The sequence below is a fragment of the Paraburkholderia sartisoli genome, from assembly GCF_900107685.1.
GTDB lineage: Bacteria > Pseudomonadota > Gammaproteobacteria > Burkholderiales > Burkholderiaceae > Paraburkholderia > Paraburkholderia sartisoli.
Window position 1 is genome coordinate 286,780 of the sequence record NZ_FNRQ01000007.1, and the last position, 55,294, is coordinate 342,073.

Here is a 55,294-nt window from a genome sequence, read left to right on the forward strand (position 1 = left end):
ACATGCGCGATCGCCGACTGCCGCGCGAACGATTCCGCGCCGTCGGCACTGACACTGACACGATGTTCGGGCGCATTGTCCGCTTCGCCGGTCACGACGGCGGCGACCTGCCGGCCCATGTTCGTCCCCATGCTCATGCCCATACCGATGCCGACGCCCAGAATCAGCGCAGCGGCCATGCCGGCGAACTGCGGCCAGTTCAGCGCGTCGTGCCAGCGCCGCTTCACGGCCAGATGCAGGCGCGCCGGCACCGGTTCGCTGAGCACACGGTCGTAGCGCTCATGAAACATGTTGTTCAGCGAAAAATAGTCGCTGACGCGCGCGGCCAGTTCGTCGTTCGTTTCGAGCAGCCGGTCGATTTCCTCGCGGCGATGTGCGGCGAGCGACCCGTCGACGTAGCCGTGCAGCTCTTCTTCGCTGATCTGACGTGGATCGTTCATCGCACCACCTTCAATTTCGCACCGGGCTGCTTGCCCGACATCAGCGCGCGCAACCGCTCGCGTCCCCGCGAAAGGCGCGACATCACGGTGCCGATCGGCACGCCGAGCGCCAGCGCCACGTCGGCATAGCTCATTTCTTCGAGGCCCACCAGCAGCACGACTTCGCGCTGGTCGTCCGGCAGGCGTTGCAACGCGAAGTCGAGATCGCGCACTTCCAGCGACTGCGACTGGTTGGCCTGCACTGCGAATTCGCCTTGCGGCAGCGCGTCATCGTCGACCGACACATGGACCGCGCGCGCGCCGGCCTTGCGGACCTGGTTGATGAACACGTTGTGCATGATCGTGAAAAGCCACGCGCGCAGGTCCGACTCGGGCCGGAACTGTCCCGCGTTGCGCAGCGCGCGCTCCAGCGTGTCCTGCACCAGGTCGTCGGCCAGTTCGCGATTGTTGATCAGCGCGCGTGCGTAACGACGCAGCCGCGGCACCTGATCCATCAAACCATCACGGACGCTCATCGCGCTTCCTTTTCCTTTCAGTCCCGGCACCGCGGGCTCGAACGCAAGATCCACACAGACCAAACAGCGTGTGCAGCGCTTTATTCCAGTGGGGACGCATTTTTTCTTCCAGACGCCCTGCGCGCCTCATCGCGAAGCCAGCAGATCGGCCGCGCGCATCAGACCGTGCGTGCGGGCGCCGCCGGCAAGCACGTACCGCCGGTGCCCCGTGCTCCACTCCAGCACGCGGCTTTCGCCCACCCGGCGCGCCCGCCACTGCGGTTGCGCAGCCGCAGTCATGTCGTGTACCGAAAGCAGCACCGCCCGCTCGCCCGCTGCATTGCAATAGACAAAGCCGTGCGCCTCCACAAACGCGCCGACCGGCAACGTGGTGGCCGCGACCGGCCGGAAACCGGCGCGGGAAAGATCCGGCGCCACGTTCAGTAACGGCACATCGCTTCGACCATCGACGGGCATATGCATGGCGTTTGCCTGTGCGAGCGCCATGATCGCACCTGCCTCCAGTGCCGCGTCCGGCACGCGCATCGCGCACAGCACGCCTGTTGCGGCGACGCCTGCCAGAAGCAGGACCGCCGCGATCCTGCGGACGTGTTGCCGCAACCATCCTGGCGCGACCCTGGCGCGCGGCGAACGGCCGCTCTCGTCAGTCGCCTGAAACGTCGAGTGCATGCGCCAGTTGAGTTTTCCGTAAAACGCGACACGGCGCGCTTCGTCGGGACGCTCCTCCAGATAGCGCTGGATTCGCGCGGCGCGATCCGGCGCGAGCAGGCCATCGACGAACGCCTGGATGTCGGCTTCGGACACGACAGCATCGGAGGGATGTTGAACGGAGTACATACGGATTTCGAAAGGGGCATGGAGTCTTCAACGCGCGAACACGTACGGACCCGTTTTATTCCATCGGCGGCCCGTTTTTTTCGGGGCGCGGCGCGCCGGATATCGTCCCGGCCGGAGAGCGTTAACACCCGTTCCGCCGGGTTTATTTCCAGTCAGTCCGACATTCTCCGCAGATTTTTATTTTTTTCGATTCAACGCGTTTTCCCGCGTTTTTGCGGGAATTTTCGAAAGAACGTGCGTGTTATCCCGAGTGCATTCCGCACAACACGTTCAGGAGTCGAACATGAAAACGCTTGTCATGATGTCCTTGTCGCTGGCCCTGCTCGCATCGTCGAGCGCATTTGCCGAGGGCAAGACGCGCGCCCAGGTCTACCAGGAACTGATCGAAGCGCAACAGAATGGCCTTGCCTTCGTCACCGATGCGTCGTATCCCGATGTCAGTCCCGTCTTTGCCGCAACCGTCGAGCGGATGAAAGCCGAGCGTCTCGCGAAACAGGGAAATACGACGGATATGGCGAGTGGCGCCAGCGCCGTGCCTGGCGCGCAATGACCGTCGGGTGTGGCCGACCGGCACGCTGACGGCAGGCGCTGCCGTTCAAGCCAGAATGGCGATCCGTTCACTATGTGGTTAAACGTGATTACAACAACAGAACGGATTTGTACCCGCCACGTGGCATTGCGCCATGAACCGTGGCGTTGCGCGGCAGTCCGGCGCGGGTTTTCGCGCCGCCTGCCCGTGGCACCTGCGCCTAACGCCGGCCGCCGGGCGGGTGGCGCAGGTTATCGCGCACGCGTTTCGCGACGAGGACCGGCAGAAAGTCGCGAATCCGTGCGCCTTCGTCGTACTGTGCCCACGTATCGGCGAACATCTTCGAGACGGTTTCGGGCGGTGTGCGGGTCTCTTCAGCGATTGCGTTGACAACTTCCTCGACGTTGGGTTGGGCCATGATGACGCGCGCTCCGGAACAGGGGTGGAAGATCGGAAAAAGACAGGCAGATGTCCATTACAGGACGCTGCCGTGAATGTTGCAAATTGAATCCCTCTATCAACCAGCGGATTGGCTTTTTGTGTCCCGTCTGATGAAACCGACCTTACGATATGCAAGGATCATCTGTGGCGCGCCCGGAAAGCCGCGCCCGGGCGACGGATGGCCGGGCGCAACGCGCTTCGCCGGTTACCGCGCTACCGAACGCCCTTGATGCTCCTGATGCCGCGTATCCGCGCGTCCGGCGAGCACGTCCTTCGCGGCGAGCGCGGCGTTGATCGCCCGCGGAAATCCGGCATACACGGCGATCTGCGTGATCACTTCGACGAGCTGTTCGCGCGTTCCGCCCACGTTGAGCAGGCCGTGCATGTGGACCTTCAGTTGCGGCGTCGCCGAACCGGTTGCCGCGAGTACCGCGACGCTCGCGAGTTCGCGCGACAGGAGATCGAGACCCGGCCGCGTATAGATGTCGCCGAATCCGAACTCGATGACGAAACGCCCCAGATCCGGCGCGATGTCGCGCAGCGAATCGATCACGTGTTCACCTGCCGCGCCGTCGATTTCCCGCAGGCTCGCAAGGCCGTCGTCGTAACGCGACGTGCGTGGCGCGACCCGCGTGGTGCCCGCGACGATGCCCTTTTCGCCGAACACCGCCTTTGCCGCGAACACTCCGTTAAGCGCCGCGGGAAAGCCCGCATAAACGGCGAGATGCATCATCAGTTCGACGACTTCTTCTGGCGAGCCGCCCGCGTTCAACGCACCCGCGATGTGGAACTTCAGTTGCGGTTCCGCGCCGCCCATCGACGCGAGCGCCGCGACCGTCACGAGCTGGCGCTGACGCAAATCGAGGCCCGGTCGCGAATAGACCTGGCCATACGCGAAGCTGATTGTCAGATCGGCGAGATCGGGCGCAATGTCCCCGAGTGCATCGACAATCGAAGGATGCGATGTGCCTTCGATCATCGCGAGATAGTGAAGGCCGACTGCCGTCGTGGAAAGTGCGTGGTTCATGGTGTCCCCAGGGCGATGGGCCGCGCGTGATTGCCGGCCCGTTGAACACACGATATCGGCTCCGTTTTCGCGGCGCCAATTCATTCGGCGTGATACCTTTGGCGTATCAGAACGGGCAAGGAACTTCACGGATGCAGACACGCGTCGAACTCTGGCAGCTGCACTACTTTGTCGCCGTCGCGGAAGAGTTGAGTTTTCGCCGCGCGGCCGAGCGTCTTTCGATCACGCAGCCGCCGCTCACGCGGCAGATCCAGGCGCTGGAAGAAACGGTCGGTGCGCGGCTGTTCGAGCGCGACCGTAGCGGCGTGGCGCTGACGGCAACGGGCACGCATCTGCTAAAGGAAGCGCGCAAGCTGCTGGGCGACGCCGACGCGATGCTCACCCGCGTGCGGCAGCGCGCGGGTGAGCGGCTTGAACTCAGGCTGGGCATCACGACCGTGCTCGATCCGGCGCTCTTCACGTGGCTCGAAGGCGCGCTGAAGGACCGCGATCCCGCGTTGCAACTGACGCAAAAGCGCCAGTACTCGAAGCAGTCGGTGGCGGACCTGCGACGCGGCGCGCTGGACGCGGCCCTGATCGGCCTGCCTTCCGAAGTCGCGGATCTGAAGGTGCAGCGTCTTTTCGTCGATCCGCTCGTGGCGGCGTTGCCGCGTGGGCACGCGCTCAGCCGCAAAAAGCGCATTTCGCTCCTCGACCTTTCCGCCGACACGCTCTTCTGGCCGCAGCGGCGCGCCAATCCCGCGTGGTTCGATCACTACGAGAAGCTGTTCAGGGCATGGCGATTCGATCCTCCCCGCGCGGTGGAACCCGCCGATCATCATGTGATGCTCGGGCTGATCGCCGCGGGCGAGGGTGTCGCGTTGATTCCGGCGTCGCTCAAATCGATGGCGCGCGAAGGTGTCGTGTATTGCGAGCTGAAAGAGCAGGCGGATCTGCGCGTCGATGTCGCGCTCGCGACGCTGCCGGATGCGGCGAATCCGGCGCTGTCTTTATTGATGACGGCCTTGCGTGCGCATTACGGTGAGGCAAAGCCGGCTTCCGGCAAGCGCTGATTTCAGAGCAGCAGCCGCGTCGCGAGAAAGTCGAGGAACGCACGCGTTCGTCCCGACATCGCCGCGCTCTGATAAAACACCGCGCTCACCGGCTGGCGCATGTCGATGAGTACGTCGTCGAGTATCGTCTGCAACCTGCCCTCGCGCACATCCGCCGCGGTCATGAACTCGGCCAGACACGCAATGCCGCCGCCCGCAACCGCCAGTTGCCGGATCGTCTCGCCGCTGGACGCCCCGATTGCCGGTTCGATCCTGACGAAGCTGCGACCCGCTTCCCGGAGCGGCCAGTCGTTCAGGCTTTCCGGCGCCGTAAAGCCGATCAGCCTGTGACCCGCCAGTTCCTGAACCGTGCGCGGTTCGCCGGATTGCGCGAGATACGCGGGGCTCGCCATCACGCGCAACCGGCTGCTGCCGAGCGAGCGCGCATGCAGCGTCGAATCCTGCAGCACGCCGATGCGGATCGCGACGTCCACCCGCTGTTCGAGCAGATCGACGATCCGCTCGTTACTGCTCAATTCAAGCGATATTTCCGGGTACAGCGTGGCGAACTCCACCACGTGCGGCACGATGCAATGAAGCATGAACGGCGAAGCCGCGTCTACGCGTAACCAGCCCGCTGGCCGTTGACGCTGGCGCACGATCAGCTCTTCGGCGTCCTCCATCGCGGCGAGAATCGCACGCGCGCGCAGCAGGAACAGCTCGCCCTCGTCGGTCAGCTGAAGGCGGCGTGTCGTGCGGTGGATCAACGTCGCGTCGAGTTTCTTTTCCAGACGCGTGAGCGCGCGGCTCACGCCCGAGACGGTCTGCTGCAACGTCTCCGCTGCCGCGGTAATCGAGCCGGCGTCGATCACCGAGACAAACGCCAGCAGTTCTTCCGTGGTGGTTTTCATTGTCGATGCGCGACGGTCGTTTTATTGGTGCTGATGCGCCACTGGAAAGCTGGCGCTGCAAGGACAGACTATAAATGAATGCTTGCGGGGGTTACGTCTGGAATTTTGAAGTGCAACACCTTACCTGGCGTAGGGTGTGCCGATGCAAAAAAGCACTCACCAACAGCTTCAGACTGAAGAACGCATGACGGTCGCGTGCATGAGACAGCGGGGTTCACGCGATCTGCTGAACCCAGCGACTGCGCCAACCCGGTGCCTCAAAGGGATCCGAAAAATACTGGGTCTCGTGAATAACCTTGCCGTTGCAGAACTCCATGATGCTTACCGTGCAAGTTGCTCGTCCCTTATAGGTGATGGTGTATTCCGTGATCCAGAGATTGTCTTCCCCTTGAATTCGCCTGACATCGAAACCTGATGGCTTATCTGGATGATGACCCCGCAGTGCCTGCAAATTAATTCGCCCGAGGATTCGTTCACCTGATTGGGGATAGTCACAGATGGCATCGTCATCGTAAATATCGTGTTCCGCGTCGAGATCGCCGGCCGCCGATGCCTGCCAGTGCGCATTCAGGGCTTCACGTATTTTTTCTTCCTGCATGGCGTGCCTCCGGATACCGTTCACGTCTATCTATTGCGTACGCCGCGGAATAAACCCGGGGCCGCCCGTCTTGACGACTTCGTTGAACCTCTGCCTCGTCTCGATCCTGTTGATCTCGTCGAACGCGTCTGCCCGAAGCGCGGAACGATCGAAGTGTCGATAGCCGGCTTCCAGCGCGTCTCTGGTAGCACGGGTAGTCGTTCGAGTCGGCTAACCGCTTCATGGCAAATTCATGGCTAACGAATTCGTGAACTGCTTACACTGAGTCTCGTTACTTAACGGAATGTGAAGTACCGCTTTATCGGCAGACGCGACTTCGTGGCTTTGGCAAAGAAGTCAGCGTTGTGTCGACAACCCGGACGAGCAGAATGATGGCCGTGAAGCCCTTCTCTCCCAGGCAGGATTGGTGTTGAATGTGCGGAAGTTGAAGCCGTCAAATCGAGTCGGGTTGATTCGCAACCCAGCCGCCGCTATCAGGGCCAAACCGGGCGCTAGACAGGTCGGCTTCCTGATCAAGTGTAGCAGGCGGCGGCGGAGGATTCCGGGAGGGTATGACACGCATAATCCTCGACGGAGGCGAGCACCCAGCGCGGGTGTGCCGTCCGCGATTTTTTCGACGCTGCCTGTCCATCAGGACGCGGCCCGAGCGTCATTGTAATGGCGGCCCGATGTGATTCACCCGCCTTAACCCCATGACGGAGGCTCATATGCAATATCTATTGATGATCTATTCGGAAGAAAACGGCTGGAACCAGATGACCGACAGCGAGCGGCAGCAAGGGGTTGCCGCCTATCAGGCGTACACCGAATCGCTGAAAAAAGCGCAGGTGCTGGTGGGCTCCAACCGGCTGCAGAACACGAACACGGCCACCACGGTGCGGCTCGTCGACGGCAAGCCGCAGGTGCTTGACGGACCGTATTCCGATTCGAAGGAGCAGCTCGCCGGCTACTACCTGATCGACGTGCCCAACCTGGACGCGGCGATCTCGTGGGCGTCGCGCTGTCCCGGCGCGGCGCATGGTCTCATGGAAGTGCGCCCGGTCTGGACTGCCCCCTACGACGCGCCATCTGCTACATGAGTCATTCCGGCGGCGGCCGTGACACCGACGACGCCGCGCATTCGATTGCCGAGGCGGTCGCTCGCCGCAGTTACGGCAAGCTCGTCGCACTGCTGGCGATGCGCACGCGCGACGTCGCCGCGGCCGAGGACGCGCTGGCCGACGCGTTTGCGGCCGCGCTCGCGGACTGGCCGGAGCGCGGCTGCCCCGCGAATCCCGAAGCGTGGCTGATGACGGTTGCGCGCCGCCGGGCGCTCGATGGCGCGCGTCATCGCCGTATCGGCGACGAAGTGACGAACCAGCTTGCGATCCTCGCCGACGAGATCGACGAGCGCGAAGCCGGCATGTTGCCCGACCGGCGGCTTGCGCTACTGTTCGCGTGTACGCACCCTGCGCTCGAGGCCGCGATTCGCACGCCACTGATGTTGCAGGTGGTGCTGGGGCTCGAAGCGAAGACGATCGCGTCCGCGTTCCTGATGTCGCCCGCCGCGATGGGCAAGCGCCTCGTGCGGGCGAAGAACAAGATTCGCGCCGCGGGCATTCCGTTCAGCGTACCGGAGCGCGAGGAGTTGCCCGGCCGGCTCGCCGCGGTGCTGGAAGCGGTCTATGCCGCGTATGCGGAAGGGTGGACCGATCCGGTCGGCGGCGATACCGGGCGGCGCGATCTCGTCGGCGAGGCGCTGTTTCTCGCACACCTGCTTGTCGAGCTGCTGCCCGAAGAGCCAGAGACGCTTGGCCTGCTCGCGCTGATGCTGTATGCGCAGGCACGGCGCGATGCGCGACGCGACGCGGCCGGCGACTACGTGCCGCTGTCGGCTCAGGATCCGGCGACATGGGACACGCCGATGATCGACGCAGCCAACGCACTGCTGCGGCGCGCGAGCGCATTCAACGCAATCGGACGCTTTCAGCTCGAGGCCGCGCTGCAGTCGGCGCACATCTACCGCTGCCGGACGCATCGCCCGAACTGGGACGAGGTCGTGCAGCTTTACGATGCGCTGCTCGCGATTGCAGCGTCGCCGGTGGTCGCGGTGAACCGCGCGCTCGCGCTGGCGGAACGGGACAGCCCACAGGCGGCGCTCGACGCGCTCGAACCGTATGCGGGCGATCCGCGGCTGGCCGACTACCAGCCGTACTGGGCTGCGCGCGCCGATCTGCTCGCGCGTGCCGGCGCGACGGACGAAGCGCTCGGCGCGTACGATCTCGCGATCGGACTCGAGCGCGATCCGGCCGTGCGCCGGTTCCTGCAGCGCAAGCGGATCGCGCTGTCATCGGCGGGAAGCGGGACGTCGAGAGATGAAGGACGATGAATCATGCCGTTTATCGTCTGGCGAATGGCGATGCCCCGAAGCAACCGGCGAATCGCCTAAACTACAGAATCAACGGACACTGCCCTCCCCGCGACGCGACTCTGCCATGGCGCATATCTTCTTCGCTGCTTCGATTCAGCGGCATATCGCGACGCCCGAGCGCGAGATCGACGCATGCACGCTGAGCGAAGCGCTCGAGACCGTCTTCACCGCGCAACCTCGACTGCGCGGCTACATCCTTGACGATCAGGGCTCGCTGCGGCCGCATCTCGCCGTGTTCGTCGACGGCCGGCGGGTGCGCGACCGGCAACATCTGTCCGATGCGCTCGGCGAGCAGAGCCGGGTTTATGTCGTGCAGGCGCTGTCGGGCGGGTAAGGAGACCATCCGTACTCGAGCTTTACATCGAATCGGAGCACGCGCCAGAGCGCCAGCTCCGGTTGACATCTGGTTGACAGGAGACACTCGACATGAGCGATCGCTTGCTTGTCGCGACCCGCAAGGGTCTGTTCGTTCTGAAAGCCAATGGCGAAGGCCGCTGGGCGTTCGATGAGCTGCATTTCGCCGGCGAGCCGGTAAGCATGGTGCTGCCTGATTCGCGCGACGGGTCGCTGTATGCGGCGCTCACGCTCGGCCACTTCGGCGTGAAGCTGCATCGCCGGCGTGCGGGCATGGCGGATTGGGAAGAGTGCGCGGTTCCCGTCTACCCGCCGCAATCCGCTGGCGAGACGCGTGCCGGTGACGGCGCAAACACGAATGACAATGCGGGCGCCATCGCGCCCAGCTCGCCACCCGCTGCATGGACGCTTCAACAAATCTGGTCGCTCGAAACCGGTGGCCCGGACGAGCCGGGCGTCTTGTGGGCCGGCACGATTCCCGGCGGACTCTTCCGTTCCGGCGACGGCGGCGACACGTGGGTGCTCAACCGTGCGCTGTGGGATCAGCCGGAGTGCCGAGAATGGTTCGGAGGCGGCTATGACGCGGCGGGCATCCATTCCGTGATGGTTGATCCACGCGACAGCCGGCATGTGACAGTTGGCATATCGTGCGGCGGCGTCTGGCAAACCGCCGACGGCGGCGCGACCTGGCGCGTGACGGCAGAGGGCATGGAGGCTGATTACATGCCGCCCGAGCGGCGCGGCGACGCCAACGTGCAAGACCCGCACCGGGTCGTACAATGCGCGGCCAACCCCGATGTGCTGTGGACGCAGCATCACTGCGCGATCTTCCGCTCGACCGACGGCGCGGCGCACTGGCAGCGGATCGAGGCGCAGCCATCGAGCTTCGGCTTCGCGGTTGCCGTGCATCCGCACGAGCCGGACACCGCGTGGTTCGTGCCCGCCGTGAAAGACGAGTGCCGGATCCCGGTGGACGGCCGGTTCGTCGTCACGCGCACACGCGACGGCGGCCGCACGTTCGATCGTTTCTCGAATGGCTTGCCGCCTGCACCGGCGTATGACCTCGTGTACCGGCACGGCCTCGCTGTAGACGACGCTGGCACGCGCCTCGCGATGGGGTCGACCACCGGTTCGCTATGGACATCCGGCGACGGCGGCGAAAGCTGGCAATTGATTTCAGCGCATTTGCCGCCTGTTTATTGTGTCCGGTTTGGATGACGGTCTTTGCCAGTCGAACGGCGGCTTATATAGTGAAGCGGGCCGACGAGCGGAATGACTCCGGAATTGAAGGAAAAAGCGCTCAGACGTTGATAACGAATATTGTCGTCGCAAACACCCGAATGACGGCTGCATGCCGGAAAGCTCGCATACATCGACGGCGAAAACAGACGTTCGCAGTTTTCAGTCAAGCAATGTCCGATTCGCGCAGCGAAGCGGTCACCTCAACGAAACAATGACAGCGTTGTTCAGTCGGCTGTCTTTGTCTCCGCGCTGCGGAGACAATCGTGCGGGACATGACCGCTGGACCGTCCGTACGCGTGGTTTCCGGCAGAGATCTTTTGCTGTAAGGTGGTTGGGTTGCCTGTAACGGCATACACCATTGCCTCGTCTCTTGCGTGAATGACTGAATGAGTGATCTGACGCCCTTGCCGCTGCTGGACGAAGTCCGGCTCTTGATCAAGTCGGCGCGCGAGCGCGCCGCCATCGCGGTGAATGCCGAGTTGACGCGCCTGTATTGGCAAGTCGGCCGCAGCATTCGCGCCGAGGTGTTGCGCGGCACGCGGGCCGGGTACGGTCAGCAGGTGATCGCGTCGCTCGCCCGCCAGTTGACGGCCGAGTACGGACGGGGTTGGAGCGAGCAGCAATTGCGACATTGCTTGCGGGCTGCTGAAGTTTTTCCAGATGAGGCAATTCTCTCCGCGGTGCGGAGAGAATTAAGCTGGACCCATCTCAAGACCCTCCTGTATATCGACGATCCGCTCAAGCGGGACTTTTATCTCGAGTTGTGCCGACTCGAGCGCTGGTCGTCACGACAGTTGCAGGAGCGAATCAATTCGATGCTGTTCGAGCGCAGCGCAATTTCGCGAAAACCGGCAGAAGCGGTACAGCATGACCTGGCGCAACTGCGGCAGGAGCAGCGCGTATCGCCGGATGTACTGCTCAAGGATCCGTATGTGCTGGATTTTCTTGGACTTAACGACCGCTACCTGGAGAAAGATCTCGAGGACGCCATCTTGCGCGAGATGGAGCAGTTCCTCCTTGAGCTCGGTGCCGGTTTCACTTTCGTGGCACGCCAGAAGCGCGTGCAGATCGATCATGACGATTTCTACATCGACTTGCTGTTCTACAACCGCAAGCTCAAACGGCTTGTGGCTATCGAACTGAAACTAGGCGCCTTCAAGGCCGAGTACAAGAGTCAGATGGAACTGTATCTGCGCTGGCTGGCGAAGTACGAGCAAGAGCCAGACGAACAACCACCGCTTGGGATCATTCTGTGTGCTGGCAAGAAACAGGAACAGATTGAACTGCTCGAACTCGACAAAAGCGGTATCCACGTTGCCGAATACCTCACAGTGTTGCCGCCGCGCGAAGCGTTGCAGGCGAAGCTGCAGCAATCGATCGTGTCGGCTAGAGCGCGGCTGCAGGATCAGCAAAAAACTTGAAGCGTTTGGACGGTAGCGTTCTACCTGGCGGCGGCTGGCCAGTTTTTGTTACTCGCAGACCACTTCCGCGAGACATCCAGTCGTTGGCTTCGCTTTTAAATAGCAGGTGCTCGCAAGGCAAGCGCATTCGTCGTGTAATCGACCGGACCGGTCAATCGCCCAGACATTCCCTGGTGGTGGTGCGAGCGTCAGCTTTCCAATACACGAGCTGTTGCTCCGCAGGCCAGCTGTTCTTCAAGCAGCGGACGAGGTGCCCGGCGCGCATCAACCCACCGCACCAGGCCACGGCAGCGCACTGGCGCGTGTACCCACCTTGCGCCCGACTATCTGGTAAATCGCCACATCATCGTGCTCGAATGCCGTGGCCCAGCCACTCAGATAGTCGCACCACGTCTGAAAGCTTCGATCATCAACAAGTTGCCGCAGCGCCGTCGATTTCGCCCTGAAGTTCTCTTCCCACAAACGCAGCGTCCTCACGCAATGCCGACGCAGGTTCTGGATGTCCGACACTTCCAGTCCGCCTTCCTGCATTGCAGTCAACGCATAGCCAAGATCGGGCAGTTCGTCGTCTGGAAACACATACCGGCTGGAAAACTCGCCGCCGTCGAAGCCGAACTCGCCGCTGCCGGGTCCCGTCGACATGATGCCGTGACTGACGAGCACGCCATCCGTCGCGAGATGTTCCTGCAGGACCGAGAAGTATTCCGAAAGACTGCCGCGATTGTCGACCTCGAACATGCCGAGACTCGTGATCCGGTCGAACCGGCCTTCGACATCCGGCCACGCCTGCAAGCGGATTTCGACGCGGTCGGCAAGATCCGCCGCCTTGATGCACTCGTTGGCCCAATCGAACTGATTCTTCGACTGCGTAATGCCGACGCAATGCGCTCCGAACTTCTCGGCCGCGCGAATCACCAGCGCGCCCCACCCGCAATCGACATCGAGCAGGCTTTGCCCCGGTTTGAGACCGATTTTCGTGAGGACGTGGTCGATCTTTTTCAGCTGCGCGGTTGCGAGATCTTCGTCGCCGTTCTCGAACCACGCGCACGAATAGACCATCCGCGGGTCCAGTCCCATTGAGTGATATTCGTGCGGCACGTCGCGCAGGTGCCTGTCGCGCTCCAGCAGCGCCTTCGCCGCAACCGACTTCAGGACGGTGGAAAGTTTTCGGTGTTCGGGCCTTTCAGGACCGGATGGCTGTCTCTCCCATGGCGTGGTGTGCGCGGACTTGCCCATCCGTGTGCGAACCTCGCTGAGCCACCGGTTTACTTTTCCGTCCTGAGGCATCTGTGTCTCCCTCCGTTGCGCTGTTTTTTATTACCGCCCCACGTCGGCGTGCTTGCCCGGCACATCTTCACGCTTGCTGGTCGGTGCCATGCGCGTGCTGCGCGGAATCCACACGCGACGGAACTGCTCGACTTCATGCTCTTCCGCGAACACCGACATGGACGGCTTGACCAGGTCGTGCCGCGACACGATGCCGAGCAGGCGATACGTCTCCTCGTCTTCGACCACGGGAACCCGATCGAGTCCGGTTATTGCAAGGCGAGCGGCCACGCTTCTACACGTCTCTCGCGGCAGCGCGATCTGGGGGCGCGCCTGCGCGAAGAACGTGCCAAGCGGAGCATCGGTTTTTTCCAGGGGAATCCGGTCGAGCAGCGTCCGGTCTGCCATGCCCACCAGGACTCCATTGTCGACCACCGGATAGGCACGATACTTCTGCCCTGCCCCGAAATAGTCCCGAAGCACCTCGGCGACCGTTGCTTTCGCATCGATCGTCTCGATGGTGCGGGTCATGACCTCGTCGACATAATGTCTCTCGAGCGGATCGATGCTGTACTCGCGATAGATGTGATAGCCGCGGCGGGCAACCTTTTCGGTCAGAATCGAGCGGCGCATGAGCAGGACCGTAAAACCATACGCGACTGCGGCGGCCGCCAGCAGGGGAAGCAACGCATTGGCGTCGCCCGTCAGTTCGAACGCGAATACCGCGGCCATCACGGGCGCGCGCATCATGCCGCCGAGCGCGGCGGCCATGAAAATGAGCGGCCAGACCGCGGGCTCGCCGCCGGGCATGTACGGGGCGACAATGGCGCCCACGCCCGCGCCCATCATCAGCAACGGAGCCAGTACGCCACCCGAGGTGCCCGAAGCCAGCGCAATCACCCAGATGATGGCCTTGACCAGGACGATCGCGACCACGACCTGCACGGCAAGGTGGTTTTGCAGCAGGTCGCCGATGACGTCGTATCCGACGCCGAGCGTGCGCGGCTGACAATATCCGCCGATACCGACTGCGATCGCGCCCAGTGCCGGCCACCACATCCAGTGGATCGGCAGCCTGCCGAACATGTCCTCCACCTTGTAGAGCCCCGTCGACAATCCCCAGGACAGCGCACCGGCGATCAGTCCCGCAACCGCCGACGACACGAGACCGATCGGGCCGAGCGGCAATGTATGCAGCGGAAACAGAGGTCCGCTCCCCAGCAGCAGTGGCCGGGTGAAGCCTGCCACGGCACACGCGATCGCAACCGGCAAGAGGCTGCGAGGCCGCAGTTCGAATAGCAGAAGCTCGATGGCGAGCAGCACGGACGCAACCGGCGTGCCGAACACCGCAGTCATGCCGGCGACCGCGCCCGCCACCAGCAGCGTCTTTCGTTCGGCACTCGACAGATGGAAGTATTGGGCGATGAGCGAGCCGATCGCTCCGCCCGTCATGATGATCGGACCTTCCGCGCCAAAAGGGCCGCCGCTGCCGATTGCAATCGCCGAGGCGAGCGGCTTGAGGATCGCCACCTTCGGCGACATCTTGCTTTTTCCGAACAGAATCGCTTCGATGGCCTCGGGGATGCCATGGCCGCGAACCTGCTCCGAACCGAACCGGGCAATCAATCCCACCAGCAAACCGCCAATCACTGGAGCCGCCACGACGAACAGTCCAACCGTGTTCTGTGACGGTGAATGGTTCGCCGTGGATATCGTGTGAAAGAAGAACAGGTTCGTGAACAGGCGGATAAGGTGCAGCAAAAAATCGGCGGCGACGGTGCTCAACGCTCCGCCAACCGCCGCAATGGCACTGATACGCAGAAGCCGGACATCTGTTGCGAAATCGCCCTTGTGTTCGCTCATGATTCCCTTTGTTTGACGGCCGAAGATCTACAGTGCCCGGGGCCTATATATATCACAATGCGATATAATACGCCAGATTGTTGCGAGTCTGTCCTTCCTCATCTTTGGGCCGATCTGCCGGGACGCACACGGGTCCTCACACGCCTGGGCGGCGAGTTCAGCCGATCGCATCGGGTAGAGGGCAGAGCTTTGACAACCGGCCTCGAACGTGTGCCGTCATAGCAGCCGCAAGCCGCCGTCGCACTCGATCACCGCGCCTGTCATGAAGGTGTTCTCCATCAGAAACTGGAGCGCGTGCGCGATGTCTTGCGCGTGGCCGACGCGTCGCACCGGCAGGGTTTCGGCCTGCTGGCGGAACAGGTCCTCCTTGACGCCGGGCGGGAATCTGTCCCACCAGGCGGTATCGACCACGCCGGGCGAAACGGCGTTGACGCGCAGCGGCGCCAGTTCGCGCGCAAGCGTGCCGATCATGCTTTCGAGCGCGCCGTTGATCGCGCCCAGCCCCGCCGTGCCGGGATTGGCAATGCGCGCGGAAATGGCGGTCAGGAACGTCAAGCTGCCGTTGCGGCGCAGGGCCGGCAGGCCAGCCTGCGCGGCTTCGAGCTGCGGCCAGAACTTGGCCTCGAAGCCGCGGCGCAAGGCAGTCAGATCGAGTTCGTTGAACGGGCCGGCGCCCTCGCCGCCAGAGAGCGTCAGCACCAGATGATCGATGCGCCCCTGGCGGTCGAAGAAACGGTCGAGCGCGGCGCGGTCGGTGCAGTCGAGCGCTTCGCCGGCGACACTCCCGCGTCCTGGGAGGCCGGCGAGCGCCTTATCCAGTCTGGCCCGGTCGCGGCCGGCTGCCACGACGTGCGCACCGGCTTCCTTCAGCCGCGAAACGGTCGCGAGCCCCATGCCCGACGACCCGCCCAACACGACGACTTTCTGATCTTGCCAATCCATGTCGTTGCTCCTGTCGATGAAAGGAGGAGCGCCCGCCAATGTGCCGTCACATTGTTTGCCGCGCACCTCATGGCGATAGAATGCGTGTCGGGCTCATATCATTCAAATCGTTTGCGACGATGATCAACATCATTGAAACTGATTTCCGGCGCTTCGACCTGAACCTGCTGCTGGCCTTTCGCGCGCTGCTGGAGGAGCGCAGCGTCACGCGCGCCGCGCAGCGGCTCTTCCTCGGCCAGCCGGCGATGAGTGGGGCGCTCAAGCGGCTGCGCGAGGCATTCGGCGATGAACTGTTCGTGCGCACCCCGCACGGTATTACGCCGACGTCCCGCGCGCTCGAACTGGCGCGACAGATCGAGCCCTTCCTTCAATCGCTGCATCAGGCGCTCACGCAGCCGCCGGCGTTCGATCCGGCACACGCGCAGCGCGTGTTTCGCATTGGCTTGAGCGATTCGCTCGAGGTCCTGTTGATGCCGGAAATCATGGAGCGCCTCGCCACCACGGCACCCGGCGTGAAGCTGATCGCGCGCGCGACCGACTCAACGCGCGCGGCGGCGATGCTCGACGAGAGCGCGATCGAACTGGCGGTCGGTGTGTTCCCGGAATGCGTGCAGTGGCAGCGGCGCCAGCCGCTGTTTCAGTGGCGCTTCGTGAGCGTCTACAATCCGCGCCTCGTCAAGACGCGCCGCAAGCGTCTGTCAATGGATGAATTCCTGCGGCACCGGCACGTGCTGACCTCGTTCAGCGCTGGCCTGAACGGCTTTATCGACGAGCAGCTGGCACTACAGGGTCTCAAGCGCGACGTGGTGTTCTCCAGCTCGAATTTCGCGACCAGCCCGTTCATCGTGCGGCGCACGCCGGCGATCGCCACGGTTCCCGACTTCATCGGCCGCGTCTGGCGCGACACCTTGGACCTGGCGATGAGTCCCCTGCCATTCGATGTGCCGCGCTATGAGGTCTCGCTGATGTGGGCCGCGGCGAAGGACCAGGATCCGGGGCTCGCGTGGCTGGCGGCGGAGTTCATGGACGCGTTCAAACGAGGCGATCCGCTACACCCGATGCGCGAAGCGAGCCATGGCAGATAACGCGAGCCGCTTCGCTTGCCTCAACACCTGGTAGCGATGCCGGCCGAGCTGGCACGAGGCCGCCCAGCCCCACTGCGGTGGATGCGGCCATCGACCCCAAGGCAATCGCCATACCTGCCATATAGGGCCCCAGCGCCGGGAGCCGTTGCCAGCGTCGTTGCGCCACCCGGCGTGATCGTTGCGACGGCTACGAAGAGAAATAGCGGCAGGTTATTGTGAAGCGCCACGTTCTCCCGGTCAGTCGATCACAGGAAGGACGAACCGTTCACTGAACGTAAGATTGACCCCCACGAGCGGTCCGCCGAGTTGCTGGAGCCGGCCGCCCTCCGCGAGGGAACCCAGATCGAGACTATAGAAACCGATCTCCTCAATAAGGTCGCTCACCGCCTTTTTGGCGCCGGCGTCGTCCCCGGACACGAAGAACGCGGTCTTCCGCTTTGACGGCGAGAAATCCGGGATCCAGGACATCGGAACGGTGTTGAACGCCTTGACGACCTTCGCTCCCGGCGCGAGATCGGCGACGATCTCGCTCGACGTCCGACCGGTTATGTCGCCTGGCGCCAAAGGCTGGGCGCTGGCAACGCGGTTGGTTGTATCCACGAGGATCCGGCCCGTCCAGTCGCCGACCGAAAACAACGCCGCCTGTACGTTCCACCATTTGACGGCAAGCACGACGAGGTCCTGCTCCGCAGCCTCTTTCGCCGTTCCGGCGGCAGCGCCGGAACCCAACTCCGCCACAAGGGCAGCAAGCGACTCTGGCCCACGCGAGTTGCTAAGCACAACATGGTGACCTGCCACCAGGGCGTGTCTGGCGATCGTTTGGGCGACAGGCCCGGCGCCGATAAAGCCGATTTTCATTTCGAATTTCCTTACTGATAGGGGGTTGATCATTCATGGAGTGCCGGCGCAATCCGGTGACCGCGCTCAACGTTCGAACCATGCTAGCCACATTACTTGCAAAAAACAAGTAAACAACGGAATTTTACTTGCAACATGCAAGCGATGTTAAGATCCAGCCATGAAGACGACGTGTAAAGAAGACGTTCGGTCCCATTGCGCAGTGAACTACGGCGTGGAGATCTTCGGCGACCGGTGGTCGCTCTTGATCATTCGCGACATCGTTTTTGCTGGCAAGAAGACGTATGGCGAGTTCCTGAAATCGGAAGAGGGAATCGCGACCAATGTCCTTGCTTCCCGCCTTGCCTTTCTTGAGGAGCAAGGAATTCTCTCGAGGGCACCCAGCCCCGACGACAGGCGCAAGGACTTCTACACGCTGACCGGAAAGGGCCTGGACCTCATTCCCATCGTGCTTGACATAGTCCTTTGGAGCGCGAAGCACGATTCGAAGTCGTACGTGCGGCGTAGCAAGGCGTTCGTTGCCCGATTAAGGCGAAGCCCCATGCAGGTGAGCGAAGAGGTGAAGGCGCTGGTCCGCGATGGCGGATGTATCTTTCCTGAGAGCAAGGAATGAGCAAGACGGCAAACGCGCCCCGTCACGTCGCCCGAACGATATGCACACCACCGGCTACAAGGTGCGGCGAATGCAAGTGCCACATTCGCCGCTCTATATCCAGTAACTGAAGAATCGATTTTTTCTTCTAAAATCCGGTAAGATCGGAGCACCCGTCCGGTAGTTTTCTGCCGGATTAAAGACCTCAAATAATATGCATGCACATTCGCGCCGAGTCGGTCAGGCGCTTTAAACGCTTTTAAACGGTAGCGGTTTCAAGGGTGAAGTGCTCCGTGCCTTAACGCGCATTTAACGTGGGGAATGCAAAAATCGTAGCCGCGACGCCGCAAGTTCAAGGGTTTTCACCAAGCTCTATTTTTTCGAAAAAACAGCCCTTAAATAGTCGTCGCCCTGAAACCCTGCGGAAACGAGAATCGCACGATTTGCTGGCATGCGGAGTTCGCGTGCCGATCTGCGTTGCATGCCTTGTCCTTGTTGTTCAAACCGGTTCGCCGAGTGGGTATTTCGCATCCGTGACGCATTCACGACATCACGACGTCGGCAGTTATCCGTTTCGCGCGCCGGAACTGGCGCGCGTTTTCTGGCGGCAACTGCTGTCGTTCGTTTCATTTTGCCTGATTGCGCTGCTCACGTCGCCCGACAGCCATGCTCAACTAGCTGCGCAGCGTGCTACCGGCCAGCAGGCACGTGCGGTCGAAGTCGCGCGGATCGTCACAGGCATCGTGGGTTTCACCCGATGGCCGACGGAACGCACCACAATCCGGCTGTGCATCGTGACGCCCGCGCGCTACGCTGATCGTCTCGGGGAACATGTGGTCGATCTGCAGTCGCGCACGATCGTAACGCAGCGATACGCCGCGAACGATCCGCGTCTCGAGACCGGGTGCGACGTCGTTTATATCGAACCCATTGACGAAGCCGCACACGAACACCTGTTCCAGCGCCTCGCGGGGCTGCCGGTGCTGAGCATTGGCGGCAGCGACGACGCGTGCGCGATGGGCAGCCTCTTCTGTCTCACCGCTAGCGCCAGCGCAAGCGCGATCTCGTTCGCCGCGAATCTCGACGCCATCGTGCGAAGTGGCTTGCGGATCAACCCGAAAGTGCTATTGCTCGCGCGCACCAGGGAGCCGGCCCAATGACACGGCGCGACAACTCCCCCGCGCCGCTGACGCTGTCACGGGCGCTATTGCGTGCGAACGTGGTCTGCGCGCTACTCGCCGTGAGTCTGGTCGGCGGCACGCTGATGATCGTCGGGACGCTGCAACTGCGCGCGCTGGCTGAACATAACCTGCAACTCGTCGCGCGCTCGATGGCTTACACGATCGAGGCAGCAGTCGTGTTCAACGATCACGCAGCAGCGCAGGATTCGCTGGCGCGAATGGCGACGGCGAACAGTGTCGAGGCGGTTTCGGCGTTCGATAGCCACGGCCAGCGCCTTGCCGCCTGGACGCGTGTCGGCGTCGACAAGGAAGATCCGGTGCGCAGGGTCATCCGCCGATGGCTGTTGAAGGAGCCTGTCACCGAACCCGTTTCGAGCGAAGGCGCCGTGGTCGGTGAAGTCCGCGTTCAGGGCAGCCCCGACGGGCTGCTCGGCTTTTTCGAAGCCGGGTTCCTGTGGATTTTCGCGTGCATGATCCTTAGCATGCTGGGTACGCTGTACCTGTCGCGTCGAATCTTCAAGACGATCACCGCACCACTTGTCGAATTGGCGCGGGTTACGCATCAGGTACGGACAGCCCGTTCCTTCGGTCAGCGCGTACCGCCCGCGCGAATCGCAGATCTCAACGATCTCGCAACCGACTTCAACAGCCTGCTCGACGAACTGGAGAAGTGGGAAGCCGGAATGCAACGCGAGAACCAGACGCTTGCCCATCAGGCGAATCACGACAGCCTGACTGGTCTGCCCAACCGGCTATCCTTCGAGGCGAGTCTTGATCAGGCGCTGACGCGCGCGGATGGCGACAGGCTGCGCTTCGCGTTGCTGTTCCTCGACTGCGACCGGTTCAAGGACATCAACGACACACTCGGCCACGCGGCCGGAGACCACGTGCTCGCCACGGTCGCACGCCGTATTCGCGAACAGTTGCGCGTCGGCGACATTGTGGCGCGTATAGGCGGTGACGAGTTTGCCGCGCTGCTTGCGCCGCTACGCGATCTCGGCGACGCCGCGCGCATCGCGCACAACGTCGCCGTTGCGATGCGCGAGCCGATTGTGCTCGACGACGGGACGCAGGTCGCGTCGTCGGTGAGTATTGGCGTCGCGGTTTATCCCGATGACGCAGCCAGCGCCACCAGCCTGATCCGCGTCGCGGATGCGGCCATGTACGAATCAAAGGCCCGGCAACGCGGATTGAGCGCATTCGATCAATCCGGTTGAGGGGACGTGAAGGAAACACAGCATGCACGAATTGAATGTATCTCGCCTGATGCGCACAGCCATCGTTGCTGGTGCAACTGTAGCTGCCCTGGCGCTCGGCGGCTGCCAGACGTCCGCACCCGCCACGCACGGCTTTACGCCCGCGCAGGTGACGGTGCTCAAGCAGCAGGGCTTCGTCGAGACCGCGGACGGCTGGACGCTCGGACTGTCCGACAAGGTGCTCTTCGACTCGGATGCGGACGCGCTCTCGATCGACAGCCAGCGCGCGATTGGCAAGCTCGGGGAATCCTTGCTTGCGGTAGGCATCGGGCATTTGCGCGTGTTCGGCTATACCGATGCGTCGGGAACCGATGCCTATAACGACGCGCTCTCCGCGCGGCGCGCGGCGGCGGTGGCGCTTGCATTGACTGGCGCGGGCATGAACCCGGCCAACATCCAGCAACGCGGAATGGGCAAGCAATATCCGGTCGCGGACAATCGCACGGCGGAAGGGCGTGCACAGAACCGGCGCGTGGCGATCGTCGTCGAGGCAGAGTAAAGAGGCAGGCCTGGAGAGGGGCTGCCTCCTCGATGCATGCGTCTCAAGACGCAGCCGAGAGATAAACCGCCAGACGAGCCAGCATCGCATCGCAATTGTGCAATTGCTCGACGGTGACGAATTCGTCCGGCTTGTGCCCCTGGTCCATGCTGCCTGGTCCGCACACCACCGTGGGAATGCCCACCTGATCGAAGAGCCCGCCCTCGGTGCCAAACGCCACCGTGCCGAAGTCGCTAGAGCCGCTGAGCAACGCCAGAAGACGCGCCGCTTCGCTGTCGGGTGGCGTAGCCAGGCCCGGATAGGCGGAGAGCGGCTGAAGGTGGATGTCGGTGTCGGACTTCACTGCGCGCATCTTTGGCAGCAGCTCAGCCTCGACGTAGTGCTGCAAGTCGTCGGCGACCCGGTTGGCATCGAAGCCCGGCAGCGCGCGCACTTCGAAGTCGAATTCGCATTCGGCCGGCACGATGTTGAGCGCCCGCCCGCCCTTGATCACGCCCGTCTGCACGGTGGAGAACGGTGGATCGAATCGCGCGTCGTGGTGCTCGGGCTGCGCCAGCTGCTCGCCGATCTCTTCCAGGCGACCGATCATCCGCGCGGCGTATTGAATCGCGTTGACGCCATACGGCGCGTAGGCCGAGTGGCACGGCGCGCCTTTCACCTGACAGCGCATCGCCAGCTTGCCCTTGTGGCCCAGCACCGGCTTGAGCCCGGTCGGCTCGCCAATCAGGCAAAGCGCCGGCTTGTGCGTGCGTCGTTCCAGTTCCGCCAGCATCGGCCGCACGCCGAGGCATCCCACTTCCTCGTCGTACGAAAAAGCGAGATGCACGGGCAGCTTCAGATCGCACTCGATGAACGCTGGTACCGCCGCCAGCACCGAAGCGATGAAGCCCTTCATGTCGGCCGTGCCGCGGCCATACAGACGCCCGTCGCGTTCGGTGAGACGGAATGCATCGACGGTCCACGGCTGGCCATCGACGGGCACGACGTCCGTATGGCCGGACAGCACGATACCGCCGCCCTCACGCGGACCGATGGTCGCGAACAGATTCGCCTTGGTGCGCTCGACGTTATAGAACAGCTCGCTTTCGACACCGAGTTCGTCGAGGTAATCACGAATGAATTCGATCATCTCCAGATTGGAGTCACGGCTAACAGTGGCGAAGCCGATCAGCCGTTCAAGTAGCGCACGGCTGGACCGGTCATTCATTGCCGGGCACTCCGTAGCTGGGCGCGGCAGTCGGATTCAACGCCCGCGTCAGGTAGTCCTGCATCTGCGGCCGATATGCCTGCCATAGCCTGTCGAGCTGGCCGATGGGATCGTCATCGGCCCAGTCGACCCGCAAATCCGCGATCGGCCAGATCACGTCGCCCACGATCCTGAGCGCCGCCGAATGCACGGGCCCCGCTTCGCCGCCGGCGGCCATCGCGGCATGCATGGCCGCGAGCAGGCGGTCGGCGAGCGTGCCGGGTGCCTGCTCGAATGCCGGAACCATCGCCTCGATCACTTCGATGCCAGTCAGCATGTTGCCCGCGGCTACGCATTGCCTGCCAGCCACGGCGTGATACGTGCCCAGCGCTTCCTTGCCGCTGAAGAATGCCGTGCGACCCTGGCCGTCGATCACCGTCACCTGCCGGTATTCGCTCCACTCGCTCGCGCCGAGCGCACGGTCCAGCGCCGCGGCGGGATCGAGTTTTCCGTTCTCCAGAAGATCGAGAATCTGCGGGCCGAGCGCAGGCAGCGTCACGTTTTGCGTCGCCACCGCGCCCACGCCTGCGCGCACCCATGGGCATCGGGCGCCTACCGCGATGCTGGACGAACTGATCGCGATGCCGAGCTGCCCGGATTCCGGACAACGTCCGACGATAGAGAATGTCATATCCCGCTCCTTAAGCCTTCGGCGACGTCCATCCATCCGGAATGACCGCGATAACGTCGATCTCCATCAACCACTGCGGCTGACCCAGCGCGACCACGACGAGTCCGGTGGAAATGGGAAACACGCCCTTCAACCACTTGCCGACTTCCTGATAGACAGGCTCACGGTAACGGATGTCGGTCAGGAACGTCGTCGTCTTGACGATGTGAGACAGGTCGCTGCCCGCCTCTTCCAGCAACTGCTTGACGTTCTTCATCGCCTGCTCGGCCTGGGCGCGCGGATCGCCGAGACCAACCAGGCGGCCCTCGAAATCCGTTGCCACCTGGCCGCGCACATAGACGGTGTTGCCGGCGCGCACGGCCTGGCAAAGATCGTTGTCGAGCGTCTGGTTCGGATACGTATCCTTCGTGTTGAACATGCGGATACGGGTATGCGTGGGTTGGCTCATCAATGCACCTTAATGCCTGGAAGAAATGGATTGCGGATCAAGGAGCGCATGCATCAGTTCACGCTCATCTCGCTGATTTTATGGGGGCGTGGACCGGTGGACGTGTTTTCAGCGTTTTCCTCGCCGCAGCGATGTGCTTCGCGTTGCGGTCCATCGTAATACGCCAGATATTTGCGCTGCGTGACGATGTGATCGGCGATGTGCTTCGCGTCGTGCCACACGCCCCAGATAAACGCGGAGCCGCGGCGCGACAGCCAGGGCAGGCCGAGGAAATAGATGCCAGGCTCCTTCGACACGCCGCGCTGATGTTTCGGCTTGCCTTTCTCATCGAAGGCGTCGACGTTCAACCAGCTGAAATCGACGGCATACCCGGTCGCCCAGACAATCGAGGTCACGCCGGCTTTCGCCAGATCGAGATCGTGCAGCGGGTTCGTCACGCATTCCGGGTCCGCGGGAATGACGCGGGCTTCGGGTTCCTCGGGAAGATCGAGACCGTTGCGTCTGGCATACGTGTCGGCTGCGTCCAGCAGCGACAGATAGTTCTCGTCGCCGCGCGTGATGTTCTCCGCGAGATCCGCTTCGAAGGTCACGACGCCATCGTGGAACGATTTCGTCAGACCAACCAGCGTGATGCCCTGATGCGCAAGACGCCGGAAATCCACGGTGTGGCCGCCACGCGAACCGCTCACCGCGATCGTGACGTGCTCCCTGCCGGGTTTCATGACCTCCGCGTCCCATTCGCCGAGCACGCCCAGCCACCAGCAGAAGTCGCGACCGCGATAGGCGCGCGGCGGGCGATCATGCGCGCCGACCGACAGATAGACGCGCTTGCCCGCACGTTGCAACTCGTCCGCGATCTGCACGCCCGACGATCCCGCCCCCACCACCAGCACGCCGCCTTCGGGTAATTGCGCGGGATTGCGGTAGTCGGCGGAATGAATCTGCGTGAGACGCGCATCCTGCGGCGCGATCGGCGGAATGACGGGGCGCTGGAAGGGTCCCGTCGCGACGACCACGCGAGCGGCCTCGATCGTGCCCTCCGATGTTTCGACGGTGAAGCCGTGCCGCCCCTCATTGCGCACGACCTTCCCGACTTCCACGCCGGTACGGATCGGCGCTTCGAACTTCCTCGCATAGGCGACGAAATAGTCGGCGACCTGCTCCTTCGAAGCAAATGCGTTGGGGTCGAAGTCCGCGAACTCGAGATTCGGGAACCGGTCGTGCCACGCCGGGCCATTGGCCACCAGCGAATCCCAACGTCCCGTGCGCCAGCGCTCGGCGATCCGGGCGCGTTCCAGCACGAGATGCGGCACGCCGAGCCGGCTCAAATGTTCACTCATGGCGACGCCGGCCTGACCGGCGCCGACCACAAGCGTGTCGATTGACGTTGTTTCCACTGTCATGGCTGTGTCCTTCTGAAAAGGCGGAATGTTTCGATCCGGTTGCGGCCTCGCGGTCTTTGAGCGCTCGCGACCGTTGTGGACCCAGTCGTGTTTCCCGCAGCGCGCTGCCGCCTGGTCCGTTCGTCTGGATGAAAATCTACGCGCCCCTTCAGAATCTGAAAAATATATTAAAAAAATGCATGGCATCGGATTTACCTATGCAAACTTTTTTGGCCGCTCCACAATGCCCTTCATCAGTGCGGTCCAATGAAGGCCTTGAACATGGAGCGTCGTCGATGGAAAGTCACCTGCTACGGTACTCATTGCGACAGCTGCGCTATTTCGTGGTCACCGCGGAAGCGCTGTCCTTCACTGCCGCCGCGAAGCATCTGCACATCTCGCAGCCGTCGATTTCGACGGCGCTCGCAGACCTCGAAGTGTCGTTCGGCGTGCAACTCTTCATACGACATCACGCGAGCGGCCTGTCGCTCACGCAGGCCGGACGCGATCTGCTCGGGCAGGCGCGCAATCTGCTGAAGATGGCGGAGGAATTGCAGACGACCGCCAAGGAAATGGACGGCGGCATGACGGGCGCCATCACGCTCGGCTGCCTCGTGTCGCTCGCGCCGCCACTCATGCCGGGACTCATCAGCCGCTTCACGGGCGAGCACGCGGGCATCTCGTTTCGCACCGTCGAGGCGAATCAGGATGAACTCCTGCGCGGCCTGCACGACGGCTCGCTCGACATCGTCCTCACCTACAGCCTCGACCTGACCGAGGACATCGCCTTCACGCCGCTGCTCTCGCTGCCGCCGTATGCGATCCTGCCGAGAACACACCGCCTCGCGCGCGCCCGCAAGGTATCGCTCGCGGATCTCCTGCCCGAGCCGTACGTGATGCTCGATCTGCCGCACAGCCGCGAGTATTTCGCCGCGCTCTTCGATGCGGTGGGCAACCGCCCCGTGCCGGCGTTCCGTTCATCGCAGCCAGAGGTCGTGCGTGGCATGGTGGCCAACGGCCTTGGCTATAGCCTCCTGAACTTTCCGCTTAAATCGAATCGCACCGTGGACGGGGAGGAGTTCGTCATCAGGCGCTTCAAGGACAACGTCAACGCAACGATGCTCGGCGTCGCGCAATCGCGAACGATGAAGCCGCGCCAGGTCGTGCAGCGCTTCGCGTCGTTCTGCGAAACCTATATCCAGCGGCTGCATATCGACGCATGATCAGACAGACCCTGTCGTCTGCATCACGCCTGCGCGCTGCATAGGTAAAAACTTTGCTTTGTATCTAAAAACAATATTCTGGCTTGCAATTTGGCTTGATAGATTGATGTCCATGTTGAGCGCGACGCTGCAATACTGGCGTTGGCGTTCTCACCGTGGAAAAACAAGGAGGACGCATGGCCAGCCCAGCAAGGACGATCGCAGTGCAGGCACTTGTTGACGCACTACAGACGGGTTGCGAACGACCATTCAGCGACGCGCATGCGATGCCGCCTGGGGTCTACACGTCGCCCGAATTCCTCGCGCTCGAAGAGCGTGGCATCTTCGAGCGTGAATGGCAATGCATTGGCCGCGCCAGCACGCTCAAGGCGCCTGGCGACTACATGACGGCGCGCATTGGCGCGCAACCGGTCGTCATCCTGCGCGACGAACAGATGCAGCTCAAGGCGATGTCGAACGTGTGCCTGCATCGCATGTCGGTGCTGCTCGAAGGGCGCGGCAACGTGCGTCGCATCGTCTGCCCGTATCACGCGTGGAACTATTCGCTGGACGGCGCGCTGCAAGGCGCGCCGCTCATGGACCGGCAAGAGGGCTTCTGCAAGGAAAGCTACAGGCTGCCCGCCGTGCGCTGCGAAGAATGGCAAGGCTGGCTTTACGTGACGCTCGACGAAAACGCGCCGCCTGTGCGGACGCAACTCGCCGCGCTGGGCGAGCTCATCGGTGCGTACGGCATGTCGGACTACATCGAGACCTTCCATGAGGAGCACGTGTGGAATACGAACTGGAAGATCCTCGCGGAAAACTTCATGGAAAGCTATCACCTGCCCATGCTGCATCGCGCGACGGTAGGACCCCATTCGCGGCTCGATGAAATGGAATGCCCGCCGGGCCATCCGGCCTTCAACTATCACTGGATCACGAAGGAAGCGTCCTTGCCCATCGGCAACGCGCATCCGGACAACTCGCGTCTCACGGGACACTGGCGCAAGACCACGGCGTTGCTCGCGATCTACCCGACGCATCTCGTCACGCTCACGCCGGGTTACTTCTGGTATCTCGTGCTGCAGCCTCAAGGCGTGGACCACGTGCATATCCGCTTCGGCGGCGGGCTTGCGCCGGAGTTCATCGCGGATCCTGAGGCCAACGCACACATGACGACGTTGAAGAAGCTGCTGGACGAAGTGAACGCGGAAGACAAACGCGGCGTGGAAACCGTCTTTCGCGGCGTGCATGCGCCACTCGCGAAGCCCGGACACCTGAGCCATCTCGAACGTCCCAACTATGATTTCGCGCGCTATATCGCCAGCAAACTCGGCGCGATGCAACCCGGCACGCATTGACCACGACGCACCGCACAAGAGGACGCGATCACGATGTCGAACCCTTCCTTCATCTCATTCTCGGGCGTGAGCAAGTCGTACGACGGCGCGCAATACGTCGTCGACGGCCTGGACCTCGACGTGCGCAAGGGAGAATTCCTGTCGCTGCTGGGTCCGTCCGGCTCGGGCAAGACGACGACGCTCATGATGCTCGCGGGATTCGAGTCGCCCACGCACGGCGAGATACGCCTCGACGGACGGCGGCTCGACGACAAGCCGCCGCACCAGCGCGACATCGGCATGGTGTTTCAGAACTACGCGCTGTTTCCGCATCTGACGATTGCGGAGAACGTCGCGTTTCCGCTCTCTGTCCGGCACGTCAGCCGCGCCGAACAGAAGACACGCGTGAAGCGCGCGCTCGAGATGATCGAACTGCCGCATCTGGCGAACCGGCGGCCCGCGCAGCTCTCCGGCGGGCAGCAGCAGCGCGTGGCGCTCGCGCGCGCGCTCGTGTTCGAGCCGAGCGTCGTGCTGATGGACGAGCCGCTCGGCGCGCTCGACAAACACCTGCGCGAAACCATGCAATACGAAATCATGCGCCTGCATCGCGAACTGTCGCTCACGATCGTCTACGTGACGCACGATCAGGCCGAGGCGCTCACCATGTCGGATCGCGTCGCCGTGTTCTCCGATGGGCGTATCCAGCAGGTCGCGACGCCGAGCGAGCTCTATGAGAACGCGCAGAACGCGTTCGTCGCGAACTTCGTCGGCGAAAACAACGGGTTGACTGGACGCGTCGTCAGCGCAGGCGAGGACTGGGCGACGTTCGCGCTTTCGGACGGCAGCGTGATTCGTGGCCGTTGCGAACCCGGCCTGCGCGCGGGCGACGAAGCCATGCTCGCGCTGCGCCCCGAACGTGCGCATATCCCGAGCGCCGACGGCTCGCAGGCCGACGAACACAGCAACGTGGTGCGCGCACGCGTCGAGGAACTGGTGTATTGCGGCGACCATCATCGCGTGCATCTCGCGCTCGGTTCGCGCGATTCCTTCGTCGTGAAGGTACCCAATACGCAGCGCCATGCGCTGCCTTCGCCCGGCAGCACGATCGAGATCGCCTGGCGCCACGATGACTGCAAGATTCTCGCGATGAGCGTGCCACGCAGCGCGCCCACGATTCACGTATCCACGCCGCCCTCACCTTCCATCATCACGACCGCACCTGCAGGAGCCAACTGACATGCGCATCCATATCAAAGCACAAAGCGCCGCACTCGCCGTACTCGCCGCAGCCGCATTCACCACCGTGACCACTCAGGCAGCGGAGACGCTTTCCGTCGTGACCTTCGGGGGCGCGTATGAAGCGGCGGCCAGAAAGGCCTATTTCGAACCGTTCACGCAGGCCACGGGTATCGGCTTCTCGACCGAATCGTATGACGGCGGCCTCGCGAAGCTCTCCGCGATGGAGCAGGCGAAAAACACCACGTGGGACCTGATCGACCTCGAGACGAACGACGCGATCACCGCCTGCGACGAAGGCCTCCTGCAGAAGTTCGACAGGAAGTCGATCGGCAAGACGAGCGACTTCATCCCCGGTTCGATCAGCGATTGCGCGGTGGCGAGCATGGTCTGGTCGACGATCTATGCCTACGATGCGAGCAAGCTCAAAACCGCGCCAACGACCGTCAACGACTTCTTCGACCTGCAGAAATTCCCGGGCAAGCGCGGCCTGCGCAAGTCGCCGAAGGTCACGATGGAATGGGCGCTGATCGCCGACGGCGTCGCCCCGAAGGATGTCTACAAGGTACTGGGGACGCCCGCGGGCGTGGATCGGGCGTTCAAGAAACTCGACACGATCAAGAAGAACATCGTGTGGTGGGAGTCGGGCGCGCAGGCGCCGCAGCTGCTCGCGGACGGCGCGGTCGTGATGACGCAGGCCTACAACGGCCGCATCGACGACGCCGCGAAGAAGGACAACAAGCCGTTCAAGACCGTCTGGGACGCGCAGGTCTACGACTACGACTGGTGGGGTGTGCCGACGGGCGCGAAGCACACCGACGCCGCAATGAAATTCATCGTCTCCGCTTCGCAGCCAAAGGCCTATGCGGACCTGTCGAAGTACATCGCCTATGCGCCGCCACGCAAGGACGCGATCGCGCTTATCGACAAGCAGCGCCTCGCCGATCTGCCGACCTCGCCTGATAACTTCAAGCGCGCGTTGCAGATCAACGCGAACTTCTGGGCCGACAACGCGGACCAGATCAACAAGCGCTTCCAGGTGTGGCTGACGCAGTAACACTATCGTCCGACGAGAGCCCGACTTGACTACTCACATGCCCGCTTCGGCCCCCGCGAGGGGCCCGGGCTCTCCGACGAGAGCCGACGGCCGCACGGCGTTCCGGAAGGCACACCGCCGCGCATCGATGCAGGCGCTGTTGCTTGCACTGCCGCTCCTTGTGTTTCTGCTGTCGACGTTCATCGCGCCGATCGCGCTCCTGCTCGCGCGCAGCGTGGAGAATCGCGAAGTGTCCGACAGCATGCCCGCGCTCACGCGCGCGCTCGATGCGTGGGATGGCCACGGCGTGCCGGACGAGCACACGTTCGCGCTGCTCGCCACGGGGCTCCGGGAGGCGCAGCAAAACGGACAGCTCGGCACCGTCGCGCGGCGGCTGAACTTCGCTCAGGCCGGGTTCCGCAGCCTGCTGATACGCACCGAGCGCCAGTTGCCCGCCGATACACCGCCCGCGTGGAAGCCAGCGCTCGTTGAACTCGACGAACGCTGGAACTCACCGGAGACGTGGCGCCAGCTGAAGCGGGCGGCCGCGTCGCCGACACCGGACTTTCTGCTCGCCGCCGTCGACGCGCAAGTGACGCCACAAGGCTCAGTCGCGTTCGTACCGGACAACGCTTCCGTCTACCGGCAGGCGTTCGCCCGCACCATCTCGATCAGCGCGACGGTCACGCTGCTGTGCCTCGTGCTCGGCTATCCGGTCGCCTGGCTGCTCGCGAACCTGCCTGCGAAAAGCAGCAACCGGCTGATGCTTCTCGTGATCGTGCCGTTCTGGACTTCGCTGCTCGTGCGCACGACTGCATGGTACGTTCTGCTGCAACCGGGCGGCGTCATCAACAGCCTGCTGATGGGTCTCGGGCTCGTCACGCATCCGTTGCCGCTCGTCTTCAACCGCACGGGCGTGCTCATCGGCATGACGCACGTGCTCCTGCCTTACATGATTCTCGCGATCTATTCGGTGATGAAGAGCGTGTCGCCCGTGTACGTGCGGGCCGCGCAATCGCTTGGGGCGCACCCGTTCACCGCGTTCGTGCGGGTCTACATTCCGCAGACGCTGCCAGGCGTGGGCGCGGGCTGCTTCCTCGTGTTCGTGCTCGCGCTCGGCTACTACATCACGCCGGCGCTGCTCGGCGGCGCCGGCGACGAGATGATCAGCCAGCTCATCGCGATACAGACCAACACGCAACTCAACTGGGGCCTCGCCGGTGCGCTCTCGGCCTATCTCGTGATCTTCACGGCGATCTTTTATTTCCTGTTCAACCGCATCGTCGGCATCGACCGCCTGCGCTTCGGTTGAAACCAGGTCGAAACACGCGGACGCGACGAAGGAACGACATGCAAGGTCAACGCAACAGAGTACTGACGGAACGCATCGCCGCGCGCGGGGTATGGCTGCATTCAGCGCTTGTGCTGTTCTTCCTGATTGCGCCGATTCTCGCGATCATCCCGCTCTCGTTCAATTCGGGATCGTACTTCTCCTACCCGTTGCAGGGCTTTTCGCTGCGCTGGTATGAGCAGGCGCTCACGAGCCCGGACTGGCAACGGGCGCTGCTGAACAGCATCGGCATCGGCGCGGCGGCGACGCTGATCGCCACGTGTCTCGGCACGCTCGCCGCGCTGGGCATTTCGCGCGCGCAGTTTCCGCTGCGCTCGCTGATCATGCCGATCATCATCTCGCCGATGATTGTGCCGATCGTCGTCGTGGCCGCGGGCTTTTATCTGATCTTCGCGCCGCTCGGCCTCGTGAACTCGTATCCCGGCGTGGTGCTCGCGCATGCGGCGCTCGGCACGCCATTCGTCGTGATCACCGTGACGGCGTCACTGCTTTCGTTCGACCAGAGTCTGTTGCGCGCCGCTTCCGGGCTCGGCGCGACGCCCTGGGTCACATTCAGGCGCGTGATCTTGCCGCTCATCACACCGGCGGTCGCGACCGGCAGCGTCTTCGCGTTCGCGACCTCGTTCGACGAAGTCATCGTCATCCTGTTCATCGGCGGCCCGAATCAAACCACCGTGCCGCGACAGATGTGGAGCGGTATCCGCGACTCGATCGACCCGTCGATCCTCGCCGTGGCGACGATGCTGATCGTGTTCGCAGTGCTGCTCTTCGCGAGCATTAACTGGCTGCGTGGGAGCAGGGTACCGGGCTGAGGCCGCGCCGCACCGGCGAGGACAGCAAGCGCGCGCTGACAGTCCCGACCCGATCGTCAGCAAGAATCCTGCAACGGCTTTATGCTCACGGAGCGCGCATCTCTGTCACGCGGCGGGTCGCATGCCTGAATGCCCGACCGCACTGCCAGCCAGCCGTCTTTGACGCAAGCGCCTGATTGATCCACCTCACGAGGTCGACATGTCGAACACCACGCAGCAGCCCACACGCACTGTGAAGATTCCAGGTCCCGATCACCCGATCACCATCGAGCGCAACGCCACGCGCGTGGTGGTTTCCATCGCGGGCCGCACGCTCGCCGACACGCGTCGCGCGCTGAAGCTGCGCGAGGCCAGCTATCCGGCCGTGCTGTATATCCCGCGCGAAGACGTGGACATGACGCTGCTCGAGCGCGCCGATCACACCACTTACTGCCCGTACAAAGGCGAATGCGCGTACTACTCGATTCCGACCGGTGGCGAGCGCTCGGTCAACGCGGTATGGACGTACGAGAATCCGTACGATGCGGTCGCACTGATCAAGGACCACGTCGCGTTCTATCCGGACCGGGTCGACGCCATCGAGGAACTGGATTCCGCCGCCTGAGGACGCCAACCCGCACACCAATCCGCACGATCAAACGCGCACTCAACCCAGCCGCGCCGCGATCGCCTTGCCGACTTCCGTCGTATTCGCACGGCCGCCCAGGTCCCCCGTGTGGGGACCATCCTTCAGCACCGCTTCGATGGCACCGAGGATCGCGTCGTGCGCTTCATGCTCGACGCCCTCGCCCTTGCCGAGGAAGTCGAGCATCATCGCCGCGGACCAGATCATCGCCACCGGGTTCGCGATGTTTTTACCGGCGATGTCCGGCGCGGATCCATGCACCGGTTCGAACAGCGACGGAAACACGCGGTCCGGATTGAGGTTGCCGGACGGCGCGATGCCGATCGTCCCGGTGCAGGCCGGCCCGAGATCGGACAGGATGTCGCCGAACAGGTTGGTCGCCACCACTACGTCGAAGCGATCCGGGTTTAGCACGAAGCGCGCGCACAGGATGTCGATGTGCTGCCTGTCCCATTTCACGTCCGGATAAAGCGCGGCCACTTCTGCCGCGCGTGCGTCCCACCACGGCATGCTGATCGAAATGCCGTTGCTCTTGGTCGCCACCGTGATCGTCTTTTCGCGGCGCCGCGCGAGATCGAACGCGAACTTCAGCACGCGCTCGGAGCCCTTGCGCGTGAAGATCGATTGCTGCATCACGAGTTCACGCTCGGTGCCCTCGAACATCGTGCCACCCACCGACGAGTATTCGCCCTCGGTGTTCTCGCGCACGATCATGAAATCGATGTCGCCCGCCTTGCGCCCGGCAAGCGGTGAAGGCACGCCGTCGAACAGCCGCGCGGGGCGCAGGTTGATGTACTGGTCGAACTCGCGGCGAAATTTCAGCAGCGAGCCCCACAGCGAGATGTGATCGGGCACGGCATCGGGCCAGCCAACCGCGCCAAACAGGATTGCGTCGACATCCGCGAGTTGCGCTTTCCAGTCGTCGGGCATCATCTGGCCGTGCCGCGCGTAATAGTCGCAGCTTGCCCACTCGATGTGCTGGTAATCGAGCGCGAGATCGAAGCGCTGGCTGACGGCGTTGAGCACGCGCAACGCTTCGAGCATCACTTCCTTGCCGATGCCGTCTCCTGGAATCACAGCAATGCGGTATGTGGGGCGGGGCATGCGGGTCTCCTGGTTGTGTCTGCGGCAACCATTCTATTGCGAATGGTTTCTTGCGGTGTTCGCGTAGCGCGAAGCGTCGGAAATCAGTTGGCTGCCGGCCGCTCGACGATGGGCGCGGAGGCTGCCGCGCGGAGCCGCTTTCGCATGCAGGAGGCCGTCGACGGGCACAGCGCCGCGAATTGCCTGCATAGTCTCACTTCGCCGGGAACCTCTTCGCGGCTTACCCGTTCGTAGCCGGCTCGCGGCAACTGAAACCGGCGCCATGCCCCTGGCAATATTCGCGGGCATCGAGCCATAACCCTACGTCCACATCACGTCCTGCACGATGGTCTCGCGCAGGATCGCTGTCACTCCGTTTCGCCGTCGTCCGTGTCTGCATTGGCGGTTAGTGCTTCATGATCCATGGCGGCGTTTGCCAGTGTCATCGCCGGCTCTGGATGCGCTGTTTTTCGCTCGCTGTAGCGATCGGTCAAATAATCCGACCGGTCGCGCACAAGCAGCGTGAACTTGTACAGCTCTTCCATCACGTCGACGACGCGATCGTAATAAGCCGATGGTTTCATCCGGCCGTCGGCGTCGAACTCCTGCCAGGCCTTCGCCACCGACGACTGGTTCGGAATGGTCACCATCCGCATCCAGCGGCCGAGCACGCGCAACGCATTCACGGCGTTGAACGACTGCGATCCGCCGCACACCTGCATCACGGCAAGCGTGCGGCCTTGGGTCGGACGCACGCCACCGCTTTCAAGCGGTAGCCAGTCGATCTGATTCTTGAAGACGGCCGTTAGCGTGCCGTGACGCTCCGGGCTGCACCATACCTGTCCTTCCGACCATTCCGACAGTGCGCGCAGCTCGGCCACTTTCGGATGATCGGCAGCGACGCTGTCTGTCAGCGGCAAGCCGTGCGGATCGAAGACCCGCGTTTCGGCGCCGAAATGACGCAGGATGCGTTCGGCTTCCAGCGTCAGAAGCCGGCTGTATGACGTGGGGCGCAACGAACCGTAGAGCAGCAAAATTCGCGGTGCGTGTTGCGAAACCGCGCGTGGTTCGAGTTTCCGCAAATCCGGCGTGTCGAGGTGCGGCGCACTGACGTTGGGAATATCCTGTGTCATTCGCGGACCCTGCGTCCCGCGCTATCGATCACCGGTTCGCCGTCCTCCTTGGCAAACGCGCCCTTTTGCGGCGCGGGCAGAATGTCGAGCACGACCTCGGAGGGCCGGCACAGGCGCACGCCAAGCGGTGTGACAACGAACGGGCGATTGATGAGGATCGGGTGTTCCAGCATCGCGTCGAGCAATGCCTCATCGCTCACCAATGGATCGTCCAGGCCCAGATCGGCGTAAGGCGTACCCTTTTCACGCAGCGCGGCGCGGACCGTGAGACCGGCGCGGGCGATCAGATCCTTCAGCGTGGTCCTGTCCGGAGGGGTTTTCAGGTATTCGATGATCTCTGGCTCGATGCCCGCGTTGCGGATCATGGCCAGCGTGTTGCGTGACGTGCCGCAATCCGGATTGTGATAAATCGTGATGCTCATGCTTCTTGCCTCCTGATGCCCTGTTTCCCTTCGTACCAGTGTTGCGAGCGGTTCACCATGCCGACGACAAACAGCATCACCGGCACTTCGATCAGCACGCCGACCACCGTGGCGAGCGCCGCACCCGAATGAAAGCCGAACAGGCTGATCGCGGTCGCTACCGCGAGCTCGAAGAAATTGCTTGCCCCGATGAGACTGGACGGCCCGGCAACACAATGCGCGACACCGAGCCGGCGATTCAACACGTACGCAAGACCGGAATTGAACAACACCTGGATGAGGATCGGCACCGCAAGCATGGCGATGACGAGGGGTTCCCGGATAATCGCCTGCCCCTGGAACGCGAAGAGCAGCACCAGTGTTGCGAGCAGCGCGCAGATCGAATAGGGGCCGAGGCGCGCGACCGCCTGCCGGAAATACACTTCACCTCTCGCCAGCAGGCGCCGACGCAGTAACTGGGCAAGGGCAACCGGGATCACGATGTAGAGGCCAACCGAAATGATCAGCGTATCCCAGGGCACCGTGATCGCCGACAGGCCAAGCAGGAATGCGACAAGCGGCGCGAAGGCCACGATCATGATGGAATCGTTCAGCGCCACTTGCGAGAGCGTGAAGTACGGATCGCCCCGGCAGAGTTGCGACCAGACGAACACCATCGCCGTGCATGGCGCCGCGGCCAGCAGGATCAGACCGGCGATATAGCTGTCGACCTGATCGACGGGAAGCCACGGCGCAAACACATGGCGGATGAAGATCCAGCCGAGCAGCGCCATCGAGAACGGTTTGACGAACCAGTTCACGAACAGCGTGACGCCGATACCACGCCACTGGCGCCTGACCTGGGTCATCGCGGCGAAGTCGATCTTGACCAGCATCGGGATGATCATCATCCAGATCAGCACACCGACCGGGAGATTGACCTGCGCCGCTTCCATGCGGCCGATCGCCTGAAAGAGCCCGGGAAACACCTGCCCGAGCAGGATGCCGCCCACGATGCAGAATGCGACCCAGACCGTCAGGTAACGCTCAAAAAAACCCATCGTCGGGTGTGTGCCGCCGCTTGCCGTATCAATGCTGCTCATTTGATTCTTCCGCGAGCTTCTCACCGGTCGCGCAGCATGCGGCCGGCGATTGAGCGTGTGGTTGCGATGGTTCGCGCGAGCGGCCGTAGACCGGTGCGGCTTCGAGCGTCTTGAAAGTTTCCCAGGCGACGCCCTGCGGATCGATCGTCCACGCCTTGTCTGACCTGGCATAACAACAGGTCGTCCCTGTCTGGATTTGTACCGGGAGTTGCGCCGCAGCGAAACGTGCATTCATCTCGGCCAGCTCAGCATCGGTTTCGACCTGGATACCGACGTGATCGACGCCCGGTTTCGCACCGCGCTGCGAAATGGCGAAGTTCACCGCCGGATCGGTCAGTTCCCATTTGCAGTAGTCGGCTTTGAGCACGGCTGGTTCGGCATTGCCGAACATGGCGCTATAGAACCGGATGCTGTCGCCGAGGTTCTCCACCGCGACGTGAATATGCATGCGCTTCATGGCGTGTCTCCGCAGCAGTCGGGAACATCGCTCGCGGCACAGGTCGCGCCCGCGCAGCAATTCTCCGTCAGGAAACCAATCAGGCCCGTCATCGCATCGAAGTTAGCCGTGTAGATGACGAACCGTCCGTCCTGTCGCGGCTTCACCAGGTCTGCGTGCGACAGGTCTTTCAGATGGAACGACAGACTTGAAGGGGAAAGCCCAACCTGCTGCGCGATCTCACCCGCAGGCATGCCGTCCGGACCGGCGACGACCAGCAAGCGAAAGATCGCGAGGCGCGATTCGTGGGCGAGCGCGCTCAGTGCGCGCACAACGAGATTCGAGTCCATGGGCAGAACGATAAGCCATCCGCTTCGACATTTCAAGTATTATTGAAATGAAGTCGATGTGCGGGTTTTTTGCGGACCCATACGCCGGGTGATCAGCGTAGCGGCGCGACTGCGGTCACCAGCAAATCGCTCAGCAAGTCAGCTGAAGCGGACCTCGCCACCCCGAGTCATTCGGCAAGATCAGGCAGCGGAATCGTCTCGCGCAGCAAGTCGCTATAGGCACGCTCGATCAGCGCAATATCGCGTGCCTGATTGCTCGCGTGGATACCGCACAGTTGCGGCAGCAACAGTTCGACCGCGCGGCACGCCGGATAATCGCGCACGCGCAGCGCAGGCTCGATCGTCGTGAAGAAGGCTGTTGTGGGCACATCGAAGCCCGCTGCGGCGTGTACGGCCGCCGTGTCGCAGGTCAGCACACAGCGCGCGCCCCGAATCAGCGCGAGAAAATGCGCCGTATCGATGGCGACGGACTGCACGTCGACATAACGTGCATGATTAACCGGACCAAATCCGAGCACCGGCAGATCGTATCGCTTCACCAGCCGGCCAACGAGATCCGCGCGAACGTGCTGGGGAATGCTGCGCACCGGCGTGCTCGCCGACGCGCAGAACAGGACGTATGGCTGGTCCCGCCATTGGGCCGGCAACGCCGGCAGCGATACGTCTGCAAGCCAGCGGTTTGCTTTCTGGCTCGACGGAACGCTCGATGCATCGACGCCCAGCGCGCCCAGAAAAAAGTCGATCATGGGCAGCGCGGCGAAGTCCGGCCAGAAGAGATGATTGCCGACATCGATGACGGTGGCGCCATCGGGCAATTCGCTCAGGGAAAACGGCAGCGTGACGCGCGCCGACAGCAAGGCGCCCGCGAGTGCATACAGTTCTTCCACGAATGCAGGCGCGCGGCCTGGACGATAGAGCGTGAACCTCACGTCAGGGAACGCGTGCATCACAGCCGACATCGCCGTGAGCCCGATGATCGAATCGCCGAGCGTCACGCCCATTCCGTTGACGACGTGAACGTCGGATGTCGTGCGGTAGTCGATACTGAAACGCTCTACCCCCGCGTTGAAAATCCCTGGCAGATCCGCCGCTGCCCGGTAGCCCTCGACGCTGTCGTCGCCCGTTTCCAGATCGTACGAAGCCACGAGACGTCCGTCCGGAGAAAGGAGCGATCCGGGAAACGTCAATGCATCGGCTGGATTGAGAGGGTTCACGCGTCGATCCGCCTTGTGTGTGTCAGCATGGAAGAGCGGACATGATAAGACAGAGCGACGATGGTTACAGCCGGTTACGTAATAGTGGCGTGCGCCGCCGGCATCGTGCGCATGCGGGTGGAAATGTCGGTGCCTTCTATCGCGTCAACGAGCGGGCCGTCGTAGCGCGCATCGCTGGAAAACAGCGTGCCGGAGCCCGCTTCCCCGAGGCTCATGCTGCCCGGTGAATGGGACCGCCCGACCCGCGTTCAATAATACGGATACGGGGCGTACATGACCGGCGGCGGCGCCATGTAGCGCGGCGGAGGCGCCATGTACACCGGTTGCGGCGCGTAGACCGGCATCTGCGGCTGCGCGATCGTGTTGCCTTTGGACGTCATGCACTGCGCGTAGGCCGCGTCGTAGCGCGCCTGCAAACCGGCCGCCGAATACTGCGCGCCGTTTGCGCCCGCCGCGCCACCGACCAGCAGCCCGCTGCCCGCGCCGATCGCCGCACCGGCGCCCGGATTGCCCGCCGCCGCGCCCAGCAGCGCGCCCACGGCGGCGCCGCCGAGCGTGCCGACCGCGGCGCTGCCCACGCTGTTCGACGTTGCGTTCTGCGACGCCCCAGCGGCATCGCTCGCGCGGAACGCGTAGTCGCGGCACGCATAATCGTCCTGCTGGAACTGGTTGAGCGGCTCGCCGCTACGCGGCAGCGCGACGATACTCGGGCCGCTCGGCGGCACGACAGCGCAACCGCCGAGCACCAGTGCAACGAGAACCGTGGGGAGTGCGACGCGAATCATTTTCGGGCTGTGAATCATGTTGGCGAAGATGGAGTAACTCAGAGTCTCCACGGTAGGCCAATCGCCCCAATTTGTGGTTACCAGATCGTTACTGAAAGTTTTTTCGCTTACATTTCGCCAGCACCGCCCGCGCGCGCAAATGCAGGGCTCGCAGGAAACGCTTCATGCGCTCACAGCATCTTGCGGTATTGCACGAATCCCGAACGGTCCGCGATACGGTCGTACAGCTGCATCGCGTCATGATTCGTTTCGTGCGTCAGCCACCACACGCGCGAGCACTGCGCCCCGGCCGCCCGTGCGTACACTTCCTCGATCAGCTTCCGGCCGATTCCGGCGCCGCGCACGCCGTTTTCCACGAACAGGTCCTGCAGGTAGCAATAGTCGCCGACGGTCCAGCAGGACCGGTGCATGATCCAGTGCACCATGCCAACCGCCCGGCCATCGAGCAGCGCGAGCGCGCCGAACACCGGTTCCGCGGGGTCGAGAATCCGGTCCCACGTGAGCTTCGTCGTTTCAGCGGGAATGTCGGTTTTATAGAACGCCTGATAGCCGCGCCACAGCGGCAGCCATGCGTCGAAATCGTCCGGCGACAATAGTCTGATCTCGGTTCTTTCCGGGGATGTCATGTGGTGTTTTTCCGTGGCTGGATTCATGCGTGAATTCATGCGCGAAGCACATGGATGCAAGCCAGCTTACGCGCGTCATCGCGCGAGGAAAAGTACCAGTGGAAGCCATTTCCATGGTGCCACCGTACTGGCAGCCGGGCGGCCGCGAAATGCAGATGAAGGGAGCGGCGCCCGCCGGTTGCAGCCGGGCGCCGGATGACCTTACTTGCCGATGCTGATCAGTTCGACTTCGAACGTCAGGTCGCTGTTCGGCGGGATCGCGCCGACACCGCGTTCGCCGTAGGCGGTTGCCGCCGGGCACGTGAGTTTCGCCTTTTCGCCGACCTTCATCTTTTGCACGCCTTCCGTCCAGCACGGAATCACGCGGTTCAGCGGGAAGCTTGCCGGGCCGCCATGTTTGGACGACGCGTCGAACTCGGTGCCGTTCGCAAGCGTGCCGCGATAGTTGACCGTCACGACATCGGTGGCCTTGGGCTGCGCGCCATTGCCTGCCGTCAGGTGCTCGACGACCACGCCCGAAGGCAGTTTTTCGGTGGTGCTCGCCATGGCGGGTGCTGCGGTGAAAGCCGTCGAAGCAAGAACGGCGGCTGCGAGTGTGACGACGATAGATTTCAAATGAACCTCCAGTTGGATGCGTCGCTATTGTAAAAGACGTCACTCCGAAAGCAAGGCCCAATGAAACGTAGCGAGGAACACGCTGGCGGCATTCGCGCGAAAGCCGTTGCGGCACGCGCGAGAGCCCTGCGTTCAGACAGGCTCTCGCACGGATCATGCAGTGCGTCAGAACGTCAACACACGATCCACTATCGCCAGATCAATCCCGACCAGAACCGCTGTCAGGCGGTCTTTGCGGCGGACAGGGTCTGTTCGCGCAGCCGGATGTAGTCGAGCTTGTCGACCGGCGTGGCGCTCCGTTCACCGAGATCGTTCAGGTGAATCCGGTACGTTTCCCTCACGCTGAACGCGGCGATCGCGGCGATCACCGTGATGCCGAACGTGATCGAGCCGATCATCACCGGAACGTTGGTCGATCCCGGCGGCGCGACGGTGGCGAACAGCGCCGGCAGCAGCGCGGTAATCGTCGTGCCGACGTTCTGCGCAATCGCCATGGCGGAAACCCGCGAACGCGTCGGGAAGAGTTCCGGATAGAAGCTCGGGAAAATCGCGTTGTACCCCTGGTAGACCACGCCCCACATGAGCAGCGACATCACGATCGCAAGCGGCACGCTGTGGATGCTGATGGCGTACAGGTAGCCGAACGACAGCAGCCCTGAACCGAGCGCGCCACCGATGATGAGCGGCCGGCGTCCGATCCTGTCGGAGAGGTTGCCGACATACGGAATCACGAGCACGGCCAGGATGTTGCCGAGCACGGGGATCCACAGATAGACGCTCTTCGGAAAGCCGATCCCGTACGACGGTTGCACCGCATAGGCCCCACCGAAAATCGTCGCGACCACCGGAATGACGTTCATCAGCGAGCAGCACACGACGACGATCATCTCCCTCCAGCCGAACTTGAAGGCCTCGAGGATCGGCGAGCGGGGTGTGGCGCCTTCGGTTTCGAAGGCCGGCGTTTCCTCGACGTTGCGACGGATGATGTAGCCCGCGATCAGAACCACGGCGCTCAGCAGGAACGGAATGCGCCAGCCCCATGCGTTGAACGCGCCTTCGGGCATGAATCGCGCGAGCGGCAGGAACACGGCGGCGGCGAGAATCTGGCCGGCCTGCACGCCCTGCAGCGTGAAGCTCGCGTAATAACCGCGTCGCCCGAACGGAGCGTGTTCGAGAATCATCGAGCTCGCGCCCGAAATCTCGCCCGCCACCGCGAAGCCCTGGATCAGGCGCAGCACGACCAGCAGCACCGGTGCCAGCATGCCGACCTGATGGTAAGTCGGCAGCAGGCCCACGGCCATCGTCGAAAAGCCCATCATGAACATGCAGACCAGCAGCACGTTCTTGCGGCCCTTGGTGTCGCCCCAGTGTCCGAGGAAGAATGCACCGATGGGTCGCGCGACGTAACCCACGCCATACGTCGCCAGCGAAGCGACGATCGCGATCTTCGGATTGCCCGAAGGGAAGAACAGCTGCGGGAAGATCAGCGCCGCCGCGGTCGCATAGATGAAGAAGTCGTAGTATTCGAGCGCAGAGCCAATCCAGCCGCTCGCGGTCGCCTTTCGTGTCTGATGTGTGCCGTGAGGCTCATGTTCGGTCAGGCTGCCAGCCATTTCAGTCTCCCATATTGATATGTAACCACGGTGATTCCGTACTGCTACGTCAGATAAAGCCAAAGCGAAAACAGATTCGACGCGACGCGTCCGCTCAGTAATGGTGGATATGCATGCCGCCATCCACCTGAATCGCGGTGCCGGTCGTGAATGGCAGGTCGCCGGCGGCCATCGTCGCCACCGCGCGGCCGACGTCTTCCGGCGTGCCCCAGCGGTTGATCGGCGTGAAGCCCCCGGCAAGCAGGTTGTCGAAGCGCGCCTGCGCGACCTGCGTCATCGGCGTGCTGATCAGGCCTGGTCGCACTTCATACACCGCAATGCCGTGCGCCGCAAGCCTGAGCGCGTAAAGTTTCGAGGTCATCGCGACGGCGGCCTTCGACATCGCGTACTCGCCACGCTCGGGCGCCGCGATCGCCGCGTTCGACGACGACACGAAGATAATCGACCGGGCGCTTTCCACGCCAGCCGGCTCCGCTTCGATCATCCGCCGGCTGACGGCCTGCGTGAGAAAGAACGTGCCGCGCGTGTTCACGCTGAAGTTCAGGTCGTAACTCTCAGGCGACACATCCAGCAGATCGCCACGCGACAAAACCGACACCCCTGCGTTGTTCACCAGCACATCGAGACGGCCGAACGCGTCGAACGCCGCATTCACGAACCGCGGATGATCGTCGAGATTCGCCAGATCGCCTTCGACGAAAGCGACACGCGCGGACGCGGGAAACATCGTCTGAAATTCGTCAGCGCGAGCCGGGTCGATGCGGCGGTCGGCAATCACGACATCGAAGCCGCGCGCGGCGAGCGCAAGCGCGATGCCCTTGCCGATCCCGCCCATGCCGCCCGTCACGAGAGCAACCCGTGAACCCGAATCCTGAATATCCATGACGTGAAACCTGTAAAGCCCCTCAGATGGCCTTCCCTGTTCTGCGGCTCTGCTGCCTTGACAGGGAAGATGAACCTGCACGGTGATGGCACGTGCGGCGCATGTCGGGAAATTACGCTTTCGGCCCGCACAGGACAACGGCGCCCGGCGTAAAATGCGCGCTATTCGCGCACGGCGCGCGAACTTCGCCCGTAACCCGGGTTTCTACGGAGCAGCACCGTGAACGACAAAGACCGAATTGCAGGGGCGACGAAGGCGCTGGCTGTCATCGAAGCGTTCGATGAGGATCATCCGCGCATGAACCCGGCGGGCGTCGCGGAACTGACCGGGCTGACCCGCACCGCAGCGCGCCGCTACCTGCTGACGCTCGCCGACGCCGGCTATGCGGAAACCGACGGCCGGCTCTTCTGGCTCGCGCCGCGCGTGCTGCGCCTTGGCACAGCCTGGTTTTCGTCAGCGCGTCTGCCGCGTATCGCGCAGCCTTTCCTGCAGCGCATCACCGCCGCCGTGCAGGAAAGCGCCCTGCTGGCGGTGCTCGATGGCGACGACGTCGTCTACGTGGCGCGCAACGGCAGCAGCCGGGTCACGACCGTCGGCTTTCTGCTCGGCTCGCGGGCGGCGGCACCGCTTTCGTCGGCGGGCATGATCGTGCTCGCCCATCAGCCGCCCGAACGCGTGACGGCATTCCTCGAACGATACGAACCCAAGGTGTTCACGCCGCACACGGTCGTCGACAAGACGCGCCTGCGGGCCCAGATCGACCAGGTGCTTCAGTGTGGCTACGCGTTGTCGGAGGAACAGCTCGAAGTCGGCATGCGGGGGGTCGCCGTGCCGCTGCGCAACCGCCACGGCGTCGTGCTCGGGGCCATCAGCGTCAGCATGCAGACCGGCAAGGAATCGGGCAGCGAAGCGCTCGCGCGCGTGCTGCCGGTGCTGCAGGAAACCGCGAGCCTGTTGCGCGCCGTGGTCTAGGGACACGCCGCGCGCGACGCTAGAGCGCGGCGTCCATGCCGATCGCCTCGACGGCCTTGCGCTGGTAACCGCCTGTCGCCAGCAGCAGGCTGCGCGTGTAATCGTTGTCCACCTGCTGCGCGCGAATCGCTTCGATACCCAGCTCCTCGACGATCTCGCCGTTGCGCATCACCGCCACGCGCGAGCAGAGAAAACCGATCACCGCGAGGTTGTGGCTCACGAGGATCATCGTCAGGTTGCGCTCGCGGTGCAGCCGCCGCAGCAGGTTGAGGATTTCGGCCTGTACCGATACGTCGAGCGCGGACGTCGGCTCGTCGAGCAGCAGCACGCGCGGCTCGACAATCAGTGCCCGCGCGATCGCCACGCGCTGCCGCTGCCCGCCCGAAAGCTGATGCGGATAGCGAAACCGGAACGCCGCGCCGAGCCCCACTTCCAGTAACGCAGCGACGATCCGTTCGTCCTGCCGGTCGATGCCGTTGATCGCGAGCGGCTCGCGCAACGTCTGGTCGACGGTGAAGCGCGGATGCAGCGAGCCGTACGGATCCTGAAACACCATCTGCACGTCGCGGCGAAACGCGCGGCCGGCCTTTGCTTTTTCGGCGGATGCATGCGCACCGGTCTTCATCGTGCCCGAAGCCGCGGGCGCGAGGCCCGTCAGCGCGCGCAGGATCGTCGACTTGCCGGAACCCGATTCGCCGACGATCCCGAACACTTCACCTTCGCCCACATGGAAGGTCGCGTCGCGCACCGCGTCGAAGTAACCGGTCTTCGTCTTGAAGCGGACCGTCAGGGCGCTGACCTCGATCATTCGAACACTCCCGTCGATTCCGTGAGCCACGCCGGGTCGCGCTTGAGCACCGCCAGTTCCTCCGGCGGATTCACGAGCGGCGGACTGGCGGCCAGCAGCCCGCGCGTATAAGGGTGCCGTGCATGCACGAGATCGCGCGCGGCGCACGTTTCCACCACGCGCCCCGCGTACATCACCACGACGCGATCGCAGAACGACATCACGAGCGGCAGGTCGTGACTGATGAACAGGAGCCCCGTGTCGTGCTTTTCGATCATCTCGTCGAGAATGCCGAGCACCTGCATCGAGACGAGCACATCGAGCGCGCTGGTCGGTTCGTCGGCGACCAGAAGGCGCGGCCCGGACGACACCATCATCGCGATCATCACGCGCTGCCCCATGCCGCCCGACAGTTCGTGCGGGTAAGCATCGGCGACACGCTCGGGCACGCGGATATGCACCGCTTCGAGCGCGGCGACGATCTTGCCGCGCATCTCGCGGCGGGAGACCTTCGGGCCATGCAGCGCGAACGCTTCGGCCATCTGCTGCGCGACCGTCATCACCGGATTCAGCGAGTATTTCGGGTCCTGCAGGATCATGCCCATCTGCCGGCCGCACAGCTTGCGGCGCTTCGAGGCGGACATCGCCAGCAGATCCTCGCCGTCGAACCTGAGCGTCTTCGCGGTGCAGTGCGCGGCAGGCGGCAACAGACCAAGCAGCGCACGCCCCGTCAGCGATTTGCCGGAACCCGATTCGCCGACGATGCCAAGCCGCTCGCCGCGCCTGAGCGACAGCGACAGGCCGCGCACGGCGTCGACCGGCGTGCCGTCGTGTCCGCGAAAAGCGATGCGAAGATCGTCGATCTCGCACAGGGGCTGCGTGGTACCAGCTTGCATGTCAGCCTCCATGACGCGGATCGAAGACGTCGCGCAGGCCGTCTCCAAGCAGATTGAACGCGAGGCTCACGAGCAGGATCGCGAAGCCGGGAATCGTCGCGACCCACCACGCGTCGAGCAGCACGTTGCGGCCCGACGCGACCATGAAGCCCCACTCCGGCGCGGGCGGCTGCGCGCCGAGCCCGAGAAAGCCGAGACCGGCGACGGTCAGGATGATGCCGGCCATGTCGAGCGTCGCGCGAACGATCACCGACGACGAGCACAGCGGCACGATATACCGCAGCAGGATGCGCGACCGCGACGCGCCCTGCAGGCGCGCGACGTGGATGAAATCGGCCTCGACGAGCCGTAACGTCTCCGCACGCGAAAGACGCGCATACGCCGGCCACGCGGTAATCGAAATCGCGATCACCGCGTTGATGACCCCTGGCCCGAGCGCGGCGGCGAACGCCAGTGCGAGCACGATCTTCGGAAACGCGAGCGCGACGTCGGTGATCCGCATCAGCACGGTGTCGACCCAGCCGCCGAAGAAGCCGGCCGTGGTGCCGATCAGAAGACCCACCGGCACGACGATCACCACCACCAGGATCGCGATCGAAAGCGTGAGCCGCGAGCCATGGATCAGGCGCGAGAGAATGTCGCGCCCAAGCTGGTCGGTACCGAACCAGTGGGACGCGGAGCCCGGCGGCATGAGCCGGTCGGAGAGCACCTGCTGCAACGGATCGTGTGGCGCGATCAGCGGGCCGATCGCCGCGACGACGATCAGCGCCGCGAGAATCACGAAGCCGAACACCGACAGCGGATTACCCGCGAAACGCTGCCAGCGTCGATACGCGAGGCCGAGCGCGGCCTGTTTGCGGGAAGCGGGCGTGTCGGTCAGCAGCCAGCTTTTCCAGTGTCGGGGCGCGGCGTTCATCGAGGATTCCGGGGTTGGCGTGGCGTGATCGGAAAGCGGCTGCACGAGATGGATCTCCGGGTCATCAGCGGGCGCGCGGATCGAACACGCGATAGAGCGCGTCCGTCAGCAGATTGAGCGCGATGAACGTGACGCCGATCACGAGCGTGCTGCCGAGCACGGCGTTCATGTCGGCGTTCAGCAGCGCGCCCGTCAGGTACGAACCGATGCCGGGCCACGCAAAGACGATCTCCGTCAGCACCGAGCCTTCCAGCAGATAGCTGTACGTAAGCGCGATCACCGTCAGAAGCGGCACCGCGATATTGCCGAACGCGTGACGCCAGATCACGCGCCGCTCGGGCAGCCCCTTCGCGCGCGCGGTCGTGATGTATTCCTGGCTCAGCTGTTCGAGCATGAACGAGCGCGTCATCCGGCTCAGATACGCCACGGAGTAGTAACCGAGAATCGCCGCGGGCAGCGCGATGTGCGAGAACGCGTTGAAAAACACGTCCCACTCGCCGGCGATGATCGAGTCGACCAGCAGGCTGCCAGTGTGGGTGTCGACCATGCCGTCGAATACCGGATCGATGCGCCCCGGCCCCGACACCCAGTGCAGCTTCGCGTAGAAGAGCAGCAGCCCCATCAGGCCGAGCCAGAACACAGGCACCGAACTGCCCACCAGACCCACGAAACGCGCGATGTGATCGATCCACCGGTTATGGCGCACCGCCGCGATCACGCCAAGCGGCACGCCGACGAGCACGCCGAGTATCGTCGAGAGCGTCGCGAGTTCGAGCGTCGCCGGAAACACGCGCTTGATGTCGTCGATGACGGGATGCGCGGTCAGGAGCGACATGCCGAAGTTCCCGTGCAGCACGTCGCGCGCGTAGATCAGGAACTGCACCACGAGCGGCTGGTCCAGACCCAGCTGAATGCGCGCGGCCGCGTAGGCGCTCGCCGACGCGCGATCGCCGAGAATCGCCAGCACCGGATCGATCGGCACCTTGCGGCCGATCACGAATGTGACCGCGAGCAGGCCCGTGAACGTGATCACGAGCGTCACGATCCAGCGCAACAGGCGCAGCGTCCAGCGGATACCAGGGCTTCGCGCGGAAAGCACGCGCACGCGCGCGGAAAGGGTGACAGGCGTCGACATAGGGATTCCAGAGGCGAAGGAAAACGAACCGGCGAAGCCGCGGCGGCTTCGCCGTCATGCACCTTCGCCCGTTACGTTACTGCTTCTTCAGGTTCCGGTACGACACGAGGTCGTTGATCGGACCCACTTCAAGACCCGTCACGCCCGGGCGCGCCGCCACCTGCGAGACCTGCTGGAACATGATCACGAAGGGCGAGCGGGCCAGCATCTGCTTTTGCATCGTCTGGTACATTTCCGCGCGCTTCGTCGGCGACGATTCGGCCAGCGCAGCGTTCGTCTCTCTGGTCAGTTCGGGAATGTCCCACGAATTGCGCCACGCGAGCATCTTGTAGCTCGACTTGTCGGAGTTATCCGGATTCCACGCGAAGCCCTGCGCGTTGCTGTGTGGATCGATGTAATCCGCCGACCATTCGCCGATATAAATGTCATGCGAGCGCGAGCGGTATTTCGCCAGCGTCTGCTTGTTGTCGCCCGGGATGATCTGAACCTTGATGCCGCCCTGCGCCAGGTTCGCCTGCACCGCCTCGGCGATTTCGCTGTACGGATAGCCGTTGCGCACATCCATCGTCACGGAGAACCCGTTGGGAAGGCCGGCCTTCGCCAGCAGCGCCTTCGCCTTCGCGACGTCCTGCTGATAGGGATTCGAATTGAGCGCGCCGAGGAAGCCTTCGGGGAGGAACGTCTCGTGGACCTTGTACGTCGTTTTCGCGATGTTGGTCTGGATGCCCTTGTAGTCGATCAGCCATTTCATCGCCTCCTGCACTTCCGGCTTCGCGAGATTCGGGTTCTTCACGTTCAGTCCGAGGTACAGCAACGTCGCCTGCGGCACGGCGCTCGTATGCGCCTTGCCCGACTTTGTCAACGCGGCGAGATCGTCCGGGCTCAGGTTGCGCGCAACGTCGACGTCGCCGTTTTCAAGCAGCAGGCGCTGGCTCGACGCCTCCGGCACGTGACGCAGCACGATGCGCTTCATCGCGAGCGGCACACGGTAGCCGTCAAAGCGTTGCAGCACGATGCTCTCGTTCGCAGTCCACTTCACGAGCTTGTAGGCGCCGGAGCCCGCCTCGTTGGTACGCAGCCAGTCGTTGCCGAAGTCGTTACCCTTCTGGTGCGACATCAGCAACTGCTTGTCCAGCACCGATGCAGGCCACGCGCCGAGCACGTTCAACACGAACGTCGGCGCATATTTCTGGTCGGTCGTGATGCTCACGGTGCTGTCGTCGATCTTCTTCACGTTGCGCAGCGCGTTGTCTTTGGTCAGGCCGATACCTTGCAGCACGGCCGCCGCGCCCTTGTCGAGCAGCACCGTGCGCTGGATCGACCACGCGACGTCATCCGCGCTCAACGGGTTGCCCGAGTGGAATTTCAGGCCTGGGCGAATCTTGAACGTGAACGTCAGGCCGTCGGGGCTGACGGTCCACGACTGGGCCACGTCGCCGTTGAATTTCGACGGGTCTTTCAGGTCGACGCGCACGAGCCTGTCGTAGGTATTCGCCACGTACTCCTCGGGCACCAGTTCGTATACCTCGCCCGGGTCGAGCGTGGTGAACTCGTCGAGGAACGTGGCCATCACGAACATGTCTTTCGGCGTCGCGGCCGCCGCGGGGCCCGCTGCCGTCACCGACACCGCGAGGACAGAAGCCATTGCCGCCACTGCCAGCGCATTGCGCAAAACCATTTTCATACTCGCTCCGTAAGAGATGTTGGAGAGTCTTGAAGGGAACCGCGGACGCTAACTAAACCGGCACGCGCTACATGAGACGCAACGGGCCGCTCTCGCTGTTGTCGATGAGCCGCAGCGAACGGGAGCCGGGCAGTTCGTAATGCCACCATTCGCTCTTGATGTGCGTGAAGCCCGCCGCATGCATCACGCCCAGCAGCAACAGGCGATTGCGCTGCACGTGCTCGGGCAGGCCGGGATGAAAGTGTCCGGACTCGACGGTCATCGCATCGAAGCCGGTGCCCATGTCGAGCGCGTTGCCGCTCGCGTCGAGCAGCGTCAGGTCGATCGCCGTGCCGCGGCTGTGGTTCGAGCCGAGGCCCAGATCGGCGATATAGGCCGGATCGGGCAGGAAGTCCCACAGCACCTGCTGCGCCTCTGGCGGGCGGTACGCGTCGAAAATCCTCAGCTTCATGCCGACGGTCCGCGCGATTCCGACGGCCTTGCGCAAACCCGCTTCGGCAGGCGTGAGCAGCAGGCAATGCGCGGCCTTGTAGATCGGCTTGCCGGTCAGGTTGCGGTCCGTCGCGTAGACGAGGTCGATGTCGACGTCGTGCGTTTCGGGCGTGATGGGGATCAGTCGATGGGGTTCTGTCATGGGGTGCGCGTGAATGGTTTCTGCCTGAACAGGGCTAAAAGTCGAATTGATCGAGCTCGCGCTGCAATTCACGATTGCGCGCGACGCGTTCGTCGATTGCCGGGCCGAGCCGCTCGAGGTTCGAGGTTCGAGGTTCGAGGTTCGAGGTTCGAGGTTCGAGGTTCGAGGTTCGAGGTTCGAGGTTCGAGGTTCGAGGTTCGCCAGCATGTCGCTCGCGATACGCTTCGCGGTCGGGGTCAGTCCGGCGTAACGCGACTCGACAGTCTGTGCAAACGCGCCCGGCATCGTGGCTGGCGACATGGGTTGGTTATCTGTCATTCTTTTCTCGATTGACATCCATCCGACAAAACCAATAAAGTCAGCGCCAGCTTAAAAAATCAATCGAAAAGAGCTGCCCGATAGCGTATCGCCTCGCCACGGGCCCTTCCAGCCGTATCGGGATCGCACAGATAGGCCACCCAACCGGCCGCCGGATACGCCGATACCCGTTCCTGTTCGAGAGACGTTTAGTTATATGTCATCGTATAACTATCTAACGGACTGAAATATCCGCCGCGTATTCGCCGCTTCCGCCTTGCGGCGCGTGGCATTGCCCTGGTTTCCCGGATTCTCGCGGGTCAAAACGGAACCCGGCGCGAACGCCCTGTCAGCACGTTCGTCCGCGCCATACGGGTAATTACCCGGTGTACATCCGGTATCTCATATCGATAGACTCTCGCGGTCATAGGACAACATACAAATCCATCCCGCTTTTTGCCCCGTGCAATGTGGATGGCCGAATGACCGGAGACCACGCCATCTCCAGCGTCACATTCTCCGTGGCGACTGGTCGAGGACACGACGGTGGGGATACGGACGATGACCGTATCGCAGCGTTCGCAATCGATCGATGGTTTATTTTCAGAGGAAATAGCGCGATGAAAAACAACTTTAACCTTTCCCGTATTTCGATGATGGCCGCCGCTTCGGTGCTGGCCCTGAGCAGCGGTGCCGCACAGGCGCGCACGTTCCGCTCGGCCGACGTGCATGGCGACACGTTCCCGACCAACATGGCCGTGAAATTCATGGGCGACGAGATCTCGAAGGCGACCAACGGCAAGGATTCCGTGAAGGTCTTCGGCAACAGCTCGCTCGGCTCTGAAAACGACACGATCGACCAGGTCCGTATCGGCGCGCTCGACATGACCCGCGCGAACGGCGCGGCGTTCAACGAGATCGTGCCGGAATCGATGATCCCGTCGCTGCCGTTCCTGTTCCGCGACATCAACCATTTCCGCAAGGCGATGTACGGCCCGGCAGGCCAGCAGATTCTCGACGCCTTCAAGGCGAAGGGCCTGATCGCGCTGACCTTCTATGAAAGCGGCGCGCGTTCGATGTACGCGAAGAAGGCCATCCATTCGCCGGCCGACATGAAGGGCCTCAAGGTCCGCGTCCAGCCGTCCGACCTGATGGTCGACGAAATCCGCGCGATGGGCGGCACGCCGACGCCGATGCCGTTCGCCGAGGTCTACACGGGCCTGAAGACGGGCCTCGTCGACGCAGCGGAAAACAACCTCCCGTCCTACGACGAAACCAAGCACTTCGAAGTCGCGCAGGTGTACTCGGAAACGCAGCACGCGATGACGCCGGAAGTGCTCGTGTTCTCGAAGAAGGTCTGGGACACGCTGACGCCGCAGGAACAGGCCATCATCAAGAAGGCCGCGGATGACTCGGTGCCCTACTACGAGAAGCTTTGGACGGCGCGCGAAGCCGAGGCCGCGAAGACCGTGACGAAGGGCGGCGCGACGCTCGTTCCGGCCGCGCAGATCGATCGCGCGGCGTTCGTGAAGGCGATGCAGCCGGTCTGGGCCAAGTACGAAAGGACGCCGCAGATGAAGCAGATCGTCGACGAAATCCAGGCAGTCAAGTAAGTCTCACCCGCGGGTGATGGCGCAATGTCCGGCAGCGTGTTTCGCCGGCATTGCGCCACGAGCATTTCCTCGTGAGCCGGCAACCGGCTCACGAGGCAGTCTGAATGGGCAGGATAAGTCCGTTGTATGGAAGGATGGAACAGATGACCTTCATGAAACGCCCGAATGATTTTCTTTCCCGCGTACTGGCCATAGTGGCGTCGATCAGCCTCGCCGTGCTGACGTTGCTGGTCTTTTACGGCGTCGTCATGCGCTACGTCTTTAACGACGCCCCCGATTTCGTCGAGCCGATCGCACTTTTGCTGGTGGTCGTCATCGCCATGTTCGGGGCCTCGCTCAAGGTTCGCGAGAGCGGTCATATCGGGCTCGATTCACTCGTCAAGAAACTGTCGCCCAAAGGGCAGGTCGCGGCCGAAGCCTTTCAGCATGTGTGCCTGATCGCGCTTTCCGTCGCGATTTTCGTGGGCTGCATGGAAATGGCGGAAACGACGATGGACGACCGGATTCCGATTCTCGGCCTCCCGGAAGCCCTCCGCTACTTCATTCCGGTCGCAGCCAGCTTTTGCATTATTTCTTTCTCGTTCGAACATCTGCTGAAGCTGTTCGCGCGGAAGCATACCTAGAGCAATCATGGAACTTGCCATTCTCTTTGTCAGTTTTATCGTGTTCCTCGCGCTCGGGGTTCCGGTTTCGTTTGGGTTGGGGCTCTCGTGCGTCCTGACGTATCTGTATGAAGGCCTGCCGGCGGCAACGGCCATGCAGTCGATGATCTCGGGCATGAACGCGTTCTCGTTTCTCGCGGTCCCGTTCTTCATCTTTTCCGGCGAACTGATGCTCCACGGCGGTATCGCCGACCGCATCCTGCGCTTCGCCCAGGCGACCGTCGGACACTTCCGCGGCGGTCTCGGCATGGCCAACGTCGTCGCGTGTACGCTGTTCGGCGGCGTGTCCGGTTCGCCGACAGCCGATACGTCGGCGATGGGCGGCGTCGTGATTCCACTGATGAAGCGCGAAGGCTATAGCGCGGCGTATGCGGTCAACGTAACGACCCACTCGTCGCTGGCCGGCGCGCTGATGCCGACGTCGACGAACATGATCATCTATGCGTTCGCCGCACAGGGGATCACGGGCACGTTGAACGGTCAGCAGCTGAGCGGCGTCTCGATCGGCGACCTGCTGTTCTCCGGGCTGCTGCCGGTGCTGTGGGTGATGGGTTTCGTGCTGATCGCAGCCTACTGGCAGGCGGTTCGTTTCGGCTACCCGCAGCGCCCCGATGGTTCGACGGGCGTGCAGAAGTTTCCCGGCTGGTTCGCGGTGGGCAGGACGTTCCTTGGCGCATTGCCCGGTCTGATGGTGATCGCGATCATCCTGGTGTGCGTGGCAAGAGGCATTGCGACCGCGACAGAAGCCGCGGCGATCGCGGTGGTCTATTCGCTGGTGCTGACACTCGTCGTCTATCGCTCGATGACGAGGAAGAAGCTCTTCGTGGCGCTTTCAAGCGCGACCAAGACAACCGGTGTGGTGCTGCTGCTGATCGCCGTGTCGAACATGCTGCGCTTCCAGATGGCTTACCTGGAGATTCCCGACGCGATCGAGCGCCTGCTCGAACATGCAACGACGCTTCCGTGGCTGATGCTGCTGTATATCAACATCCTCCAGGTTTTCCTCGGCACGTTCGTCGACATGGCCGCGCACATCCTGATCACGACGCCGCTGTTCCTGCCGCTCGCGATGCATGCAGGCGTGGGCCCCGTGCAGTTCGGCATCATGATTCTGCTGAACTGCTCACTGGGTCTGGTTCACCCGCCGATCGGCTCGGTGCAGTTCGTCGGTTGCGCGATCGGCAACGTCTCGATCGGTGAAACGACGAAAATCGCGTGGCCGTATTATCTGGCCATCTTCAGTGCGATCAACGTCGTCACCTATCTGCCGTTCTTCTCGACCTGGTTGCCAAGCCTGATCAACGGACACCCGGTGTATTGAGTTTCGACGTTTTCCCCGGGTGGTGATGAACAGCCTCGCGTGTGCGGGGCTGTTTTCGTTTTGAGGCTCGATGGTCGATACTGGCTAAGGCCTGGCCGCCTCATCCGCCTTAAGAAAATCAACAAACGCGCGCAGCGGTGCAGGCACATGGCGGTGTCCGGGATAGTAAAGAAACGGACCCGAAAAGCGCTCCCACCACGGCTCCAGGATCGGTTCGAGAGCGCCACTGTCGAGATGCGGGCGAAGCCCCTCCTCGAAAAGATGAATGATACCGACGCCTGCAATCGCGGTTTTGACAGCCAGATCGCCCGCCGCGCCGGGCCTGACCACGAGCGGCCCTGGCGGGTCCAGCTGCACGCGCTCGCCGTCGCGCTCGAAGTTCCAGGTTGCCATCGCGCCCCCCGCGAACTGGATGCGCAGGCACGCGTGCGTGAGCAGGTCACGCGGGTGTGTGGGCCTGCCGTGCGTGTCGAGATAGTCCGGTGTCGCAGCAGTGGCGAAACGCTGCACACGCGACCCGATTGGAATCGCGATCATGTCCTGCTCGAGACGCTCGTCGTAGCGAATGCCCGCGTCGCAGCCGATCGACAGCACGTCGACAAACCCATCCTCGACGACGACTTCCACCCGGATGTCCGGATAGGCCTTCAGGAACGGCGCGATCACGCCAGGCAGGTCGATGTGCGCGACGCTCGCGGGCACGTTGAGCTTGAGCGTGCCCGACGGTTTGTCGCGAAAGCCGTTCAGGACGTCCAGCGCCGCTTCCATCTCGCTGAAGAGCGGCGTGAGCTTTTCGATGAGACGCACTCCCGCTTCGGTCGGCGCGACGCTGCGTGTGGTCCGGTTAAGCAGACGCAGCCCCAGCTTCGCTTCCAGACGGCGCACGGCAATGCTGAGGCTCGACGCGGAGACACCGCTGATCCGGGCGGCATCGCGAAAGCCGCCTGAGCGCGCGACGGAGATAAAGGCGGCGAGATCGTTCAGGTCCATGGCGATTGTGCATTTTTTTGAACAACCCGTATAAGTTAAACCGGTTTATTCAACACTGCAATCGCCGTCATACTGGCGCACACCCTTCCACGAGGAGCACGTCATGTCAAAGTCCACACCCGCAGCCACCTGGTCTCTCGCCGGTCACACGGTGCGTCGCATGGGCTACGGTGCCATGCAGCTTGCCGGCCCCGGCGTATTCGGTCCGCCGAAGGATCGCGAAGCCGCGATCGCTGTTCTTCGCGAGGCGGTGGCGTCGGGCGTCAATCACATCGACACGAGCGACTTCTACGGGCCGCACGTCACCAACCAGATCATCCGCGAAGCGCTGCATCCGTACCCGGACGACCTCGTGATCGTCACCAAGGTCGGCGCCGTGCGGGGCGACGACGCTTCATGGCTACCCGCGATGGAGCCGCAGGACATCGAGCGCGGCGTCCACGACAACCTGCGCAACCTCGGGCTCGACGCAATCGAAATCGTCAACCTGCGGATCATGGGCAAGGTCCACGCGCCATCCGAAGGAACGATCGCGAGA

The 55,294-nt window shown here is 63.1% G+C and carries 58 protein-coding genes and 4 pseudogenes (2 of these 62 running past the window's edge); 24 read left to right on the top strand and 38 right to left on the bottom strand.

Translation table 11 applies throughout. The annotated features are described in order from the left end of the window. From BLV45_RS21115 to BLV45_RS21125, 3 genes are all read right to left on the bottom strand, one after another. Positions 1-440, bottom strand: partial view of an anti-sigma factor family protein gene (locus tag BLV45_RS21115; protein WP_090536074.1) — the 5' portion only. Its footprint begins 439 nt before the window's first position; only the first 440 of its 879 coding nucleotides appear in the window; the start codon lies at positions 438-440; the stop codon falls past the left edge of the window. Beyond that, a complete protein-coding gene (locus tag BLV45_RS21120) occupies positions 437-955 on the bottom strand; it encodes an RNA polymerase sigma factor (protein WP_090536353.1) in 519 nt (172 codons plus the stop codon). Before BLV45_RS21120 ends, BLV45_RS21115 begins: the two co-directional genes overlap by 4 nt. A 126-nt stretch (positions 956-1,081) precedes the next feature. Beyond that, entirely contained in the window at positions 1,082-1,792 is a 711-nt protein-coding gene (locus tag BLV45_RS21125; protein ID WP_090536076.1) for an anti-sigma factor family protein, read from the bottom strand. 283 nt (positions 1,793-2,075) lie between these two features. On the opposite strand from BLV45_RS21125, the gene BLV45_RS21130 reads away from it, so the two are divergent. Next, positions 2,076-2,342: a DUF4148 domain-containing protein gene (locus BLV45_RS21130; RefSeq protein ID WP_090536078.1), complete on the top strand. Its 267-nt coding sequence runs from the start codon at positions 2,076-2,078 to the stop codon at positions 2,340-2,342. A 199-nt stretch (positions 2,343-2,541) separates the two neighbouring features. On the opposite strand, the gene BLV45_RS21135 is transcribed toward BLV45_RS21130, so the two are convergent. Then, positions 2,542-2,739 carry a DUF3562 domain-containing protein gene (locus BLV45_RS21135; RefSeq protein ID WP_090536080.1) on the bottom strand — a complete coding sequence of 66 codons (198 nt, stop codon included), beginning with the start codon at positions 2,737-2,739 and terminating at the stop codon, positions 2,542-2,544. Between the two features lie 228 nt (positions 2,740-2,967). Further along, positions 2,968-3,789, bottom strand: a complete 822-nt coding sequence (locus tag BLV45_RS21140; RefSeq protein ID WP_090536082.1) for a carboxymuconolactone decarboxylase family protein — start codon at positions 3,787-3,789, stop codon at positions 2,968-2,970. A 131-nt stretch (positions 3,790-3,920) separates the two neighbouring features. Here BLV45_RS21140 and BLV45_RS21145 point away from each other — a divergent pair, with 131 nt between their 5' ends. Next, a complete protein-coding gene (locus tag BLV45_RS21145; RefSeq protein WP_090536085.1) occupies positions 3,921-4,841 on the top strand; it encodes a LysR family transcriptional regulator in 921 nt (306 codons plus the stop codon). Between the two features lie 2 nt (positions 4,842-4,843). Here BLV45_RS21145 and BLV45_RS21150 read toward each other — a convergent pair whose 3' ends face one another. The 3 genes and pseudogenes from BLV45_RS21150 to BLV45_RS27985 all read right to left on the bottom strand — a co-directional run. Then, positions 4,844-5,731 (bottom strand): LysR family transcriptional regulator, encoded by an 888-nt coding sequence (locus BLV45_RS21150; RefSeq protein ID WP_090536087.1) that lies wholly within the window; start codon positions 5,729-5,731, stop codon positions 4,844-4,846. A gap of 214 nt (positions 5,732-5,945) precedes the next feature. Then, positions 5,946-6,329, bottom strand: a complete 384-nt coding sequence (locus tag BLV45_RS21155; protein WP_090536089.1) for a nuclear transport factor 2 family protein — start codon at positions 6,327-6,329, stop codon at positions 5,946-5,948. A 30-nt stretch (positions 6,330-6,359) separates the two neighbouring features. After that, positions 6,360-6,485 (bottom strand): annotated as a pseudogene (locus BLV45_RS27985) (aldo/keto reductase); the annotation flags it as partial. A 551-nt stretch (positions 6,486-7,036) separates the two neighbouring features. On the opposite strand from BLV45_RS27985, the gene BLV45_RS21160 reads away from it, so the two are divergent. The 5 genes from BLV45_RS21160 (at position 7,037) to BLV45_RS21180 (ending at position 11,756) form a co-directional block, all read left to right on the top strand. Beyond that, the gene (locus BLV45_RS21160) at positions 7,037-7,408 is read left to right on the top strand and encodes a YciI family protein (RefSeq protein WP_090536092.1); all 372 of its coding nucleotides are present in this window, start codon (positions 7,037-7,039) and stop codon (positions 7,406-7,408) included. Continuing rightward, positions 7,405-8,697 carry an RNA polymerase sigma factor gene (locus BLV45_RS21165; protein ID WP_090536094.1) on the top strand — a complete coding sequence of 431 codons (1,293 nt, stop codon included), beginning with the start codon at positions 7,405-7,407 and terminating at the stop codon, positions 8,695-8,697. The genes BLV45_RS21160 and BLV45_RS21165 overlap by 4 nt, the downstream gene beginning before the upstream one ends. Positions 8,698-8,803: 106 nt before the next feature. Next, positions 8,804-9,073: a MoaD/ThiS family protein gene (locus tag BLV45_RS21170; RefSeq protein WP_090536096.1), complete on the top strand. Its 270-nt coding sequence runs from the start codon at positions 8,804-8,806 to the stop codon at positions 9,071-9,073. Between the two features lie 92 nt (positions 9,074-9,165). Then, complete coding sequence (locus BLV45_RS21175; RefSeq protein WP_090536098.1) at positions 9,166-10,311, top strand: WD40/YVTN/BNR-like repeat-containing protein; 1,146 nt, start codon at positions 9,166-9,168, stop codon at positions 10,309-10,311. A 410-nt stretch (positions 10,312-10,721) separates the two neighbouring features. Next, entirely contained in the window at positions 10,722-11,756 is a 1,035-nt protein-coding gene (locus BLV45_RS21180) for a PDDEXK nuclease domain-containing protein (RefSeq protein WP_090536100.1), read from the top strand. Positions 11,757-12,020: 264 nt separating this feature from the next. Here BLV45_RS21180 and BLV45_RS21185 read toward each other — a convergent pair. From BLV45_RS21185 to BLV45_RS21195, 3 genes and pseudogenes are all read right to left on the bottom strand, one after another. Next, a pseudogene (locus BLV45_RS21185) lies at positions 12,021-12,857 on the bottom strand (class I SAM-dependent methyltransferase); the annotation flags it as partial. 216 nt (positions 12,858-13,073) lie between these two features. After that, positions 13,074-14,885 (bottom strand): chloride channel protein, encoded by a 1,812-nt coding sequence (locus tag BLV45_RS21190; protein ID WP_090536103.1) that lies wholly within the window; start codon positions 14,883-14,885, stop codon positions 13,074-13,076. A 216-nt stretch (positions 14,886-15,101) separates the two neighbouring features. After that, positions 15,102-15,893, bottom strand: coding sequence for an SDR family oxidoreductase (locus BLV45_RS21195; protein WP_245753446.1), 792 nt, complete (start codon positions 15,891-15,893; stop codon positions 15,102-15,104). A gap of 53 nt (positions 15,894-15,946) precedes the next feature. Here BLV45_RS21195 and BLV45_RS21200 point away from each other — a divergent pair, with 53 nt between their 5' ends. Next, positions 15,947-16,912, top strand: coding sequence for a LysR family transcriptional regulator (locus BLV45_RS21200; RefSeq protein WP_090536355.1), 966 nt, complete (start codon positions 15,947-15,949; stop codon positions 16,910-16,912). Positions 16,913-17,149: 237 nt separating this feature from the next. On the opposite strand, the gene BLV45_RS21205 is transcribed toward BLV45_RS21200, so the two are convergent. Then, entirely contained in the window at positions 17,150-17,770 is a 621-nt protein-coding gene (locus tag BLV45_RS21205; protein WP_090536107.1) for an NADPH-dependent F420 reductase, read from the bottom strand. A 160-nt stretch (positions 17,771-17,930) separates the two neighbouring features. On the opposite strand from BLV45_RS21205, the gene BLV45_RS21210 reads away from it, so the two are divergent. The 4 genes from BLV45_RS21210 (at position 17,931) to BLV45_RS21225 (ending at position 21,298) form a co-directional block, all read left to right on the top strand. Further along, positions 17,931-18,383, top strand: coding sequence for a winged helix-turn-helix transcriptional regulator (locus BLV45_RS21210; protein ID WP_090536108.1), 453 nt, complete (start codon positions 17,931-17,933; stop codon positions 18,381-18,383). A gap of 293 nt (positions 18,384-18,676) precedes the next feature. Beyond that, entirely contained in the window at positions 18,677-19,522 is an 846-nt protein-coding gene (locus BLV45_RS21215; protein ID WP_090536109.1) for a YfiR family protein, read from the top strand. Beyond that, positions 19,519-20,760, top strand: a complete 1,242-nt coding sequence (locus BLV45_RS21220; RefSeq protein WP_090536111.1) for a diguanylate cyclase — start codon at positions 19,519-19,521, stop codon at positions 20,758-20,760. The genes BLV45_RS21215 and BLV45_RS21220 overlap by 4 nt, the downstream gene beginning before the upstream one ends. Positions 20,761-20,782: 22 nt before the next feature. Continuing rightward, positions 20,783-21,298 carry an OmpA family protein gene (locus BLV45_RS21225; protein WP_245753447.1) on the top strand — a complete coding sequence of 172 codons (516 nt, stop codon included), beginning with the start codon at positions 20,783-20,785 and terminating at the stop codon, positions 21,296-21,298. A gap of 43 nt (positions 21,299-21,341) precedes the next feature. On the opposite strand, the gene argE is transcribed toward BLV45_RS21225, so the two are convergent. Genes argE through BLV45_RS21245 form a run of 4 tightly spaced genes read right to left on the bottom strand, consistent with a single transcriptional unit; the run spans position 21,342 to position 25,026 of the window. Continuing rightward, a complete protein-coding gene (gene argE / locus BLV45_RS21230; RefSeq protein ID WP_090536115.1) occupies positions 21,342-22,505 on the bottom strand; it encodes an acetylornithine deacetylase in 1,164 nt (387 codons plus the stop codon). Further along, on the bottom strand, positions 22,498-23,175 hold the full coding sequence (locus BLV45_RS21235; RefSeq protein ID WP_090536117.1) for a DUF1028 domain-containing protein: 678 nt from the start codon (positions 23,173-23,175) through the stop codon (positions 22,498-22,500). Before BLV45_RS21235 ends, argE begins: the two co-directional genes overlap by 8 nt. A 10-nt stretch (positions 23,176-23,185) precedes the next feature. Further along, the gene (locus tag BLV45_RS21240) at positions 23,186-23,623 is read right to left on the bottom strand and encodes a RidA family protein (protein WP_090536120.1); all 438 of its coding nucleotides are present in this window, start codon (positions 23,621-23,623) and stop codon (positions 23,186-23,188) included. Positions 23,624-23,676: 53 nt separating this feature from the next. After that, positions 23,677-25,026: a flavin-containing monooxygenase gene (locus BLV45_RS21245; protein ID WP_090536122.1), complete on the bottom strand. Its 1,350-nt coding sequence runs from the start codon at positions 25,024-25,026 to the stop codon at positions 23,677-23,679. Between the two features lie 275 nt (positions 25,027-25,301). Between BLV45_RS21245 and BLV45_RS21250 the strand changes: the two genes are divergently transcribed. The 7 genes from BLV45_RS21250 (at position 25,302) to BLV45_RS21280 (ending at position 32,586) form a co-directional block, all read left to right on the top strand. Then, positions 25,302-26,228 (top strand): LysR family transcriptional regulator, encoded by a 927-nt coding sequence (locus tag BLV45_RS21250; RefSeq protein WP_090536124.1) that lies wholly within the window; start codon positions 25,302-25,304, stop codon positions 26,226-26,228. 176 nt (positions 26,229-26,404) lie between these two features. Then, positions 26,405-27,568, top strand: coding sequence for an aromatic ring-hydroxylating oxygenase subunit alpha (locus BLV45_RS21255; RefSeq protein WP_090536126.1), 1,164 nt, complete (start codon positions 26,405-26,407; stop codon positions 27,566-27,568). A gap of 33 nt (positions 27,569-27,601) precedes the next feature. Further along, a complete protein-coding gene (locus BLV45_RS21260) occupies positions 27,602-28,783 on the top strand; it encodes an ABC transporter ATP-binding protein (protein WP_090536128.1) in 1,182 nt (393 codons plus the stop codon). Position 28,784: 1 nt separating this feature from the next. After that, positions 28,785-29,840 (top strand): ABC transporter substrate-binding protein, encoded by a 1,056-nt coding sequence (locus tag BLV45_RS21265; protein WP_090536130.1) that lies wholly within the window; start codon positions 28,785-28,787, stop codon positions 29,838-29,840. 37 nt (positions 29,841-29,877) lie between these two features. Further along, positions 29,878-31,131 carry an ABC transporter permease gene (locus BLV45_RS21270; protein WP_090536132.1) on the top strand — a complete coding sequence of 418 codons (1,254 nt, stop codon included), beginning with the start codon at positions 29,878-29,880 and terminating at the stop codon, positions 31,129-31,131. Between the two features lie 38 nt (positions 31,132-31,169). Beyond that, entirely contained in the window at positions 31,170-31,982 is an 813-nt protein-coding gene (locus BLV45_RS21275) for an ABC transporter permease (protein WP_090536134.1), read from the top strand. Positions 31,983-32,181: 199 nt separating this feature from the next. After that, positions 32,182-32,586: a DUF427 domain-containing protein gene (locus BLV45_RS21280; RefSeq protein ID WP_090536136.1), complete on the top strand. Its 405-nt coding sequence runs from the start codon at positions 32,182-32,184 to the stop codon at positions 32,584-32,586. Positions 32,587-32,628: 42 nt separating this feature from the next. On the opposite strand, the gene BLV45_RS21285 is transcribed toward BLV45_RS21280, so the two are convergent. The 13 genes from BLV45_RS21285 to BLV45_RS21340 all read right to left on the bottom strand — a co-directional run bounded on the left by BLV45_RS21285 (position 32,629) and on the right by BLV45_RS21340 (position 42,849). Then, complete coding sequence (locus BLV45_RS21285; protein ID WP_090536139.1) at positions 32,629-33,711, bottom strand: tartrate dehydrogenase; 1,083 nt, start codon at positions 33,709-33,711, stop codon at positions 32,629-32,631. Between the two features lie 347 nt (positions 33,712-34,058). After that, complete coding sequence (gene arsH / locus BLV45_RS21290) at positions 34,059-34,823, bottom strand: arsenical resistance protein ArsH (RefSeq protein ID WP_090536141.1); 765 nt, start codon at positions 34,821-34,823, stop codon at positions 34,059-34,061. Beyond that, positions 34,820-35,245, bottom strand: coding sequence for an arsenate reductase (glutaredoxin) (arsC, locus tag BLV45_RS21295; RefSeq protein WP_090536145.1), 426 nt, complete (start codon positions 35,243-35,245; stop codon positions 34,820-34,822). The genes arsH and arsC overlap by 4 nt, the downstream gene beginning before the upstream one ends. Next, positions 35,242-36,327, bottom strand: a complete 1,086-nt coding sequence (gene arsB, locus BLV45_RS21300; RefSeq protein WP_090536147.1) for an ACR3 family arsenite efflux transporter — start codon at positions 36,325-36,327, stop codon at positions 35,242-35,244. Before arsB ends, arsC begins: the two co-directional genes overlap by 4 nt. Then, the gene (locus tag BLV45_RS21305; protein WP_090536149.1) at positions 36,314-36,784 is read right to left on the bottom strand and encodes an ArsI/CadI family heavy metal resistance metalloenzyme; all 471 of its coding nucleotides are present in this window, start codon (positions 36,782-36,784) and stop codon (positions 36,314-36,316) included. Before BLV45_RS21305 ends, arsB begins: the two co-directional genes overlap by 14 nt. After that, on the bottom strand, positions 36,781-37,113 hold the full coding sequence (locus BLV45_RS21310) for an ArsR/SmtB family transcription factor (protein WP_090536151.1): 333 nt from the start codon (positions 37,111-37,113) through the stop codon (positions 36,781-36,783). The genes BLV45_RS21305 and BLV45_RS21310 overlap by 4 nt, the downstream gene beginning before the upstream one ends. 167 nt (positions 37,114-37,280) lie before the next feature. Further along, positions 37,281-38,327: a glycosyltransferase family 9 protein gene (locus BLV45_RS21315; RefSeq protein ID WP_090536153.1), complete on the bottom strand. Its 1,047-nt coding sequence runs from the start codon at positions 38,325-38,327 to the stop codon at positions 37,281-37,283. Positions 38,328-38,401: 74 nt separating this feature from the next. Then, positions 38,402-38,542, bottom strand: a complete 141-nt coding sequence (locus tag BLV45_RS27740) for an MBL fold metallo-hydrolase (RefSeq protein ID WP_218133552.1) — start codon at positions 38,540-38,542, stop codon at positions 38,402-38,404. A 33-nt stretch (positions 38,543-38,575) separates the two neighbouring features. Further along, positions 38,576-39,130, bottom strand: a complete 555-nt coding sequence (locus tag BLV45_RS21320) for a YMGG-like glycine zipper-containing protein (RefSeq protein ID WP_090536156.1) — start codon at positions 39,128-39,130, stop codon at positions 38,576-38,578. A 152-nt stretch (positions 39,131-39,282) separates the two neighbouring features. Further along, positions 39,283-39,738, bottom strand: coding sequence for a GNAT family N-acetyltransferase (locus tag BLV45_RS21325; RefSeq protein ID WP_090536357.1), 456 nt, complete (start codon positions 39,736-39,738; stop codon positions 39,283-39,285). Positions 39,739-39,939: 201 nt separating this feature from the next. Beyond that, on the bottom strand, positions 39,940-40,353 hold the full coding sequence (locus BLV45_RS21330; protein ID WP_090536158.1) for an FKBP-type peptidyl-prolyl cis-trans isomerase: 414 nt from the start codon (positions 40,351-40,353) through the stop codon (positions 39,940-39,942). 221 nt (positions 40,354-40,574) lie between these two features. Then, complete coding sequence (locus tag BLV45_RS21335; RefSeq protein ID WP_090536160.1) at positions 40,575-41,966, bottom strand: MFS transporter; 1,392 nt, start codon at positions 41,964-41,966, stop codon at positions 40,575-40,577. Positions 41,967-42,060: 94 nt separating this feature from the next. Beyond that, a complete protein-coding gene (locus BLV45_RS21340; RefSeq protein WP_090536162.1) occupies positions 42,061-42,849 on the bottom strand; it encodes a 3-ketoacyl-ACP reductase in 789 nt (262 codons plus the stop codon). Between the two features lie 219 nt (positions 42,850-43,068). Here BLV45_RS21340 and BLV45_RS21345 point away from each other — a divergent pair, with 219 nt between their 5' ends. Next, the gene (locus BLV45_RS21345) at positions 43,069-43,821 is read left to right on the top strand and encodes an IclR family transcriptional regulator domain-containing protein (protein ID WP_090536164.1); all 753 of its coding nucleotides are present in this window, start codon (positions 43,069-43,071) and stop codon (positions 43,819-43,821) included. 19 nt (positions 43,822-43,840) lie between these two features. Here the strand turns inward: BLV45_RS21345 and BLV45_RS21350 are convergent, their stop codons facing one another. From BLV45_RS21350 to BLV45_RS28295, 8 genes and pseudogenes are all read right to left on the bottom strand, one after another. Next, a complete protein-coding gene (locus BLV45_RS21350) occupies positions 43,841-44,629 on the bottom strand; it encodes an ABC transporter ATP-binding protein (RefSeq protein ID WP_090536166.1) in 789 nt (262 codons plus the stop codon). Further along, a complete protein-coding gene (locus BLV45_RS21355) occupies positions 44,626-45,504 on the bottom strand; it encodes an ABC transporter ATP-binding protein (protein ID WP_090536168.1) in 879 nt (292 codons plus the stop codon). Before BLV45_RS21355 ends, BLV45_RS21350 begins: the two co-directional genes overlap by 4 nt. A 1-nt stretch (position 45,505) precedes the next feature. Beyond that, positions 45,506-46,420, bottom strand: a complete 915-nt coding sequence (gene nikC / locus BLV45_RS21360; RefSeq protein WP_090536170.1) for a nickel transporter permease — start codon at positions 46,418-46,420, stop codon at positions 45,506-45,508. 64 nt (positions 46,421-46,484) lie between these two features. Next, positions 46,485-47,555, bottom strand: coding sequence for an ABC transporter permease (locus BLV45_RS21365; RefSeq protein WP_090536172.1), 1,071 nt, complete (start codon positions 47,553-47,555; stop codon positions 46,485-46,487). Between the two features lie 76 nt (positions 47,556-47,631). Next, the gene (locus BLV45_RS21370) at positions 47,632-49,239 is read right to left on the bottom strand and encodes an ABC transporter substrate-binding protein (protein WP_090536174.1); all 1,608 of its coding nucleotides are present in this window, start codon (positions 49,237-49,239) and stop codon (positions 47,632-47,634) included. Positions 49,240-49,306: 67 nt separating this feature from the next. Then, positions 49,307-49,873, bottom strand: coding sequence for a D-alanyl-D-alanine dipeptidase (ddpX, locus tag BLV45_RS21375; RefSeq protein ID WP_090536359.1), 567 nt, complete (start codon positions 49,871-49,873; stop codon positions 49,307-49,309). A 34-nt stretch (positions 49,874-49,907) separates the two neighbouring features. Next, positions 49,908-50,000: pseudogene (locus BLV45_RS28290) on the bottom strand (MurR/RpiR family transcriptional regulator); the annotation flags it as partial. A 62-nt stretch (positions 50,001-50,062) separates the two neighbouring features. Then, a pseudogene (locus BLV45_RS28295) lies at positions 50,063-50,158 on the bottom strand (MurR/RpiR family transcriptional regulator); the annotation flags it as partial. Positions 50,159-50,790: 632 nt separating this feature from the next. Here BLV45_RS28295 and BLV45_RS21380 point away from each other — a divergent pair. The 3 genes from BLV45_RS21380 to BLV45_RS21390 all read left to right on the top strand — a co-directional run bounded on the left by BLV45_RS21380 (position 50,791) and on the right by BLV45_RS21390 (position 53,766). Continuing rightward, entirely contained in the window at positions 50,791-51,783 is a 993-nt protein-coding gene (locus tag BLV45_RS21380; protein ID WP_090536178.1) for a TRAP transporter substrate-binding protein, read from the top strand. A gap of 143 nt (positions 51,784-51,926) precedes the next feature. Next, on the top strand, positions 51,927-52,406 hold the full coding sequence (locus BLV45_RS21385; RefSeq protein WP_090536362.1) for a TRAP transporter small permease: 480 nt from the start codon (positions 51,927-51,929) through the stop codon (positions 52,404-52,406). 7 nt (positions 52,407-52,413) lie between these two features. After that, positions 52,414-53,766: a TRAP transporter large permease gene (locus tag BLV45_RS21390; protein ID WP_090536180.1), complete on the top strand. Its 1,353-nt coding sequence runs from the start codon at positions 52,414-52,416 to the stop codon at positions 53,764-53,766. Positions 53,767-53,850: 84 nt separating this feature from the next. Here the strand turns inward: BLV45_RS21390 and BLV45_RS21395 are convergent, their stop codons facing one another. Next, positions 53,851-54,756: a LysR family transcriptional regulator gene (locus BLV45_RS21395; RefSeq protein WP_090536182.1), complete on the bottom strand. Its 906-nt coding sequence runs from the start codon at positions 54,754-54,756 to the stop codon at positions 53,851-53,853. A 103-nt stretch (positions 54,757-54,859) separates the two neighbouring features. Here BLV45_RS21395 and BLV45_RS21400 point away from each other — a divergent pair, with 103 nt between their 5' ends. Then, on the top strand, positions 54,860-55,294 hold the 5' portion of the coding sequence (locus BLV45_RS21400) for an aldo/keto reductase family oxidoreductase (protein ID WP_090536184.1). The gene runs 438 nt beyond the window's last position; only the first 435 of its 873 coding nucleotides appear in the window; its start codon is at positions 54,860-54,862; the stop codon falls past the right edge of the window.

Bases quoted from the DNA above. Each gene is read 5' to 3' on its own strand.
- arsC (WP_090536145.1), bottom strand. From the start codon at position 35,245: ATGAGCATCACGATTTATCACAATCCGGATTGCGGCACGTCACGCAAC.
- BLV45_RS21200 (WP_090536355.1), top strand. From the start codon at position 15,947: ATGATCAACATCATTGAAACTGATTTCCGGCGCTTCGACCTGAACCTG.
- BLV45_RS21250 (WP_090536124.1), top strand. From the start codon at position 25,302: ATGGAAAGTCACCTGCTACGGTACTCATTGCGACAGCTGCGCTATTTC.
- BLV45_RS21395 (WP_090536182.1), bottom strand. From the start codon at position 54,756: ATGGACCTGAACGATCTCGCCGCCTTTATCTCCGTCGCGCGCTCAGGC.
- BLV45_RS21240 (WP_090536120.1), bottom strand. From the start codon at position 23,623: ATGAGCCAACCCACGCATACCCGTATCCGCATGTTCAACACGAAGGAT.
- BLV45_RS21390 (WP_090536180.1), top strand. From the start codon at position 52,414: ATGGAACTTGCCATTCTCTTTGTCAGTTTTATCGTGTTCCTCGCGCTC.
- ddpX (WP_090536359.1), bottom strand. From the start codon at position 49,873: ATGACAGAACCCCATCGACTGATCCCCATCACGCCCGAAACGCACGAC.
- nikC (WP_090536170.1), bottom strand. From the start codon at position 46,420: ATGAACGCCGCGCCCCGACACTGGAAAAGCTGGCTGCTGACCGACACG.
- BLV45_RS21180 (WP_090536100.1), top strand. From the start codon at position 10,722: ATGAGTGATCTGACGCCCTTGCCGCTGCTGGACGAAGTCCGGCTCTTG.
- BLV45_RS21280 (WP_090536136.1), top strand. From the start codon at position 32,182: ATGTCGAACACCACGCAGCAGCCCACACGCACTGTGAAGATTCCAGGT.
- BLV45_RS21365 (WP_090536172.1), bottom strand. From the start codon at position 47,555: ATGTCGACGCCTGTCACCCTTTCCGCGCGCGTGCGCGTGCTTTCCGCG.
- BLV45_RS21165 (WP_090536094.1), top strand. From the start codon at position 7,405: ATGAGTCATTCCGGCGGCGGCCGTGACACCGACGACGCCGCGCATTCG.
- BLV45_RS21125 (WP_090536076.1), bottom strand. From the start codon at position 1,792: ATGTACTCCGTTCAACATCCCTCCGATGCTGTCGTGTCCGAAGCCGAC.
- BLV45_RS21120 (WP_090536353.1), bottom strand. From the start codon at position 955: ATGAGCGTCCGTGATGGTTTGATGGATCAGGTGCCGCGGCTGCGTCGT.
- BLV45_RS21255 (WP_090536126.1), top strand. From the start codon at position 26,405: ATGGCCAGCCCAGCAAGGACGATCGCAGTGCAGGCACTTGTTGACGCA.
- BLV45_RS21235 (WP_090536117.1), bottom strand. From the start codon at position 23,175: ATGACATTCTCTATCGTCGGACGTTGTCCGGAATCCGGGCAGCTCGGC.
- BLV45_RS21270 (WP_090536132.1), top strand. From the start codon at position 29,878: ATGCCCGCTTCGGCCCCCGCGAGGGGCCCGGGCTCTCCGACGAGAGCC.
- BLV45_RS21140 (WP_090536082.1), bottom strand. From the start codon at position 3,789: ATGAACCACGCACTTTCCACGACGGCAGTCGGCCTTCACTATCTCGCG.
- BLV45_RS21310 (WP_090536151.1), bottom strand. From the start codon at position 37,113: ATGGACTCGAATCTCGTTGTGCGCGCACTGAGCGCGCTCGCCCACGAA.
- BLV45_RS21305 (WP_090536149.1), bottom strand. From the start codon at position 36,784: ATGAAGCGCATGCATATTCACGTCGCGGTGGAGAACCTCGGCGACAGC.
- BLV45_RS21265 (WP_090536130.1), top strand. From the start codon at position 28,785: ATGCGCATCCATATCAAAGCACAAAGCGCCGCACTCGCCGTACTCGCC.
- BLV45_RS21225 (WP_245753447.1), top strand. From the start codon at position 20,783: ATGCACGAATTGAATGTATCTCGCCTGATGCGCACAGCCATCGTTGCT.
- BLV45_RS21350 (WP_090536166.1), bottom strand. From the start codon at position 44,629: ATGATCGAGGTCAGCGCCCTGACGGTCCGCTTCAAGACGAAGACCGGT.
- BLV45_RS21285 (WP_090536139.1), bottom strand. From the start codon at position 33,711: ATGCCCCGCCCCACATACCGCATTGCTGTGATTCCAGGAGACGGCATC.
- BLV45_RS21210 (WP_090536108.1), top strand. From the start codon at position 17,931: ATGAAGACGACGTGTAAAGAAGACGTTCGGTCCCATTGCGCAGTGAAC.
- BLV45_RS21160 (WP_090536092.1), top strand. From the start codon at position 7,037: ATGCAATATCTATTGATGATCTATTCGGAAGAAAACGGCTGGAACCAG.
- BLV45_RS21385 (WP_090536362.1), top strand. From the start codon at position 51,927: ATGACCTTCATGAAACGCCCGAATGATTTTCTTTCCCGCGTACTGGCC.
- BLV45_RS21150 (WP_090536087.1), bottom strand. From the start codon at position 5,731: ATGAAAACCACCACGGAAGAACTGCTGGCGTTTGTCTCGGTGATCGAC.
- argE (WP_090536115.1), bottom strand. From the start codon at position 22,505: ATGAATGACCGGTCCAGCCGTGCGCTACTTGAACGGCTGATCGGCTTC.
- BLV45_RS21135 (WP_090536080.1), bottom strand. From the start codon at position 2,739: ATGGCCCAACCCAACGTCGAGGAAGTTGTCAACGCAATCGCTGAAGAG.
- BLV45_RS21380 (WP_090536178.1), top strand. From the start codon at position 50,791: ATGAAAAACAACTTTAACCTTTCCCGTATTTCGATGATGGCCGCCGCT.
- BLV45_RS27740 (WP_218133552.1), bottom strand. From the start codon at position 38,542: ATGAGCCTCGGGGAAGCGGGCTCCGGCACGCTGTTTTCCAGCGATGCG.
- BLV45_RS21340 (WP_090536162.1), bottom strand. From the start codon at position 42,849: ATGGATATTCAGGATTCGGGTTCACGGGTTGCTCTCGTGACGGGCGGC.
- BLV45_RS21220 (WP_090536111.1), top strand. From the start codon at position 19,519: ATGACACGGCGCGACAACTCCCCCGCGCCGCTGACGCTGTCACGGGCG.
- BLV45_RS21170 (WP_090536096.1), top strand. From the start codon at position 8,804: ATGGCGCATATCTTCTTCGCTGCTTCGATTCAGCGGCATATCGCGACG.
- arsH (WP_090536141.1), bottom strand. From the start codon at position 34,823: ATGACACAGGATATTCCCAACGTCAGTGCGCCGCACCTCGACACGCCG.
- BLV45_RS21130 (WP_090536078.1), top strand. From the start codon at position 2,076: ATGAAAACGCTTGTCATGATGTCCTTGTCGCTGGCCCTGCTCGCATCG.
- BLV45_RS21190 (WP_090536103.1), bottom strand. From the start codon at position 14,885: ATGAGCGAACACAAGGGCGATTTCGCAACAGATGTCCGGCTTCTGCGT.
- BLV45_RS21335 (WP_090536160.1), bottom strand. From the start codon at position 41,966: ATGGCTGGCAGCCTGACCGAACATGAGCCTCACGGCACACATCAGACA.
- BLV45_RS21175 (WP_090536098.1), top strand. From the start codon at position 9,166: ATGAGCGATCGCTTGCTTGTCGCGACCCGCAAGGGTCTGTTCGTTCTG.
- BLV45_RS21370 (WP_090536174.1), bottom strand. From the start codon at position 49,239: ATGAAAATGGTTTTGCGCAATGCGCTGGCAGTGGCGGCAATGGCTTCT.
- BLV45_RS21325 (WP_090536357.1), bottom strand. From the start codon at position 39,738: ATGACATCCCCGGAAAGAACCGAGATCAGACTATTGTCGCCGGACGAT.
- BLV45_RS21320 (WP_090536156.1), bottom strand. From the start codon at position 39,130: ATGATTCACAGCCCGAAAATGATTCGCGTCGCACTCCCCACGGTTCTC.
- BLV45_RS21260 (WP_090536128.1), top strand. From the start codon at position 27,602: ATGTCGAACCCTTCCTTCATCTCATTCTCGGGCGTGAGCAAGTCGTAC.
- BLV45_RS21205 (WP_090536107.1), bottom strand. From the start codon at position 17,770: ATGAAAATCGGCTTTATCGGCGCCGGGCCTGTCGCCCAAACGATCGCC.
- BLV45_RS21275 (WP_090536134.1), top strand. From the start codon at position 31,170: ATGCAAGGTCAACGCAACAGAGTACTGACGGAACGCATCGCCGCGCGC.
- BLV45_RS21145 (WP_090536085.1), top strand. From the start codon at position 3,921: ATGCAGACACGCGTCGAACTCTGGCAGCTGCACTACTTTGTCGCCGTC.
- arsB (WP_090536147.1), bottom strand. From the start codon at position 36,327: ATGAGCAGCATTGATACGGCAAGCGGCGGCACACACCCGACGATGGGT.
- BLV45_RS21355 (WP_090536168.1), bottom strand. From the start codon at position 45,504: ATGCAAGCTGGTACCACGCAGCCCCTGTGCGAGATCGACGATCTTCGC.
- BLV45_RS21245 (WP_090536122.1), bottom strand. From the start codon at position 25,026: ATGACAGTGGAAACAACGTCAATCGACACGCTTGTGGTCGGCGCCGGT.
- BLV45_RS21155 (WP_090536089.1), bottom strand. From the start codon at position 6,329: ATGCAGGAAGAAAAAATACGTGAAGCCCTGAATGCGCACTGGCAGGCA.